Raw genomic sequence first — 57,671 nt, forward strand, 5'->3', positions numbered from 1 at the left:
ACGATAACTGGCCGCGCGTTTAGCGCGGCTTTTTTATGGGCGCGGGCATATCCTGCAACAGCACTGACGGTAAGCGACTGGCGAGCGTATCGACGGCAATCCTCACCCTCAGCGGCAGGTGCGGCGTTTGCTGCCAGACGGCATGAACGTCAAAATGGACATCGGGCGCCTGCTTCAGGAGCGGGACGAGCTTTCCCTGATGAATTTCTTTAATGGCCATCCAGCAGGGGAGCCAGGCAATCCCGTGTCCGGCCAGCGCCGCGTCGCAGATGGCCTGCAAATCATCCATATTGAGCGATGAACGGGAAGTAAAGGTGTGCGAGGTCCCTTCGTTATCCATCAGTTGCCAGGGTAACACTCTGCCTGCGCGCAGATAGTTAATGGCCGTATGATGGGGTAAGTCAGCCACGCTTTGCGGCTGGCCTTTGTTCTGCAGATAATCCGGCGCAGCGCACAGCACCATGCGGTGTTCCCCTAGCTTTCTGGCGACCAGCATGCTGCTGTCCTGCAGCGTGCCGTTACGCACCGCCATATCAAACCCTTCCTCCACCAGATCCACCACGCGGTCGCTGAACGACATCTCAAGCTCAAGCCCGGGGTGTTCCTGCGCCAGTTCAATCAACAGCGGCGCGACGCACTGGCGGCCAAACAGTACCGGCATGGCAACGCGCAGGCGGCCGCTGACCTGCTGTTTCCCCGTTTCAAGCAGCGACTCTGCGCCCCGAATTTCCTCCAGCGCACGCAGGCACCGTTCATAAAAAAGGGCGCCGTTATCGGTCAGGCTCTGGCTCCGGGTGGTGCGCTGAAACAGCCGTACCCCCAGTCGCTCCTCGAGACGAGCGATGCTTTTTCCTACCGCCGAGCGTGACAAATGCAGACGAATGGCGGCCTGTGCAAAGCTTCCCGCCTCTACGGCAGCCACAAAAACAGGGATATCCTTCAGCGTGTCGGTCATGAATTGTATCTTTTTTGGCGTCAATATAGAGAAAACTTATCGCCACTGGCGACCATGCGTCAACGGTAGACTGTCAGTATTAAAGATTACTTGATGGCCGGAGAAAAAAATGACCGAGACAATGCAACGCTGGACGATGAGCGCCCTCGGGCGCGAGAGCCTCACGCTTATTCAGGAGCCCATTCCCCAACCCGGTCCGGGTGAAGTGCGCGTAAGGGTGAATGCCGTCGCGCTCAACTATCGCGACAAAATGGTGATTGAAGGCACGATGCCGATTCCGCTTTCCTTCCCGTTTACCCCGGCGTCTGACATGGCGGGCGTCGTCGACAGCATTGGTGAAGGCGTCACGCGTTTCCAGCCCGGTGCCCGCGTTATCTCAACCTTCTTTCCGGAGTGGATCGACGGTAAGCCGCAGGCGGACGCGCGCAATTTGCCCTATAAAACGTCCGGCGGCTATTTCCAGGGAATGCTGGCCGAGTACGTGATTGTGAAGGAAGACGCGCTGGCGGCATCGCCGGAAACCCTGGATGACGCAGAGGCCAGCACCTTACCCTGCGCGGGGCTTACCGCCTGGTTCGCACTGGTGGAACGCGGTCAGCTGCGCGCCGGGCAATCGGTGCTGGTACAGGGGACGGGCGGCGTGGCGATTTTCGCCCTGCAAATCGCAAAAGCGCACGGCGCAGAGGTCATTGTTACGTCCGGGAGCGATGAAAAGCTGGCGCTGGCCAAAAAGCTGGGGGCCAGCCAGGGCATCAACCGCCTGAAAGGCGACTGGGCTGAAGAGGCGCTGGCGCTGACGCAGGATCGCGGCATCGACCATATTATCGAAACCGTGGGGGGCGAGAACCTGAAGCACTCCCTGCGCGCCGTTGCCGTTCATGGACGTATCTCGGTCATTGGCGTGCTGGCCGGGTCTGACATTTCGCTCTCTGCTGGCGAACTGTTGCTGAAATCTCCCGTCATTCAGGGGATCGGCGTGGGGCACCGCCGGGCGCTGGAGGATTTCGTCCGCGCCGTGGATGCCACCGGGTTGAAACCCGTGATTGAGCATCGCTACCGTTTTAACGAGCTTAAACAGGCTCTTGAGCATCTGGATCGCGGTGCGTTTGGTAAAATCGTTCTTACCCGCGAGTAGGTCTTTGTTCCCCGGGATAGGCGTAAAAGGGGGCTTTTGTTGCGCAAGGTAGCTCTATTTTTGTGTGCTTAATCGCGTTAGCATGAGGCAGCACTCATTTATCCCGGGGAACTCATGGCTATCAAACTTATTGCAATCGATATGGACGGCACGCTGTTGCTGCCAGACCACACTATCTCTCCAGCCGTTAAGAACGCGATCGCCGCGGCACGCGCAAAGGGCGTGAATGTGGTCCTCACCACGGGGCGTCCGTATGCGGGCGTGCACAGCTACCTGAAAGAGCTGCACATGAATCAGCCCGGCGACTACTGCATTACCTATAACGGCGCGCTGGTGCAGAAAGCCGCAGATGGCAGTACGGTTGCGCAAACCGCGCTAAGCTACGATGACTACCGGTTCCTGGAAAAACTGTCCCGTGAGGTGGGTTCCCACTTCCACGCTCTCGATCGCAATACGCTTTACACCGCCAACCGTGATATCAGCTACTACACGGTACATGAATCCTACGTGGCGACCATTCCGCTGGTGTTCTGTGAAGCCGAGAAGATGGATCCGGCCACCCAGTTCCTGAAAGTGATGATGATCGACGAGCCGGAGATCCTGGATAAAGCGATTGCGCGCATTCCGGCCGAAGTGAAAGAGAAATACACCGTGCTGAAAAGTGCGCCGTACTTCCTTGAAATCCTCGATAAACGCGTCAATAAAGGCACTGGCGTGAAATCGCTGGCCGACGCGCTGGGCATCAAGCCGGACGAAATCATGGCGCTGGGCGATCAGGAAAACGACATCGCGATGATTGAATTCGCGGGCATGGGCGTAGCGATGGATAACGCTATTCCGTCGGTGAAAGAAGTGGCTAATTTTGTCACCAAATCCAACCTCGAAGACGGCGTGGCTTACGCCATTGAGAAGTTTGTGCTGAACTAAACACCCGCTTGCGATACCCTGATGCGAAAACCGCGCATCAGGGTATCCTCATGAAACAAATCACCTTCGCTTCCCGCAACCACCAGCTTACTAACATCAATACCTGGACGCCGGACAGCCAGTGGCTGGTCTATGACGTGCGCCCGTCAGGTGCATCGTTCACCGGTGAAACCATCGAGCGGGTTAATGTTGTTACGGGCGAGGTCGAGGTGATTTATCGCGCTACTGACGGCGCGCACGTTGGCGTGGTGACCGTTCATCCCGCGCAGGAGAAATACGTCTTTATCCACGGCCCGAAAAACCCGGATGCGGACTGGCACTATGATTTTCATCATCGCCAGGGGGTAATTGCGCATCACGGGCAGGTGAGCAACCTGGACGCAATGGATATCACTTCACCGTTCACCCCGGGCGCGCTGCGCGGCGGCAGCCACGTCCATGTCTTCAGCCCGAACGGCCAGCTTGTCAGCTTTACCTATAACGACCACGTGCTGCACGTGCGCGATGCGAAGCTTGATTTACGCAACGTCGGCGTGGCGGCGCCTTATGGCCCGGTGAATCCGCCGGGAAACCATCCTCGTGAATACCCGGGGACTTACTGGAGCGTGCTGGTCAGCCGCACGACGCCCAACCCGCAGCCGGGCAGTGACGAGATTAACCGCGCCTACGAAGAGGGCTGGGTGGGCAACACCAGGCTGGCGTTTATCGGCGATACCCTGTCTGCAACAGGCGAGAAAGTGCCTGAACTGTTTATTGTTAACCTGCCAGAAGATGAACAGAGCTGGAAACGCGCGGGCGATGCGCCGCTTCAGGGCACCGCAGAGACCCTGCCAGCCCCGCCTGCTGGGGTGAAGCAGCGTCGTTTGACCTTTACGCATCAAAGGGCCTATCCGGGCCTGGTGAACGTGCCGCGTCACTGGGTTCGCAGCAACCCGGAGGGGACACAGGTCGCGTTTCTGATGCGCGACGATAACGGCATTGTGCAGCTGTGGCTGATCTCACCTGATGGCGGCGAGCCGCGCCAGCTGACGCGTAACGGGAGCGATATTCAGTCTGCGTTTAACTGGCATCCGGCGGGTGACCGGCTGGGGTTTGTGCTCGAAAACCGGATCGCCTGCTGTGACGCGCAGACCGGACAGGTGACGTTTTTGACGTCCGATCACGGCAATCCGCCGTCTGCGGATGCCGTCGTATTTTCCCCGGACGGGCGCTTTATTGCGTGGATGGAAGAGACGGACGGTTTCCGTCAGCTCTGGTTAGCGGAAACCGCGCAGAACTAGCGCGGCGGCATCTCTGCGGGCGGAATGACGGCGTTTGTCGCCAGATTTTCCTGCTCGCTTTTCTCTACCCGTGAGCGCACGGAGTCGTCCTTACGGAATAAATCCCACGGCAGCAGAAGCGTGTCCGCCACAGCCGTAAACGGCATATCCAGGATAACCAGGGATTTGGTGCCCCAGTTTGTATCGTCATCGGAGATCATCGCCGCGCTGGCGCGCGTCCCCGGATATGTTCCTTCTTTACCGCCGGTGTGAGACATCACGCTCGAACACCCGCAAAGTAAAACTACCCCGCTGAACGTCGTCAGCTTTATCAGAACATTTTTCATCATCACTCAGTCATCGTTAATGGCACTGCATAGACCTGCAACTCAGGGTTATAGCGAGCCTTATCCAAAATGGATAGCCCGATAACCCCGCACTGTGGCAGCCATCGCAATTTAACCCTTTGTGCTGTTGTCCCAGTCTATGCGAGATGCAGGAAAGTGCAAAAAAAAGTGCAGTTGTCATGCTTGAAAAGCCCGGTTGCAGACCCATTTTAAGAATACGACCCGATAACGAACTCGCCTGATGGGTGTTCGGGGGGCGTAAAGGCCTGTCCATGGTGGAAGGCTTACTTTTCTCGCTGATTTCAGGAGTTTTATTTATGCGTAACTTCGATCTTTCTCCGCTGTACCGTTCTGCAATTGGTTTTGACCGCCTGTTTAACCATTTAGAAAATAACCAAAGCCAGAGCAACGGTTACCCTCCATACAATGTTGAGCTGGTTGACGAAAACCACTACCGCATCGCCATTGCCGTCGCCGGTTTTGCAGAAAATGAACTGGAGATCACCGCCCAGGACAACCTGCTGGTGGTGAAAGGTTCCCATACGGCCGAGCAGAAAGAACGTACCTACCTTTACCAGGGCATCGCTGAGCGCAACTTTGAACGCAAGTTCCAGTTAGCTGAGAACATTCATGTGAAAGGTGCAAACCTGGTCAACGGCCTGCTGTTTATCGAACTGGAACGTGTGATTCCGGAAGAGAAAAAACCGCGTCGTATCGAAATTAACTAATTATGCGGGTCGCGCGAGCGGCCCACCCAGACCTGCTTGCCGTAACGGGAGCATATGCGAATCCATCAGGATTTGCAGGAACAACTGCGCACAAAATTAAACTGTGCCGAACTCGCTTCTCAGAAGGAGATTTTGTATGCGTAACTACGATTTATCCCCCTTACTTCGTCAGTGGATTGGTTTTGACAAACTGGCTAATGCCCTGCAAAACACCGCCGAGCAACAGACGTTTCCGCCGTACAACATCGAAAAAAGCGACGATAACCACTATCGCATCACCCTGGCGCTGGCTGGCTTCCGTCAGGAGGATCTGGATATTCAGCTCGAAGGCACGCGTCTGACCGTGAAAGGTACGCCGGAGAAACAAGAGACCGAGACCAAATGGCTACATCAAGGGCTGGTTAATCAGCCGTTTAGCCTGAGCTTTACCCTGGCAGACCATATGGACGTCTCCGGCGCAACGTTTACCAACGGGCTGCTGCATATTGACCTGACCCGTAACGTACCGGAAGCCATCGCGCCGCAGCGTATCGCCATTAGCGACCGGCCGGCGTTGAATAGTTAACAAGCCCGCCGAACCTGTAGGTCGGGTAAGGCGCAGCCGCCACCCGACACTGCTCACAGACCGCACAAGGCCCTGCCCCGGCAGGGCTTTTTTGTGCGCCATCGCCCATACAACCGCCCACGGCTCTGAGAGAATCCTTAGCATAAGTAAGGTTATGCCAAGGAAGTGGATCATGAGTGATATCGCGTTAACCGTCAGCGTGTTGGCCCTGGTCGCTGTTGTTGGCCTGTGGATAGGGAATATCAAAATCCGCGGCGTCGGGTTTGGGATTGGCGGGGTGCTGTTTGGCGGCATTTTTGTTGGCCACTTTGCCGACCAGCTCGGGCTGGTGCTGAGCGCCGAAATGCTCCACTTTACCCAGGAGTTCGGCCTGATCCTGTTCGTTTATACCATCGGGATTCAGGTGGGGCCGGGTTTTTTCGCCTCACTTCGGGTCTCCGGATTGCGGCTCAACCTGTTTGCTCTCGGCATTGTGGTGATGGGCGGGCTGGTCACCGCCATTCTGCATAAAATCTTTGCTATCCCGCTGCCCGTGGTGTTGGGCATTTTCTCCGGGGCCGTCACCAACACGCCCGCGCTCGGCGCGGGGCAGCAAATCCTGCGCGATTTGGGCATCGAATCCGGCATCGTCGACCAGATGGGGATGAGCTACGCCATGGCCTATCCGTTTGGTATTTGCGGCATTCTGCTCTCCATGTGGCTGGTCCGCGTCCTGTTTCGCATTAACGTCGATAAAGAGGCGAAGGACCACGAAACCACGCTCACCAACGGCCATATGCCGATCAAAACCATCAACATTCGGGTCGATAACCCCAACCTGAACAATATGGCGATTCAGGACGTGCCGATTCTGAACAGCGCCAATATTATCTGCTCCCGCCTTAAGCGCGACGATATGCTGATGGTGCCTGCCCCCGGCACCATTATTCAGCAAGGCGATCTGCTGCACCTGGTGGGCCAGCCTGGAGATTTGAACAATGCCCGTCTGGTGATTGGTCAGGAAGTGGATACCTCGCTCTCAACGCGCGGCACCGATATGCGGGTGGAACGCGTTGTGGTAACCAACGAGCACGTCCTTGGCAAAAAAATACGCGATCTGCAGGTAAAAGAGCGTTATGACGTCGTGATCTCCCGCCTTAACCGTGCGGGTGTCGAGCTGGTCGCCAGCCCGGAGGCCAGCCTGCAGTTCGGGGATATCCTCAACCTGGTTGGGCGCCCGTCTTCCATCGACGCCGTCGCGGATATGGTGGGTAACGCCCAGCAGAAACTGCAGCAGGTGCAGATGCTGCCGGTATTCATCGGTATCGGGCTTGGCGTGCTGCTCGGTTCTATTCCTGTGTACGTGCCGGGCTTCCCGGTGGCGCTCAAGCTGGGCCTGGCGGGCGGGCCGCTGATTATGGCGCTGATCCTCGGGCGTATCGGCTGCATCGGTAAGCTCTACTGGTTTATGCCGCCGAGTGCCAACCTGGCGCTGCGCGAGCTGGGCATCGTGCTGTTCCTGGCGGTGGTCGGGCTGAAGTCCGGCGGGGATTTCGTCGATACGCTGATCAAGGGCGAAGGGATGAGCTGGGTCGGCTACGGCATCTTTATCACGGCGATCCCGCTGCTGACGGTGGGCATACTGGCGCGGATGTTCGCCAAAATGAACTACCTGACGCTGTGCGGCATGCTGGCGGGCTCCATGACCGATCCGCCCGCGCTGGCCTTTGCCAATAACCTGCACACCACCAGCGGCGCGGCCGCGCTCTCCTATGCCACCGTCTACCCGCTGGTGATGTTCCTGCGCATCATCACCCCGCAGCTACTGGCGGTGCTGTTCTGGGGGATGAGCTAGTAAATCTTCCGGGTGGATGCGCCGCAGATGGTAGTCCACCTGGTAATCACTGGTATTTCGGAACATCACGGAATAGTTGAGGAACTCGCCGCTGTCGCTGTAGGAAAGGGAGGTGATACGCAGCAGCGGCGTCTGTTCCGGCAGGTTCATATAACCGGCCAGCTGCTTATCGGCCAGCACCGGCGTCAGGCTCTCGTAGTTGCCGCTGATGGTGATCCCGCACTCCTTCTCGATGTAATCAAACTTTGACCCTTCAAGATGCGCCAGCGACAGATTGCGAAACAGCTTCACCGGCATAAAGCTGTCCTCCAGCATCAGCGGTTTTCCGTCCACGTAGCGCACCCGCCGGGAAAAGTAGATCCGCTCATCCACCTGAATTCGCAGCTGGCTGGCGATGGCGGGCGGGGCGGGCATCACTTCAAACTGCAGCACCTTGCTCTGCACCTCTTTTCCCTGCTGACGCAGCACCTCCACCAGCCCGGTCAGGTTGGTGGTTTCGTGGTGAACGTCTTTGCGTGACACAAACGTGCCGCTGCCGTGCCGCCGTTCAACCAGCCCCCAGCTCACCAGCAGATCCAGCGCCTTGCGGATGGTCATTCGCGCCACGCCAAACTCCTGCGCCAGCGCTTTCTCGCCCGGCAGCGGACTGCCGATGTTGTAGTCCGATGAATTCAGCCGCAGCCGCAATCTGTCAGCAATGGATTTGTAGATCACCAGTAGACCTCTCTGCCCTTATCAGGGCGTGGATGGCGTCCTGACATGTCCATATTTACCGTAAAAAGTAGACCTGATTGGTCAAAATAAAACCATGAATGCGATCACGAATCGCAGCGGCACGCCATGTTCGCGCATCAGTAAGTTCTTATGCTCACCTCAGGCCAGCAAAAAACCATAAAGGCCTCTACCCCTACAGGTTGTTTCATGAGGATTTAAAAATGCTCAGTCAAATACAACGTTTTGGCGGTGCCATGTTTACCCCGGTGTTGCTGTTTCCGTTCGCCGGGATCGTGGTGGGAATCGCCATCATGCTTCGCAACCCGCTGTTTGTCGGCGAAGCCTTAACGGCCCCCGATCATCTTTTCGCGCAGATTGTTCACATTATTGAAGAGGGCGGCTGGGCGGTGTTCCGCAATATGCCGCTGATTTTTGCCGTCGGCCTGCCGATTGGCCTGGCGAAGCAGGCCCAGGGCCGCGCCTGTCTGGCAGTACTGATTAGCTTCCTGACCTGGAACTACTTCATCAACGCGATGGGAATGACCTGGGGCCACTTCTTCGGCGTCGACTTCTCCGCCGAACCGACGGCGGGAAGCGGGCTGGCGATGATTGCCGGGATTAAAACGCTCGATACCAGCATCATCGGTGCCATCGTGATTTCAGGCATCGTCACCGCCATCCACAACCGCTATTTTGACAAGCCGCTGCCGGTGTTTCTGGGGATTTTCCAGGGCAGCTCGTTTGTCGTTATCCTCGCGTTCTTCGTCATGATCCCCTGCGCCTGGCTGACGCTGCTGGGCTGGCCGAAAGTGCAGATGGGCATTGAGTCCCTGCAGGCGTTCCTGCGTTCTGCCGGTGCGCTGGGCGTATGGGTCTATACCTTCCTGGAACGCATTCTGATCCCAACCGGATTGCACCACTTCGTCTACGGTCCGTTCATCTTTGGCCCGGCGGCGGTGGAAGGGGGGATTCAGGTCTACTGGGCGCAGCACCTGCAGGAATTCAGTCAGAGCACCCTGCCGCTGAAAACCCTCTTCCCGGAGGGCGGGTTCGCGCTGCACGGCAACTCCAAAGTGTTTGGCTCGGTCGGGATTGCGCTGGCGATCTGGTACACCGCGTCGCCGGAAAACCGCGTCAAGGTCGCGGGGCTGCTGGTCCCGGCCACGCTTACCGCGGTGCTGGTGGGTATTACCGAACCGCTCGAATTTACCTTCCTGTTTATCTCGCCGCTGCTGTTTGCCGTTCACGCCGTGCTGGCGGCCACCATGGCAACGGTGATGTACACCTTCGGCGTGGTCGGGAACATGGGCGGCGGCCTGCTGGACCAGTTCCTGCCGCAAAACTGGATCCCGATGTTCCACAACCACGCCTCGACGGTGTTCACCCAGATCGGCATTGGCGTCTGCTTTACCGGAGTTTACTTCGTGGTCTTCAAAACGCTGATTGCGCGTCTGAACCTGAAAACCCCGGGCCGGGAAGAGAGCGAAATCAAGCTCTACAGCAAGGCCGACTATAAGGCGGCACGCGGGCAAACCACCGCTCCGGCCGCGGCCAGCCAGCAGGTCGGGCAGGCAGCCGGGTTCCTGCAGGCGCTGGGCGGCGCGGCCAACATCGACAGCATCAACAACTGCGCCACCCGCCTGCGCATCGCCCTGGTCGATATGGCGAAAACGCAAAGCGATGACGTCTTCAAAGCCCTCGGCGCCCACGGCGTGGTGCGACGCGGCAACGGCATTCAGGTGATTGTCGGTCTGCACGTTCCTCAGGTGCGCGACCAGCTGGAATCGCTGATGAAAACCCCCTTAACGAATGAACAAACCACCCTGACAGAGGCTATATCATGAAAAAATTCTCAGTTGTCATTGCAGGCGGCGGCAGCACCTTCACGCCTGGTATCGTCCTGATGCTGTTAGCCAACCGTGACCGTTTCCCGCTGCGCGCCCTGAAGTTCTATGACAACGACGGCGCGCGTCAGGAAACCATCGCCGAAGCGTGCAAAATCATCCTTAAGGAGCAGGCCCCGGAGATTGAATTCAGCTATACCACCGACCCGAAAGCGGCGTTTAGCGATGTCGATTTCGTGATGGCGCATATCCGCGTGGGCAAATACCCGATGCGTGAAAAGGATGAAAAAATCCCGCTGCGCCACGGCGTGCTGGGCCAGGAAACCTGCGGCCCGGGCGGGATCGCCTACGGCATGCGCTCTATCGGCGGCGTGCTGGAGCTGGTGGATTACATGGAGCAGTACTCCCCGAACGCGTGGATGCTGAACTACTCCAACCCGGCGGCGATTGTTGCGGAGGCCACGCGCCGCCTGCGTCCGAACGCCAAAATTCTCAACATCTGCGATATGCCGATCGGCATTGAAGGGCGCATGGCGCAAATTGTCGGCCTGAAGGACCGCAAAGAGATGCGCGTGCGCTACTACGGCCTGAACCACTTCGGCTGGTGGACGTCGATTGAAGACCTGAAAGGTAACGATCTGATGCCGAAGCTGCGCGAATACGTGGCGAAATACGGCTATGTTCCACCTTCTGACGATGCGCACACCGAAGCGAGCTGGAACGATACCTTCGCCAAAGCCAAAGACGTGCAGGCGCTGGATCCGGACACCATGCCGAACACCTACCTGAAGTATTATCTGTTCCCGGACTACGTGGTCGCGCATTCCAACCCGGAACGCACCCGCGCCAATGAGGTCATGGACCACCGTGAGATGCATGTATTCAGTTCATGCCGGGCGATTATCGAGGCGGGCAAATCCTCCGCCGGTGAGCTGGAAATCGACGAACACGCGTCGTACATCGTCGATCTGGCAACCGCGATTGCCTTTAATACCCAGGAACGCATGCTGCTGATTGTGCCCAACAACGGGGCCATCCATAATTTTGACGCCGACGCGATGGTGGAGATCCCGTGCCTGGTAGGCCATAACGGACCGGAGCCGCTCACGGTGGGCGATATTCCACACTTCCAGAAAGGGCTGATGAGCCAGCAGGTGGCGGTGGAAAAACTGGTGGTGGATGCCTGGGAGCAGCGCTCGTACCAGAAGCTCTGGCAGGCGATCACCCTGTCGAAAACCGTGCCGAGCGCCTCCGTCGCGAAAGCGATTCTGGATGACCTGATCGAGGCGAACAAGGATTACTGGCCAGCGCTGCACTGATCGTCCTGACCGGCATCGCCCGATGCCGGTCTCCTTGTCCTTGTTGATTTACGCTATGCTGAAGCCTGCCCGTAGCTCGACAAGGAACCTTCATGAAAATTTCCCGCCTCGGCGAAGCGCCGGACTACCGCTTCTCGCTGGCTAATGAACGCACGTTTTTAGCGTGGATCCGCACCGCGCTGGGGTTTCTTGCCGCCGGGGTGGGGCTCGACCAGCTCGCGCCTGATTTCGCCACCCCGCTGATTCGCGAGGTGCTGGCGCTGCTGCTGTGCCTGTTCGCGGGCGTGCTGGCGATTTACGGCTACCTGCGCTGGCTGCGCAATGAGAAGGCGATGCGTCTGAAGCAGGATCTGCCCTATACGCGCGGGTTACTCATCATCAGCGCGATTTTGCTGGCGGTGGCGGGCGTGGTGATGGTGCTGGTGTTCTATGGCGGATAGTCGCAAAGCGCGACGCGAAGCGGACCCCGGCCTGCAGCCGGAGCGGACGTCACTCGCCTGGCTGCGCACGCTGCTGGGGTATGGCGCGCTGATCGCCCTGGCGATTAAGCACAACTGGCACCGCACCGGGGTGCCGTTCTGGATCTCGCTTGTTGTGCTGGCGCTGGTGGCAATCGTTTTATGGCGCTATACCCGCAGCCGTAACCTGATGGACGTAGCGCAGGACGACTTTGTGCAGCCGAAGGCGGTGCGGGATAAGTTCCTCATCGCCCTGGCCGTGCTGTCGCTGTCTTTACTCTTCGCAGTGACTCACATTCAGCAAATTGTGAGCTTTTAAAGCCCGGTGGCGGCTACGCCTTACCGGGCCTACAACTGCCGCGAACCGTAGGCCGGGTAAGGCGCAGCCGCCACCCGGCAGAATTACTGCCCTTTAGCCAGATACTTCGCCATCTCGTCTTCCGGCACCATGCCGCCGCCGGTCGCCCACACCAGGTGGGTAACGCTGGCATCTGAAGGCACGCGCAGCGGTCCGGCCATGCCCGCCAGCGCGGACGGTTCCAGACGAATGCCTTCCTCCTGCGCCAGCCAGCCGAGCATATCGTACATGCTCTGGTCGGAAAGCGTATAAAACCCGTCGAGCAGGCGCTCCATCGCGCGGCCCACGAAGCCGGACGCGCGTCCTACCGCCAGACCGTCCGCCGCCGTCACGTTATCAATGCCCAGGTCCTGCACCGCGATCTCATCGTGCAGGCCGGTGTAAACGCCCAGCAGCATGCACGGGGAGTGCGTTGGCTCTGCGAAGAAGCAGTGAACGTTATCGCCAAAGGCCAGCTTCAGGCCAAACGCCACGCCGCCAGGGCCGCCGCCGACGCCGCACGGCAGGTAGACGTACAGCGGATGATCGGCATCCACCACGCGGCCCTGAGCGGCAAACTGTGCTTTCAGGCGCTCGCCCGCCACCGCGTAGCCCAGGAACAGGGTGCGGGAGTTTTCATCGTCAATGAAGAAGCAGTTCGGATCGCTTTCCGCCGCTTTGCGTCCCTGCTCCACCGCCACGCCGTAATCCTGCTCATATTCCACGACGATGACGCCGTGGCTGCGCAGTTTGGCTTTTTTCCACTCGCGGGCGTCGGCGGACATATGTACCGTCACCTTAAAGCCGATGCGGGCGCTCATGATGCCGATGGACATCCCCAGGTTGCCGGTTGAGCCTACCGCAATGCTGTACTGGCTGAAGAAGTCCTTAAAGCGCGGCTCCAGCAGGATGCTGTAGTCGTCTTCAACGCTCAGCAACCCGGCGTCCAGCGCCAGTTTTTCCGCGTGGGTCAGCACCTCATAGATACCGCCGCGCGCTTTAATCGAGCCGGAGATTGGCAAATGGCTGTCTTTTTTCAGCAGCAGCGTGCCGGGAATGGATTTGCCAGATTCTTTCTCCAGCCGCGCCCGCATTGCCGGGATGGCGACCAGTTCGGATTCAATAATCCCACCCGTTGCGGCCGTCTCCGGGAAGGCTTTCGCCAGATATGGCGCGAAGCGTTTGAGGCGCGCATGGGCATCGTCCACGTCGGCTTTGGTCAGCCCGACATAGGGCAGCCCTTCTTCAAGCGTGGTGGTGTTCGGGTTAAGCCAGGCGGTTTCTTTCAGGGCAATCAGATCCTCAACCAGAGGAAACTGTGCGGTTAAAGTGGTGATAGTTGCGTTTTCCATAATACGTCTCTTCGCGCTCAGATAATGAAAGAAAGCAGGAATGTGCCGCCAAGTGCAAGCACCGAGGCGATAAACGTCGCCGTCGTATAGTATTTGAAGGTCTCATTCAGGGTCGCGCCGCAGTATTGCTTCACCAGCCAGAAGAGGGAATCGGTCACGATCGTGCAGCCAATGGCGCCGGAACCGATGGCAATGGTGATGATCTCCGGGCTGACGTTCGGGTAGAGCGGCAGCATCGGCGCGACGATGGCCGTGGCGCCCATCATCGCGACCGTGGCGGAGCCTACGGCGGCATGCAGCACCAGCGCCACCAGCCAGGCGAGCAGGATAGGGTGCATGTGCAGGTTCGAGAGAATTTGCGCCAGCGAGTCCGCCAGTCCGCTGGTTTTCAGAATGGCGTTGAACGCGCCGCCCGCGCCGATAATCAGCAAAATGTTGGCGATAGAGCCAAAGCCGTGCTCCGTATGGGTCAGCATCGCGCCCATGCCCATATGCTGGCGGATGCCCAGCAGGTAGTAGGCGACAAACACGGCGATAAACATGGCGGTGATGGGGTTGCCGATAAACTCCAGCAGCGTATACAGCGTGCCGTCTTTTGCCATATTCAGTTCAGCGATGGTCTTCACCAGCATCAGGGCAATCGGCAGCAGCACCGTAAACAGCGTGGCGCCCAGCGACGGCAGGGTATGCTCCTCCCGCACCTTCAGGTCTGAAAATTCCGCCGGAACCGGTTTAAACGGCAGACGATTGCCGAGCAGCTTCAGGAACAGCGGGCCGCCGACCAGAGAGGCCATCAGGCCCACCAGCAGGCCGTAGACGATTACCGTCCCAACGTCCGCCCCTAATTTATTGGTCACAAACAGCGCGGCCGGATGCGGCGGCACCACGCAGTGCACCGCCATCAGCGCGGTACAGAGCGGAATGGCCAGCTTGAGCAGCGACGTGTGGGTCTTTTTGGCGATGGAAAACGCCAGCGGGATCAGCAGGACCACGCCCACTTCCACGAACAGCGTGATCCCGCAGATCAGGCCCACCAGCACCATAATCACGTCTGCTGACAGCCAGCGGCAGCGCTGCAACGTAATCCCGATGCGCTCTGCCGCGCCGGAAACCTCCATCATCTTGCCGAGAATGGTGCCCAGACCAATCACCGCCGCCAGGAAGCCCAGCGTACCGCCAATCCCGCTCTCAATGGCGTTTACCATATCCAGCGGGCTCATTCCCATCATTGCCCCGACGAAAAAGCTCGCCAGCAGCAGCGCGAGGAACGGGTGAAACTTCAGTTTTACGATGGTTAAAACAATCAACACAATGCTGACCAGCAGCGTTGCCACAACCCAGACCTGAGATCCCATATCTCACCTCACCCTTATGTCATCTGGGGGTATTGGACGAAAAAGCGGCGTGGGCTGACAAACGATATAAATTGGCGTTCAGGTGAGCCAGATTGAATCAACTGAGTGACTGCGCTCTAAAAAACGCACTTGATCCGCATTAGGTTCACATAAATTCACCCTTAAACAGTATGATGAGCGCAGAAACCACGCGTGAGAATTGTGATGACCGATGCAAATGAAGCCAGAAACCGGCTGCTCAACGGCTGGCAGCTGTCGAAAATGTACACCTTTGAAGTGGCGGCCCGGCATGAATCCTTCGCGCTGGCGGCGGAGGAGCTGTCGCTCAGCCCCAGCGCGGTGAGCCACCGCATCAACCTGCTGGAAGAGGAGCTGGGTATTCAGCTGTTTGTCCGTTCGCACCGTAAAGTCGAGCTGACGCAGGAGGGAAAGCGCGTTTACTGGACGCTAAAATCGTCCCTCGACACCCTGAATCAGGAGATCCTGGACATCAAAAACCAGGCGCTGTCCGGCACGCTGACGGTCTACTCCCGGCCGTCGATCGCTCAGTGCTGGCTGGTACCCATGCTGGGCGACTTTACCCGCCGCTATCCGTCAATATCACTCACCGTCCTGACCGGCAATGATTACGTCAATATGCAGCGAACGGGTGTCGATCTGGCGCTCTATTTCGACGATACGCCGCCCAACCATCTGTCTCATCACTTCCTGATGGACGAAGAGATTTTGCCCGTCTGCTCGCCACAGTATGCCCGCGAGCATGAGCTGCTGAAAAACCCCGATAACCTTAGCCACTGCACGCTGCTGCACGACCGTCAGGCCTGGAGCAATGATTCCGGTACGGATGAGTGGCTGACCTGGGCGCAGCACTTTGCGGTGAATATGCCGCCATCGTCGGGTATTGGTTTCGATCGTTCCGACTTAGCGATTATTGCGGCCATCAACCACGTCGGCGTCGCGATGGGGAGAAAGCGGCTGGTGCAAAAACGGCTTGAACGGGGCGAACTGATCGCCCCGTTTGGTGACAAGACCCTGAAATGCCATCAGCACTACTATGTTTCGACGCTTTCGGGCCGACAGTGGCCGAAAATAGACGCCTTTATCGGCTGGCTGAGAGAACTGGCAGGTTGAAGAATTATTACGCTTTCGCGCTACACCAAATGTGAAAAAGCATGCTAAATACAGGTAATGCTTTCGATTTATCCAGGGTAAACCGTGTTAAAGCCTCTTATAGCGACCGCGTTACTGATCTCTTCCGGCTGGGCCATTGCCGCTGAGCCGCCGCTGACGGCTGCCCGTTATGCGCAGCAGCTTGGCGTCGGGATGGATGTGGACTGGGCGCGCACCGAGCGCGGCATACGCGAATTCGATCCGCTGGTGGTCCGCGATTTTCGGGCTAAAGGCATTACCCACGTGCGCATCCGCGTCGCCGACGAGCCGACGGAAGCGCGGCTGATCCACCTGCGCAAGCTGGTAGAAGCCTGTGAGCAGTATGGCGTGATCCCGATAGTCGCGTATCAGGCTGATGAATATAAAAACGACCCGAAAGCCGATAACGAGAAAGAGACGGTCAACTGGTGGATTGCCGTGGCGCACTATTTCGGTCAAAGCTACCCGCTGCTGGGTTTTGATCTCATTTATGAGCCTGCCGACAAGCTTAACCACAATCTGGCGTCGCTAAACCGTGTCTATGAAAAAACCATCAAAGCGATCCACGACATCGACCCGCAGCGCATGATCTTCATTGCGCCACGCCTGCGTGCCGCGCCGGAGGAGTTATCCAGCCTGAAGCTGCCCGCGCACAGCCAAACCTATCTGCTGGCGGAGTGGCATATTTTCCCGTGGGGGCCGCTGAAAAATGGCGGCAAATACCCGTGGACGTCCGGCACGGCGGCAGAGAAATCGGCCATCCGTAACCGCATCAATGCCGCGCTGCACTGGCAGCAAAAAACCGGGCACGTTAGCTGGGTCGGGGGCTGGGGCGTGGGAGAATCAAGCCGCTTTACGCCAACCGCCTCGCAAGTCGCGTTCGCCACCTTTATGGCCTGCGAGCTGCAAAAGGCCAAAATCCCGTATGCGCTTAACGCGGATTTCCAGTTTTACGACGGTGAAGAGGGCGCCTGGCGGCCAGCGCCAGAGCCGTTATTGCAGGCGATGATTGCGCCCGTCTGTGAAAAGCCCGGCGAGAAGCCGGGCCATCATGCGGTTAAACCGGCTGCTCGTGATGCGGGACACGCGACGCCAGCGGCAGCCAGCACAGTAAAATCAGCAGCCCCATCAGCGTCATCAGCAGGCCCAAACTAGCCTGCCCGGTCTGCGGCATCATCGCCGAGAGCCAGGCCAGCGCGCCGGAACCGATGTTCTGCAAACCGCCCACCAGCGCGCCCGCCGTACCTGCAAGGAACGGGAACGGCTCCATCGCGCCGCTGGTGGCGAGCGGGAACAGCATCCCCGCGCCGAAGAAGAACAGCGCCGCCGGGATGAGCAGCGTCCAGACGGTCATCACGCCAAACAGCCCCGGGATCCACATCATCAGACCCGCCAGCAGACAGCTGATCACCGACTGCCACATCAGGGTGGAGAAGCGCTTGTTTGGTCGTCCGGCAAACCACGCGCCGAAGAACGCCGCCGGGATCGGCAGAATAAACAGAATGCTCACCACCATGCTGCTCAGGCCCAGCCCCGCGCCCAGCAGCACGCCGGAGCAGGCTTCGAACACCGCGATGCCCGCCAGGCCGCCAATCAGCATCAGCAGGTAGCAGGTAAACGCGCCGTTGCCGAACAGCGTTTTATAGCTGGCGAGCAGTTTCGTGCGCGGCGCGTCCTGCGGACGCGTTTCCGGCATCCAGCGCGCCATGCTGAAGGTGACAATGATGCACAGCACCAGCAGGAAGGCGTAGCAGGCGCGCCAGGACCACATCGTGTCCAGCAGGCCGCCGATCAGCGGGGCCAGCAGCGGGCTGACCAGAATCCCCATATTCAACAGACTGTTGGCATGACGGAGCTGGGTGCCCTGATACATATCGCGCGGTAAGGTTCGCGCCATCACCCCGCCGACGCCGGTCCCCACGCCCTGCAGGGCGCTGGCGGCAATCAGTACGGTCAGGCTATGGGTGGTAATGGCAATTACCGTCGCCACCATGAAAATACTCATGCCCACCAGGATCACCGGGCGACGCCCGACGCGGTCAGAGAGCGGGCCGTAGAAGAGCTGCGAAACGCCATAGGTCAGCAGGTAGGCCGCCATTACGCTCTGTACCGCGCCCTCGCGGACGTTCAATTCCTTTGCCATGTCGGCAATCGCCGGAATGTAGATGGTTTGCGCCATCTGACCGACGGCCACCAGTAACACCAGCATCAACAATAAGTTAACGTTCCGTTGCTTTTTCATGTCGCTGAATACTTTTGCCAAAAGAGAAAAATGAAGAATAAGTGACTGCGCATTCCCATAAATGCGCGAGGAATCTACCACAGAGAGATGACAATTTAAGCATTGTCGCGGTGAATGGAAAAACCGGTAAAGGCAGGATTTGTAAACAATAACGGCAACTAATGTTGCCAGTGCTTTACGCCAGGCGCAGCAGAATGGCGCCGCCGGCGATACCCAGCGCTGCTGCAATGCGCAGGCCCGCAACCTTCTCTTTTAAAAGCAAAAAAGCGATCAGCGCGCCAAAGAGTATGGAGGTTTCACGCAGCGCCGCGACCACCGCCAGCGGCGCCTGCGTCATCGCCCACAGCGCCAGACCGTAAGAGCCCATGGTCCCCACCCCGCCAAGCAGCCCCTTTTTCCAGTGCAGACGCAGGTAGCCGGACGCCTCGCGCCGACGTGCCACCATCGCCCAGCCGAGCAGGCAGAAGCCGTTCATAAAGAAGGTCCACAGCGTATAGCCCAGCGCGGTCTCCGACAGCCGCACGCCGGTGCCGTCCACCAGCGTATATCCCGCAATAAAGCAGGCGTTCAGCAGCGCCAGCCAGATCCCCTTGCGTGACTTCATGCGCCCGTTCATTGCCATCGCCAGAATCGACAGGCAAATTACCCCGATGCCGGACCAGGCGAGCCAGGAGAGACGATCGCCGAGCACCAGCACGCTGATCAGCGCCACCAGCAGCGGGGCGGTGCCGCGCATCAGCGGGTAGGTCTGGCTCATATCGGAAACCTGATAGGTCTTCGCGACCAGCACGGTGTAGACCACCTGTAAGGCGCAGGAGACGATCAAAAACGGCCAGCTTGCGGCAGAGGGCTGTGGAGAGAAGGGGAGCAGCACCAGGGCAATCAGCGTGGCGGAGCCGCTGACGCTAATCGCGGAATAGAGCTTGTCCGTTCCGGCTTTAACGATGGCATTCCAGCTGGCATGCAGCAGGGCGGCAAACAGCAAAATACAGAATACGGTGAGGGTCATGGCGTGTCGGGTGGTGAATTGTCACTCAACTGTAACATTCACGCTCTGAAGCTGCCAGCCGGTTACACCGCACAAAAAAGGCGGTGCGTCACCCGCGGTTCGTCCGAGACCAGCGTAAACCCTGCCTGGCGATAAAACCCGTAGGCAGCGTCCGGCGCATGGGTATTGAGGAAATCGAACCAGATGCTGGCATCGGCCATCACCACGGTCAAAAGCTGCTTGCCAATCCCCAGCCCGCGGCACTTCTCGCTGACGTAGAGATGGCGAATACGCCCGGCGCGCGGCTGCTGGCTGAACGGATCGCGATTCAGACCGCATACGCCCACCAGCTTGCCGTTGAGAAACGCCCCCAGCAGCTTTTCACCCGGCGCGTTAAAGCGGTTCTCACCCCGCTGCCAGCTCTCTTCCAGCCTGCGCAGCATGTTGAAATTCAGTGCGATACTTTCCGCCTTCAGGGCGATATACCCCGGCTCGTCGGGCGTGACAGGCTCAATTAACAGACGCGACATAGCATTCCCTCGTTATTAAAGAGGGGCGGTTGCCCGCCCCTCTCAGGTGCGACTTGAACCTGAATTACCGAACGAATTTCAGGACAGCATCAAGCAGTTGCAGTACTGCAACAATGAGTTTGAGGATAAGTATCACCATATCCACTACGCTCATACGCGTCTCCTTTTGGTTAAAAGGAGCACGATGCTGGCGTACCTTTCCGCCGCCTGTTGCCAGCACCTGGATTGACGTAACACAGTGTGCTCACTTCAGGGGTTAAGGCACTGACGGCACCACCCGTTTCAGCCAGGACTTCGTTGCGCCGGTAGAACTGCGGCCCCCTCGCTCACTGCGAACACCCTCAGTATAGATAAATACTGTGCGTATGAACAGTATTTTGTGGACAAAATCTGGAACGCGATCCATACTCAAAAACGTCAAAATCCGTGCCGGAATTGCGCGTTCGTCTTCGATCGCGTATACTTTTTGCGTTGACGTAACACAGTGTGTTCTGCGGCGACCAACCGCAAGACCCTGATAAAAACCTCGCTTCGGCGGGGTTTTTTGTTTTCATCCCCCAACAAACGAAACGTGATCCCTGACGCATTTTTGCGCAGATGAAAATATTTCCATTGTCACGCCCGAAAACCTGTGTTTGTATAAATTCCATCAATGATTCCAAACACAGGTCCCCAATGACTTCATCCATCTTCACTTCGACCCTACTAAAAACTGCGCAACCAGCCGCAGTGGTCGTCGTGCGTGTGGTGGTGGTCGTCGGCAATGCGCCGTAGGGACTGGATCAACACACGAATCCAAAACCCCGCCGGCGCAAACCGGGCGGGGTTTTTCGTTTAGGACCCTCCCCGGAAAGTCGGCTCAGAAGAAAAGGACTGGAGCATGGCAAGTTCGGGCACAACATCCACCAAGACGCGTTTTACCGGCGCGCAGCTGATCGTTCATCTGCTGGAGCGACAGGGCATCACCACGGTTGCGGGCATCCCCGGCGGCACGGTGCTGCCGCTGTACGATGCGTTAAGCCAAAGCACGCAGATCCGCCACGTGCTGGCGCGCCACGAGCAGGGGGCAGGCTTTATCGCTCAGGGCATGGCGCGCACGCAGGGTAAACCGGCGGTCTGCATGGCCTGCAGCGGCCCGGGCGCAACCAACCTGGTCACCGCCATCGCCGACGCGCGCCTCGACTCCATTCCGCTGATCTGCATTACCGGCCAGGTGCCGTCCTCGATGATCGGTACCGATGCGTTCCAGGAAGTGGATACCTACGGCATCTCTATCCCCATCACCAAACATAACTATTTAGTTCGCGACATCGCCGAGCTTCCTCAGGTTATCAGCGATGCGTTCCGCATTGCGCAGTCCGGCCGCCCGGGCCCGGTGTGGATAGACATTCCTAAGGATGTCCAGACCGCAGAGATCGAGATCGACGTGCTGCCGGAACCGGGCGAGCGTGCCCCCGCGCCGGAGTTCAGCGCTGAGAGCGTGCGCGACGCCGCCGCCATGATTAACGCCGCCAAACGTCCGGTGCTGTATCTGGGCGGCGGGGCGATTAACGCCGCGGATGAAATCCGCCAGTTTGCGGAAAAAGCCAACCTGCCGACCACCATGACCCTGATGGCGCTGGGTATGCTGCCTAAAGCGCACCCGCTGTCCCTGGGGATGCTGGGCATGCACGGCGCGCGCAGCACCAACTACATCCTGCAAGAGGCGGATTTGCTGATTGTGATGGGCGCGCGTTTTGATGACCGGGCGATTGGCAAAACCGAGGAGTTCTGCCCGAACGCGAAAATCATTCACGTGGATATCGATCGCGCCGAGCTGGGTAAAATCAAGCAGCCGCACGTGGCGATTCAGGGGGACGTAGCCGAAGTGCTGGCGCAGCTGATCCCGCAAACCGAGGCGACCGATCGCGCCGACTGGCGCCAGCTGGTGGCCGATCTGCAGCGCGAGTTCCCGGGCGCGATCCCAACTGAAGGCGACCCGCTGAGCCACTACGGCTTGATCAACGCCGTTGCCGCCTGCGTGGACGACAGCGCGATTATCACCACCGACGTGGGCCAGCACCAGATGTGGACCGCCCAGGCCTACCCGCTGAACCGTCCGCGCCAGTGGCTGACCTCCGGCGGCCTCGGCACCATGGGCTTTGGCCTGCCCGCCGCCGTGGGTGCGGCGCTGGCGAATCCGGACCGCAAGGTCATCTGCTTCTCCGGTGACGGCAGCCTGATGATGAACATTCAGGAGATGGCGACCGCGGCCGAAAACCAGTTAGACGTGAAAATCATCCTGATGAACAACGAGGCGCTGGGGCTGGTGCACCAGCAGCAGAGCCTGTTCTACAAGCAGGGCGTGTTTGCGGCGACCTATCCGGGGATGATTAACTTTATGCAGATTGCCGCCGGCTTTGGCCTGCACACCTGCGATCTGAACGCGGAAGAGGATGCCCACGCGGCGCTGCAGGCGGCGATTTCTCGCCCAGGACCGGCGCTGATCCACGTGCGTATCGACCCTGAACAAAAAGTGTATCCGATGGTGCCGCCGGGTGCGGCAAATACTGAGATGGTGGGAGAATAAGCCATGCAGAAACAACATGATAACGTCATTCTGGAACTCACCGTCCGCAACCACCCTGGCGTCATGACCCACGTCTGCGGGCTGTTTGCCCGCCGGGCGTTTAACGTGGAAGGCATTCTCTGTCTGCCGATTCAGGGCAGCGAGCACAGCCGCATCTGGCTACTGGTCAACGATGACCAGCGTCTGGAGCAGATGATGGCGCAGATCGACAAGCTGGAGGACGTCACCAACGTGGCGCGCAACCAGTCCGATCCCACCATGTTTAACAAAATTGCGGTGTTCTTCGAATAGATCGCTTAAGGTAAGCGTCTTTCGCTCTTGTAGGCCGGATAAGCGCAGCGCCATCCGGCTTTTTCAGACCGCAGGAACACACATGACCACCATCGCCCTTATCGACGACCACCTTATCGTCCGCTCTGGCTTTGCCCAGCTTCTCAACCTCGAACCGGATTTCCAGGTCGTGGCCGAGTTTGGCTCCGGTCGCGAGGCGCTGGCGGGCCTGCCGGGGCGCGGGGTGCAGGTCTGTATCTGCGACATTTCGATGCCGGATCTCTCCGGGCTGGAGCTGTTAAGCCAGCTGCCGAAAGGAATGGCGACCATTATGCTCTCGGTCCACGACAGCCCGGCGCTGGTCGAGCAGGCACTCAACGCGGGCGCACGCGGCTTCCTCTCTAAACGCTGCAGCCCGGACGAGCTGATTGCCGCCGTGCGCACCGTCTCCACCGGCGGCTGCTACCTGACGCCGGAAATCGCCATCAAGCTGGCGGCCGGACGACAGGATCCGCTCACCCGGCGCGAGCGTCAGGTGGCTGAGAAGCTCGCGCAGGGGATGTCGGTAAAAGAGATTGCCGCCGAGCTGGATCTGTCGCCGAAGACCGTGCACGTCCATCGCGCCAACCTGATGGAAAAACTCAACGTCAGCAACGACGTCGAGCTGGCGCGCCGCATGTTCGACAGCTGGCAATGAGTCCCGTCTTTTCGCGGCTGATCGCCGTTGTTGCCAGCTTTTTTATCTTCTCCGCCGCGTGGTTCTGCCTGTGGAGCATCAGCCTGCATCTGGTGGAACGTCCTGAGCTGGCGGTGCTGCTGTTCCCCTTCGGCCTGCGTCTGGGGTTAATGCTCCAGTGCCCGCGCGGCTACTGGCCCGTGTTGCTGGGCGCAGAGTGGCTGCTGCTGGTCTGGCTGGCGCAGGAAGTGGCCCTCGCGCATCTGCCCTTATTGATGACCGGAAGCCTGCTCACGCTTCTCCCCGTTGCGCTCATTTCCCGCTATCGTCACCAGCGCGACTGGCGCACGCTGCTGCGCCAGGGGGCGGCGCTGATTGCCGCCGCGCTGCTGCAGTCCCTGCCGTGGGTTGGCGACAAGGAGATGCTCAACGCGCTGCTGCTGACCCTCACCGGCGGCCTGACGCTGGCACCCACCTGCCTCGTGATCTGGCACTACCTCACCAGCACCGTCTGGCAGCCGCTTGGTCCGGGGCTGGTGTCCCAACCGGTGAACTGGCGCGCCAGGCATCTCATCTGGTATCTGCTGCTGTTCGTGGTGAGCCTCTGGCTTCAGCTCGGTTTACCTGCCGAGCTTTCACGCTTTACGCCGTTTTGCCTGGCGCTGCCGATTATCGCCCTGGCCTGGCACTACGGCTGGCAGGGGGCGCTGATCGCCACCCTGATGAACGCCATCGCGCTGATCGCCAGCCAGACCTGGCACGACCATCCGGTGGATCTGCTGCTCTCGCTGCTGGCTCAGAGCCTGACCGGGCTGCTGCTCGGGGCGGGCATTCAGCGCCTGCGCGAGCTGAATCAGTCCCTGCAAACCGAGCTGGCGCGCAACCGGCGTCTGGCTGAACGCCTGCTGGAGACGGAAGAGAGCGTGCGGCAGGAGGTGGCCCGCGAGCTGCACGATGACATCGGGCAGACCATTACCGCCATCCGCACCCAGGCGGGCATTGTTCAGCGCCTGGCGGCAGAAAACGCAGGCGTGAAGCAGGGCGGGGCGCATATCGAACAGCTTTCACTGGGTGTGTATGACTCGGTGCGACGCCTGCTCGGCAGGCTGCGGCCGCGCCAGCTTGACGACCTGTCGCTGGAGCAGGCGGTACGCTCCCTGATGCGCGAGATGGAGCTGGAAAGCCGCGGCATTGTCAGCCATCTCGACTGGCGCATTAGCGAACCTGCGCTGAGCGAAGGCCAGCGCGTGACGCTGTTCCGCGTCTGTCAGGAAGGGCTGAACAATATCGTCAAGCACGCCAGCGCCAGCGCGGTCACGATCCAGGGCTGGCAGCAGGACGAGCGCCTGATGCTGGTGATTGAAGACGACGGCTGCGGCCTGCCGCCGGGCTCCGGCCAGCAGGGCTTTGGCCTGGCGGGCATGCGCGAGCGCGTCAAGGCGCTGGGCGGCACGCTGAACCTTTCCTGTACCCACGGGACGCGCGTCAGCGTCAGCCTGCCGTTAAGGACGCATCATGTTTAAAACCCCAGCCAGCGCCGCCCCGTTAAGCAACAAAGCGGAAATCGACGCCCGCTACCGCTACTGGCGTCGTCATATCCTGATCACTATCTGGCTCGGCTACGCGCTGTTCTACTTCACCCGCAAAAGCTTCAACGCCGCCGCGCCGGAAATCCTCGCCAGCGGGGTGATGACGCGCACCGACATCGGCCTGCTGGCGACGCTGTTTTACATCACCTACGGCCTGTCAAAGTTCTTCTCCGGCATCGTCAGCGATCGCTCAAATGCCCGTTATTTCATGGGCGTTGGGCTGATCGCCACCGGCGTGGTGAATATTCTGTTTGGCTTCTCCACCTCGCTGTGGGCCTTTGCCCTGCTGTGGGCGCTGAACGCCTTCTTCCAGGGCTGGGGTGCGCCGGTCTGCGCCCGCCTGCTCACCGCCTGGTACTCACGCAACGAACGCGGCGGCTGGTGGGCGATATGGAACACCGCGCACAACGTCGGCGGGGCGCTGATCCCGATGGTGGTGGGTGCCGCGGCGCTGCACTACGGCTGGCGCGCGGGGATGATGATAGCCGGTGGCCTCGCGATTGTCGCCGGGCTGTTCCTCTGCTGGCGCCTGCGCGACAGGCCGCAGACCGTCGGCCTTCCACCGGTGGGCGACTGGCGGCACGACGAGATGGAGATCGCCCAGCAGCAGGAGGGCGCGGGGCTGACCCGCAGGGAGATCCTCACCAAATACGTGCTGAAAAACCCCTACATCTGGCTCCTCTCGCTCTGCTACGTGCTGGTCTACGTGGTGCGCGCGGCTATCAACGACTGGGGCAATCTGTACATGTCCGAGACGCTCGGCGTGGACCTGGTGACCGCCAACTCGGCGGTGACAATGTTCGAGCTGGGCGGGTTTATCGGCGCGCTGGTGGCGGGCTGGGGCTCGGATAAGCTGTTCAACGGCAACCGCGGCCCGATGAACCTGATTTTTGCCGCCGGGATTTTGCTCTCTGTTGGCTCGCTGTGGCTGATGCCGTTCGCCAGCTACGTCATGCAGGCGGCGTGCTTCTTCACCATCGGCTTCTTCGTGTTTGGCCCGCAGATGCTCATCGGCATGGCGGCGGCGGAGTGCTCGCACAAGGAGGCGGCAGGCGCGGCGACGGGCTTTGTCGGGCTGTTTGCCTACCTCGGCGCATCGCTCTCCGGCTGGCCGCTGGCGCGGGTCATCGACATCTGGCACTGGAGTGGCTTCTTCGCGGTGATCGCCATCGCGGCGGGAATTTCCGCCCTGCTACTGCTGCCGTTTTTACATGCGCAGGCCCCGCGTGAAGCCAGCGTGATGTGATGCGCCTCACCTTTTCACCCCGAGTGGCGCAAAACTAGGAAATTTTCTCGGTTTTACCTGGACGCTGTCTCAGGCATCTCTCGCGGCTGATTTTTACAATGCTGCAAAAATCAGCTCAGGAGTAAACCAACCATGCTGGCCTTCTTAAACCAGGTGCGCAAGCCGACCCTGGATCTGCCGCTCGACGTGCGGCGCAAGATGTGGTTCAAACCGTTCATGCAGTCCTATCTGGTGGTCTTCATCGGCTACCTGACCATGTACCTGATCCGCAAAAACTTTAATATCGCGCAGAACGACATGATCTCGACCTACGGGCTGAGCATGACGCAGCTGGGGATGATTGGCCTGGGCTTCTCCATTACGTACGGCGTGGGGAAAACCGTTGTCTCGTACTATGCAGACGGCAAAAACACCAAGCAATTCCTGCCGTTTATGCTGATCCTCTCCGCCATCTGTATGCTCGGCTTCAGCGCCAGCATGGGCGCGGGGTCCGTTAGCCTGTTCCTGATGATCGCCTTCTACGCCCTGAGCGGTTTCTTCCAGAGTACCGGCGGGTCGTGCAGCTACTCCACCATCACCAAATGGACGCCGCGCCGCAAGCGTGGTTCCTACCTCGGCATGTGGAACATCTCCCACAACCTCGGCGGGGCGGGCGCGGCTGGCGTGGCGCTGTTTGGCGCAAACTACCTGTTCGACGGCCACGTCATCGGGATGTTTATCTTCCCGTCGATTATCGCCCTGATCGTCGGCTTTATCGGCCTGCGCTACGGCAGCGACTCCCCGGAATCGTACGGCCTCGGCAAAGCGGAAGAGCTGTTCGGCGAGGAGATCAGCGAAGAGGACAAAGAGACCGAAGAAAACGAGATGTCCAAATGGCAGATCTTTGTTGAGTACGTGCTGAAAAACAAAGTGATCTGGCTGCTCTGCTTCTCGAATATTTTCCTGTACGTGGTGCGTATCGGCATTGACCAGTGGTCAACCGTGTATGCTTTCCAGGAGCTGAAGCTTTCTAAAGAAGTAGCAATTCAGGGCTTCACCCTGTTCGAAGTGGGCGCGCTGGTCGGCACGCTGCTGTGGGGCTGGCTCTCCGACCTCGCCAACGGCCGTCGCGCGCTGGTGGCCTGCATCGCGCTGGCGTTGATTATCGCCACCCTCGGCATCTACCAGCACGCCAGCAACCAGTACGTTTACCTGGCGTCCCTGTTCGCGCTCGGCTTCCTGGTGTTTGGTCCGCAGCTGCTGATCGGCGTGGCGGCAGTGGGCTTCGTACCGAAAAAAGCGATCGGCGCTGCCGATGGGATTAAAGGCACCTTCGCCTATCTGATCGGCGACAGCTTTGCCAAGCTGGGTCTGGGGATGATCGCTGACGGTACGCCAATTTTCGGCCTCACCGGCTGGGCGGGAACCTTCGCGGCGCTGGATGCGGCAGCGATCGGCTGTATCGTCCTGATGGCGATGGTCGCGGTGCTGGAAGAACGTAAGATTCGCCGCGAGAATCGCGCGCAGAAATTAAAAACAGCCTGAGTGTGCAGGTAACTTCTTTGCCCGGTGTGTGATGCCGGGCTTTTTTATTTGCGCCAACGGCGTTAATACCTGATCCCCCATTCCGCAACGTCTTTTCAGAGCACTATTCTGGTTATGCCCGCTGTTGACGCCGTGCGTTTCCCGCTATGATGAGCGGCTAGTCAAAGGAGAACGCATGGTCTGGATAATGCTGGCAACGCTTGCCGTGGTGTTTGTGGTGGGATTTCGCGTCCTGACCTCAGATTCCCGCCGCGCCATCAAACGTTTAAGCGAGCGTCTGGGCATCACCCCGATGCCGGTCGAGTCGATGATCGATCAGTTCGGTAAAACGCCGGGCAATGAGTTTATCCGCTACCTTGAACGCCCCGACGAGGCGCATCTGCAAAACGCCGCGCAGGTGCTGCTGATCTGGCAGGTCTGCATTGTCGATGGCAGCGAGGAGAACCTGCACACGTGGCACCGCCTGCTGCGTAAAGCCCGCCTTGCCGCACCCATTACCGATGCGCAAATTCGTCTGGCGCTTGGCTTCATGCGCGAGATGGAGCCCGATCCGCAGGAGCTGAACGCCTTCCAGCTACGCTATAACCAGCTCTTCCTGCCGGAAGAGGGCGTGTTTTACCTGCACTGATCCCCTCAAAAACCACAAAAGTTGTCTAAACGTTAAATTCGTCACACTTTTGATGATAAACTGCGCGACTTTTCCGCACGTTTTTATCTTCAGGTGACGCCATGACAGAACATATCCAGCCCACGACCCGACCGCAGACCAAAGAGGTTACTCGCCCCATCTGGTCGGCGGTTTTCTCCGTGGCGTTCTGCGTCGCCTGCCTGATTACCGTTGAGTTTCTGCCGGTGAGCCTGCTGACGCCGATGGCGCAGGACTTGGGCATTTCCGAAGGCGTGGCGGGGCAGTCCGTTACCGTCACCGCCTTCGTGGCGATGTTCGCCAGCCTGTTTATCACCCAGGTGATTGGCACCATCGACCGCCGCAAGGTGGTCATACTGTTCAGCGTGCTGCTGACGCTCTCCTGCCTGCTGGTCTCCTTCGCGGAAAGCTTCACCCTGCTGCTGCTCGGTCGCGCCTGCCTGGGGCTGGGGCTCGGCGGCTTCTGGGCGATGTCGGCCTCGCTCACCATGCGCCTGGTGCCCGCGCGGACGGTGCCGAAAGCGCTTTCCGTTATCTTCGGTGCGGTCTCCATCGCGCTGGTGATTGCCGCGCCGCTCGGCAGCTTCCTCGGCGGGATTATCGGCTGGCGTAACGTCTTCAACGCCGCGGCGGTGATGGGCCTGCTCTGCATCATTTGGGTGTGGAAAGCGCTGCCGTCCCTGCCGGGCGAAGCGGCGCACCATAAGCAGAACATGTTCGCGCTGCTCAAGCGCCCCGGCGTGCTGGCGGGGATGACCGCCATCTTTATGGCCTTTGCCGGGCAGTTTGCCTTCTTTACCTATATCCGCCCGGTGTTTATGACCATGGCGGGCTTTGACGTAGACGGCCTGACGCTGGTGCTGCTGAGCTTCGGTATCGCCAGCTTTGTCGGTACCTCGCTGTCGTCGCAGTTCCTGAAACGCTCCCTGAAGGTGGCGCTGGCGGGTGCGCCGCTGGTGCTGGCGGCAAGCGCCACGGTGCTGGTGCTGTGGGGCAGCGATAAGTGGGTCGCGTCTGCCATTGCGATTATCTGGGGCTTTGCCTTTGCGCTGGTGCCGGTGGGCTGGTCGACGTGGATCACCCGCTCGCTTGCCGATCAGGCGGAAAAAGCCGGGTCGATTCAGGTGGCGGTGATCCAGCTGGCGAACACCTGCGGCGCGGCCATTGGCGGCGTGGCGCTCGACCATCTGGGGCTGACGTCACCGCTGGTGATTTCCGGCACGCTGATGCTGCTGACGGCGCTGCTGGTGGCGGGGAAGGTTAAAGCGAAGTAGTGTTTTTCTCCCTCTCCCGTGGGAGAGGGTTGGGGTGAGGGCATCAGGCTACGCCGATGCCTTAACCCTTCTACGCGAATCCATCGAAATCAGCACCACCGACGACACAATCAGCAGCGTCCCCAGCCAGTCCGGCAGGGTAAACGCCACGCCCAGCAACACCACCGACAGCAGCGCGCTGCTCAGCGGCTCGGCGCAGCTCAGGATGCTCGCCTTCGGCCCGCCGATCATCTGTGCGCCTTTCAGATACAGGCTGAACGTCAGCGCGGTGCCGATCACCACCAGGTAGAAAAACGCCAGCAGCAGGCCGCCGTCGAGCACGAAGGTGGTGCCGCGTCCGGCGTAGAACGGCGTCAGCATTAATCCGGCAATCAACATACTCCAGCCGACAATCGGCAATGTGCCGTAGCGGGCAATCAGCGTTGACGGATAGGTGGTGTAAAACGCGGCGGCAAACGCCGAGGCGATGCCGAAGAACAGGGCGGCAGGCGAGATGGAGAGCGAGGTTGGGTCGCCGTGGGTGACCAGCAGGAACGTCCCGACAAGCGAGGTCACAATCGCGGACAAAACAAACACGCCGGGGCGCTTTTTCCGCGCCAGCGCGAACCACGCCACGATAATCGTTGGCGACAGAAACTGCAGCACGGTGGCCGTCGCGGCGTTGGATTTTTCAATCGTCAGCAGGAAGGTGAGCTGCACGGTGAGCGCGCCGACCAGCGAGAAAAACAGCAGGCTGAGGGCATCTTTGCGATGCTTGATGACCGAGAAAATCTTGTCGCCGTGAACGAAGGAGAGCGTCAGCAGGATCACGCCGGTAAACAGCAGGCGAACCATGGTCAGGTAAGGCGAAGAAATGTGGCTTTTCTCCATGATGTACTGCGCGCAAACGCCGGAACTGCCCCATAAAACGGCGGCGATCAGGACGTTCAGCATCCCTTTACGTGTGGAACCCATTTTCTCCCCTGTTATGTTGGTTTTTTTGTAGCATAACATGGGATCTTGCCGGGTGGCGCTACGCTTACCCGGCCTACAAAACCTTGTAGGCCCGTGCAAGCGCAGCGCCGCCGGGCGAAACAAACGACGCTCTACTAGAACCACGCCTCCCACATCGCGCCGACGTTGAAGTCGTCGAGCGTCTCGTCTTTGGTGTTGTTAACGCGCGCGGTGCGTGCGTTATCCACCTTGCCGCCGGTCACGTAGAAGCGCAGCATCGGACGGAACTCCGGCCCCATGGCGATAGACATGTTCTGCGACAGGGTCAGCTTCCAGCCTTTGTTGTCGCCGCCGTTGTCGTAATCCACGTGCTGCCAGCCCGCTTCCAGCCAGGTGGAGTGAACGTCGTTCCACCAGTGCATCGGACGCACGATGGCGTTGTAGTTCTTACGGTTGTCGGTCTTATCACGGCTGTTGTCGTAATCGTGGAAGGCGAGGATGTACTCCACCTGCGTGGCCTGGGTGAATTTGTACAGCCCTTCGAAGCTGGCGTAGACCGTGGTCAGGTCTTCGGTTTTATTGAACACGCTGTTGTCCGAGTTATCGGAGTAGCGGGCAATTACCTTGTTCACGCCGCTGTCGTTAGTGTGGCTCAGCACCACGCCGCCCTGCCAGGCGTTCAGACGCTCGTCGCTCTCCACCGCTTTTGAGTCAAAGCCGTAGTTGGCGTACAGCTCCAGATCCAGCGGGCCGAGCTTCATGCCGTGGATTTTAGAGGTGGCCGCGTAGTTACCTTTGTCGCCCGTGCCGGACCCGCCGGTACAGGTGATGCGTGACGGGTTCGCTTCGTCTTCCATCACTTCCGGGCTACAGGATTCCACCGCCGCCACGGCAGCGACGTCAAACTGCACGCCGCCGATATCGAAGTTCTTCACCCCGGCGCCCTGGCCGTCGTGGTTCATCCAGAAGTAATCGTTGATGCCCTGCTGCGGACGCTGGTGGAAGTCGCGACCGGCCCAGAAATAGGCGTTCGGGTTGGAGGCCATAATGTTGGTCACCCCCGCGTAGGCCTTTTTCAGGTTAACTTCGTCGCCCCAGTGGTCGATCATCACGTTGATGTCCCAGATGGCGCCGTTTTCTCCCTTGAAGGCTTTAGAGAGCTGGAACTCGCCGCCGTTGCCTTCGTTACCCAGACGACCGATCGCGGACGCGCCGTTGTAGGAGCCATCGACAGCCACGTATTTCTGATCGGCGGCCTGGAAGTGCGCGCCGTAGCGGGCGTAGCCGGTAAATTTAATCCCGAACGGAATCGCCATGTCCGGGGATTGCGCCGCGCTCTGCGGCTCGGTCACCACGTCCGCTTTTTTCGCGACGGCGGCATCCATTTTGGCCTGACGTTCGGCCAGGGCTTTATCCACCGCTTTCGCCACAATGGCGTCGATTTGCTCCTGCGTGAATTCCTGGGCGAGCACGGAAATTGGGCAAAGCGCGGCGATAACCGCCATGGTTAATGGAAGTTTTTTAATCGTATTCATGGTTATCTCAATATAGTTTAATTTTATTCAGACAATAACCATCCCGCTCCGATCTGACAGAATATGTCGCTATCATCAGAACAAGTGGATTTCTAGTTTTAGGTACAGAGGTATTACATTAATTTATTTCGCCATAGACTATCTCTGATATAAATGAATAATTTCTTCGGATAATTCACGCGCTAATAAGGAGTTCATTAAATGATCCTGCGCGTGCACCATGATTAACGTCATCGGCTGGCGGGCTTCGCCCGCGTCCTGCTCAATCAGTTTGGTCTGCATTTTATGCGCCTGACGCGCGTAGCCGTCGGCTTCGCGCAGCAGGCTTTTGGCCTCGTCAATGTTGCCCTGACGCGCCGCGTGCAGCGCTTCAAAGCACAGGCTGCGGGACTGCCCGGCGTTGACGATAATTTCCATTACGGCTTCTTCTAGTGCGATCATCATCATTACTCTTTATCAAAGCTATTATTTAAGGCGGTGGCGGCAAACCACTCCCCGCTTTTCTTAATGGTGCGCTGCTGCGTCTCCAGATCGAGCTGGATAAATCCGTAGCGATTTTTATACGCGTTACACCACGACCAGTTATCAATAAACGTCCACATATGGTAGCCAAGGCAATTGCAGCCTTCGCTAATACCTTTGTGCAGCCACGTTAAATGCTCAGATATAAAATCAATGCGGTATTGATCGTTAATCTGGCCATTTTCAATAAAGCGCTGCTCGTTTTCGACGCCCATGCCGTTTTCAGAAATAAAGCAGCGGGGGTTGCCGTAATTGTCGCGCAGGTTAATCAGAATATCGTAAATACCCGGCGCGTAGATTTCCCAGCCGCGGTAGGGGTTCATCTTGCGGCCCGGCATCTCGTAGCTATCAAAGAACCATTCCGGCATAAACGGCGCCTGCGGGTTCACCGCGCTGTCGCGACACTTCACGCGACGCGGCTGATAGTAGTTAATGCCGAGCAGGTCGATTTTCCCTTCCGCAATCAGGAAACCGTCTTCCGGCTTGCAGGCGGGCAGCTGGTCGTAAGATTTCAGCAGCGCCACCAGATCCGCCGGGTATTCGCCGCGCAGGACCGGGTCGAGGAAGCTGCGGTTAAACATCAGATCCGCAACGTGCGCCGCCTTCACGTCTGCCGGGTTCTGCGAACGCGGATACGACGGCGTCAGGTTCAACACGATGCCGATCTCCCCCGCGTAGTGCCCGGCGCGGTAGGCCTGAACCGCCTTCGCATGGGCCAGCACCGTGTGATACGCCACGGTGGCCGCCCGGCGGAAATCCACTACGTTGGGGTAGTGGAAGTCGTACAGATAACCGCCTTCCACCGGCACGATCGGCTCGTTGAAGGTAAACCAGTGCAGCACGCGGTCGCCGAACAGCTCGAAGCAAATCTGCGCATAGCGGGCGTACGCGTCCACTACGTCACGGTTTTCCCAGCCGCCAATTTCCTGCATCGCCATCGGCATGTCGAAATGGAACAGGGTGATAAACGGCGTGATGCCCTGTTCATTCAGCTCATCAATGACCTGATTATAAAAATCGACCGCGTCCGGGTTCACTTCACCGATACCGTCGGGGATCAGGCGCGCCCAGCTAATCGAGGTACGAAAGCTGTTGTGGTTCAGCTGTTTTAACAGCTGAATGTCCGTTTTCCAGTGCTGATAAAACGTGGAGGTGTGCTGCGGCCCCACGCCGTTGTGAAAACGGTTCGGCTCGCGGGCAAACCAGTAGTCCCACGTGGTTTCACCCTCTCGTGTCCCTTCCGTCTGGAGAGCGGAGCTTGCGCTGCCCCACCAGAAGTTATCGGGAAATGCGTATTTCATGACCCTTCCTCTTTGACTTAATTGCTTGTGGCTTCAGCGGCACCCACGGTTGCAGCCTGGGCTTTCTGCTCTTCGTTTTTAATCAGCGTACGCTCATAGGCGCGCAGGAACGGCAGGTACATCAGCGCCGACATCACCATGCAGACGAGGCACATCACCACCGGGCTCAGCGCCCAGTTCGCCGCCCACGAGGCGCCAATCGGCGCGGGCGTAGTCCACGGGGTTAACGAGACCACCTGTGCCAGCCAGCCGAGCTTCGTGGCGCCGTACGCCAGGCAGGCGTTGACCAGCGGAACGAACACGAACGGGATAAACAGCATCGGGTTCATGATGATCGGCGCGCCGAACAGAATGGGTTCATTGATGTTAAAGAAGCTTGGCACCACGCCCATTTTGCCGATGGTGCGCAGGTGGGTAACGCGGCTACGCAGCAGCAGGAAGGCCAGCGGCAGGGTGGAACCGACGCCGCCAATCAGCAGGTAGTGATCCCAGAAACCTTGCAGATAAACGTGCGGCAGCGCCGCGCCTGCGGCCAATGCCGCCTGGTTTGCCGAGAGGTTCGCCATCCAGAACGGGTTCATGATGCCGGTAACAATCAGCGAGCCGTGGATACCCGCGAACCAGAAGATCTGGCACAGCAGCACGGAGAGCAGAATGGCGGGCAGGGAGTCAGACGCGGACACCAGCGGCTCCAGCAGGTGCATGATCGCCTGCGGGATAATCATCCCGGTCTGCGCTTCAATGAACAGGTTCAGCGGGTGCAGCGTGCCGATCACCACCATCACCGGGATCAGGATCTCAAACGAACGCGCCACGCCGGTGGGCACTTCCTTCGGCAGGCGGATGGTGACGTTGTTCTGCTTCAGCCAGGCGTACACGCGGGTTGAGTAAATGGCGGCGATCAGCGCGGTGAAGATGCCCTGGCCGGAGAGGTACTGGGTTGAGATTTTGCCGTCGGCATACGGCGCGGCGACCAGCAGGAAGGCCATAAAGGCCAGCAGGCCGGACATCACCGGGTCGAGGTTAAACTGACGCCCCAGGCTCGCCCCAATCCCTACCGAGATGAAGAAGGTCATCACGCCCATGCTGAGGTTAAACGGCAGCATCAGCTGTTCGCGGTAGGTCTGGGAGAAATCCAGCCAGCCGCGGGCGAAGCTGTTAGTGGTATCCGCCGAGAACGGCGGGAAGATGAACACCAGCATAAACGAGCCGATGATCATAAACGGCAGCGCGGCGGTAAAGCCGTCGCGGATGGCAATCACGTACTTTTGCTGACCGAGCTTCGCGGCCAGCGGGGTAATTGACTGCTCAATCACCGCAACCATGGATTGATATAACGAACTCATGTGAACACCTTTTAGTGTGCCGCTTCGATGAGCGACAGAGCAAAGTCCAGTACTTTATCGCCACGCTGCATGCCGTAGTCCATCATGTCGATGGGCTGCACCGGAATGCCATGCGTCGCCGCCTTGTCTGAGAGTGTCTGTAACATGTATTTCACTTGCGGTCCGAGAAGTACCACCTGGTATTGCGGAAACTGCGTATCAAATTCGGAAACACCGTACGCATCAATCTTCACTGGCAAACCACGTTCTTTCGCGACATCGACCATTTTGCTGACCAACAGGCTGGTGGACATCCCGGCAGAGCAGCACAGCATAATCTTGAACATCGACAACCATCCTCTAAATGTAAAAAGTTATTGCGAGGATGATTGGACATTATACGGAAACCGGTTTCCATTCATAAAAGACAGAACTGTGACAACCATCAAGATCCAATACTTATGAGGCTAATTAACCGGATGCAGGTCACATAATTTGGCTGTTTTGACATCATTTGGAGTGGAAACGGAAAATCGGTTTCCATGAAAAACGGAAACGGATATACTCCGCTCTGGCTATAATGTGAGCCGAAGCGGTCATGGAATTTGCAGGCGCGAGGTAAGCCTGCCAGGGGAAAGAGATGTCGACAATCAATGATGTATCACGTCTTGCCGGGGTGTCTAAAGCCACGGTATCGCGGGTGTTGAGTGGGTCGCGTGGCGTAAAGGAAGCCAGCCGTCAGGCCGTTCTGAAGGCAGTGGATGAGCTTAACTACCGGCCTAATGTGATTGCCCAGTCGCTGCTGAGCCAGTCTACGGGCTGTATCGGGGTGATTTGCGCCCAGGAAAACATTAACCAGACCACCGGTTATCTCTACGCGCTGGAAAAACAGCTCAGCCAGCATCAAAAACACCTGCTGCTGCGTTTCGCGCACAGCAAAGCGGAAGTGATGCACGCTCTTGAGGAACTCTCCTGCGGGCTTTGCGATGACATCCTGGTGATTGGCGCGCGTTTCCCGCTGGACGTCGACATGGACAACGTCATTCTGGTGGACTGCATGGAGTCTGATAATTCCAACAGCATCCAGTTCGATCACGCCTTTGCCGCCGAAACCGCCTGTAACTACCTGACCAGCCAGGGGCGACGCCAGATTGCCCTGATCCATCCGCACGGCAGCGGTTTTGCTGACCAGGTGCTGCTCGGCTACAAGCACGCGCTGGAGAAAAATTTCCTGCCCTTTAATCGCAACCTTGTGTTCATGGACGCGACCTCGTCGTCCGTTGCGCTACAGGAGCTGCTGAATAACGCCAGCACGCTGAACTTCAACGCGCTGCTGGTGGCGGACGAGCAGGAAGCCCAGCGGGTGATCCCGCAGCTGCAGGCGTTTAATAAATCCGTGCCGGACGACATTATGGTCTTTAGCCTGGCCGGATCGCTGCACCTGCCGGGTATTCCGGTGATCCCGGCGATTGAATATTCTATGGATGCGATGGCGGCGCGTATCGTGAGCTGGCTGACGGAGAAAACGCAGATGCTGGGTTCGTATGTGCTGCGCGGGGATTTGATCATTCCAGACGTGCGTAAGCGTTAAAAATATTGTGTAGGCCGGGTAAGGCGCAGCCGCCACCCGGCAAGCAGCATTCAATAATCTTCCATACAATCCACCTGACCAATCGCCGCCCAGTAGGCGTCCAGGTTGTCACGCTTCACGGCGGTAACGGCATTTTTGATCAGCAGCTGATTGGCCTCTGACGACAAAATCATCGCCTGCCAGGCCTTATCGCTCTGCTTTTTCTGTGGCGTACAGGTTTTCTTAATATCTTTCAGGACCTGTTGCTTAATCTGCGCCTCTTTCGCCGGATCGTCCTTTTCCTGAGCGTGGACAAACGCGGCGAACAGCAGACAAACCAGCAGGCAGACAAGGTGTGCAGCTTTCATCAACAACCCCCTTTTGACGTCACAGGCTTCCCATGAAATATATCGTTACATTCAGTGTAGCGACGCCAGCCGAAAGTATGAATTTTCTCCACGTTGCGTGTGTGAGATAGTGAAACGGCACAGATAACAAGGAGAAAAAATATGCACCTGAGCATTACTCATGCGGTTACGGCGCAGGAAAAAGAAGAGTTACTCACGGGTCTGAGAGCCTACAATGCGCAGTTTCTGGATCTCTCCACATTCAGCGGGGATATTGGCGTTTACGTGCGGGACGACATCGGCACCATGCTCGGCGGGCTCATTGGGGTGCGTAAAGGCGACTGGCTGAATATCGACTTTCTCTGGGTGAGCGATGCCGTGCGCGGATCCGGCGTGGGCAGCCAGCTCATCAAAACGGCGGAAGATGAAGCCAGACGCAAAGGCTGCAAGCACGCGCTGGTGGATACCGTCAGCTTCCAGGCGCGTCCGTTCTATGAAAAACAGGGGTACCAGCTGCAGATGTCTTTGCAGGATTATCCGTACCCGGGCATGCAGCGACATTACCTGGCGAAAGCCCTTTAAGATCTGAATCCGCAGGCCGGGTAAGCGCAGCGCCACCCGGCCATACCCGCATATAACTTATCCTTCTTATTGATTCTTTTTCGGTTTTTATTTCACCGCCTCGTTGTCGATATAGTCACTACAACATTCAGCAAAAGGAACTGTCTTGTGAAACGTCGATTGGGTGCTCTGGTACTGGCTGGCCTGCTGCTGGCAGGGTGCGATCAAAGTGGCAGCGATGCCAAACACATTAAAGTCGGCGTCATCAACGGCGCCGAACAGGACGTGGCGGAAGTTGCCAAAAAGGTGGCAAAAGAGAAATATGGCCTGGACGTGGAGCTGGTGGGCTTCAGCGGCTCGCTGTTGCCTAACGATGCCACCAACCAGGGGGAACTGGATGCCAACGTCTTCCAGCATCGCCCGTTCCTTGCAGAGGATAACAAGGCGCATGGCTACAAGCTGGTGGCCGTGGCGAACACCTTTGTTTTCCCGATGGCTGGCTATTCCCGCAAAATCAAATCCGTGTCTGACCTGAAGGACGGCGCAACCATTGCCATTCCAAACGACCCGACCAACCTTGGCCGCGCGCTGTTGCTGCTGCAAAAAGAGAAGCTCATCACCCTGAAGCCAGATACCGGGCTGCTGCCGACGGCGCTGGATATTACCGCCAACCCTAAGCAGCTGAAAATCATGGAGCTGGAAGGGGCGCAGCTGCCGCGCGTGCTGGACGACCCGAAAGTGGATGTCGCCATCATCAGCACCACCTATATTCAGCAAACCGGGCTGTCGCCGGTGCATGACAGCGTCTTTATCGAAGACAAAAATTCGCCGTACGTGAACATCGTGGTGACGCGCGAAGACAACAAAGACGCGGAGAACGTGAAGGAATTTATCCAGTCGTATCAGTCCCCTGAAGTAGCGAAAGCAGCGGAGACGATCTTTAACGGCGGGGCGGTGCCGGGCTGGTAAAAGCACCTGCATAAAGCACGGTGACGTAAATTGGCCCGATTTCATCGGTAATCGCTCTTTAACCCACAGCGTGACGCGCGACGGCTGGCTATCCTCCTTATCACACCAACCGGAGGATAGCCCATGAACATCACCCACATTCGCAACGCCACCCAGCTGATTACCTATGCCGGAAAACGTCTTTTAGTCGACCCGATGCTGGCCCCACAGGGCGCTTATCCGGGCTTCCCTGGCACGGCTCATGCCGAACGCCGCAACCCGACGGTCGAACTCCCCGTTGACGTCAACGCGCTGCTGGACGCCGACGCGGTGATCGTCACCCATACCCATGACGATCACTGGGATCGCGCCGCGGCGGAACTGATCGCCAAAGACAAACCCATTTACGTACAAAATGACCGCGACGCCGCGCTGCTGCGCAGCCAGGGATTTAGCAACCTGACGGTCATGACCGACGAGACCACTTTCGGCGAGATTCGAATTGCGAAGACCCACGGCGGCCAGCACGGTACCGATCGCGCATACGCGGTGCCCGAACTGGCGGAGCGGCTGGGCGAGGCCTGTGGCGTGGTGCTGCGTCATCCTGATGAGAAGACGCTCTATATTGCCGGGGATACCGTCTGGCGTGACGAGGTGGCGGCCGATCTGCAAAAGCACCAGCCGGACGTGGTGGTGCTGAACGCTGGCTATGCCCACGTCATTGGTTTTGGGCCCATTATTATGGGGCAGGAGGATGTGCTCAACGTTCATTTCCTGCTGCCGCAGGCCAACATTGTGGCGAGCCATATGGAGGCCATTAACCACTGTCTGTTAACCCGCAGCGCGCTGCGGGAGTACGTTGAAGCCAACCAGGTGAGTGACGCGGTGAGCATTCCCCAGGATGGCGAAACCGTTATATTCTGAGTGTCTGAAAGGGAAAGGAGAGACAGATGTCGCTAATCAACGTCGCGATTGTCGCGGTAGACGGGTTCAGCCCGTTCCACTACTCCGTTCCCTGCATTCTGTTTGGGGACTCGGTCTCCGGAAAAAAGCGCTTTAACGTGACGTTCTGCGCCGAAACGCCAGGGTTTCTCACCTCAAAAGACGGATTTGCTCTCAACGCCACGCAGGATTTTACCGCCATTGGGCAGGCCGATATTGTTGTCGTTCCTTACTGGCAGCACGTTCTTGAACGCCCACCACAGGCGCTGCTCGACAGCCTGGTACAGGCGAGAGACCGCGGCGCAGAAATCGTCGGGCTGTGTCTGGGGGCGTTTGTGCTGGCCTGGGCGGGGATCCTCGACGGCAAACGCGCGGCCACCCACTGGGAGTTCGAACGTCAATTTCAGTCGCTCTTCCCGAACGTTCAGCTGGATATTAATGCCCTTTACGTGGATGACGGCAATATCATTACCTCTGCCGGGACTGCCGCCGCGCTGGACTGCTGCCTGTATATCATTCGCCAGCGCTTTGGCAGCGTGGTTGCTAACCAGATTGCCCGCCGGATGATTGTTCCGCCCCACCGCGAGGGCGGGCAGGCGCAGTTCATCGCCCAGCCGGTGCCTAAAGATACCCGCGACGGACGCATTAACTGCCTGATCGACTACCTGCAGCAGCACATCACCGAACAACATAGTCTGGACTCGCTGGCTGAGGTGGTCTCGATGAGCCGCCGCACCCTGACCCGTCATTTTGTTAACGCGACGGGGATGAGCGTCACCGACTGGCTGACCGCCGAACGCCTGCGGCGCAGCCAGATCTTACTGGAAGCCGGAAATATGCCGATTGAACGCGTGGCTGAGCTGGTGGGATTTAATTCCGCCGTCACCTGGCGACAGCAGTTTAAGGCGCGTTTTGGGGTGAGTCCGGCGGAGTGGCGAAAGACGTTTCGGCTTCATGCCTAGTGTATTACGGCTAACTCAAGATTTAAGGGTGAGTTAAATCCTTTCTTATTTTCTCTTAATATCCTTCTCACTCTTCTGAAAGAACTATTAATTTTAGGTGCCCTAATTCAAATTAGATATACTCGCTTTAGGAAAACTCTTATATTACAAAAATAATCATTGCGGACATTTTTGTGGCATGGATGAATAGCGCCGAAATAAAAATTAGAATAATTTCATTAGTAAATTATGCTGTTGCTATCTTATTGTTTTCGCTTTTTTCAGCGAGGGTGAGTGCTGCACCTTTATCGCCGGCCGATCGCGATTCCATTCAACAGCAACAGCAGCAGCTTTTATTACAGAACCAGCAACAGCGTGAGGAGCTGGAGCGGAGTATTCCTCGCACCGCGCCCGCCAGACCGCTGCCTGTTTCCGGCTCCGGACCCTGTTTCACCATTCATACCATTACCCTTTCCGGTGCGACCTTAATCTCCCCGAAAACCCGGCAGACCCTTGTCGCGCCGTGGCAGGGCCGCTGTCTGGATATGGCGAAAATAACGGAACTTCTCGCCCATATTTCTGACTGGTATATCAGCCGGGGATATATCACCAGCCGCGCTTTTCTTACCGAGCAGGATCTCTCCGGCGGTCAGCTGAATATTGTTGTGCTGGAAGGCAGACTGGAAGCGATCCGTCTGGAAGGCGAAACGCCGCGCATGCTCAAAATGGCGTTTCCGGGACGGGTGGGCGGCATCCTTAATTTACGCGACATCGAACAGGGCATGGAGCAAATTAACCGTTTGCGTACCGAGCCGGTTCAGATTGAAATTCTTCCGGGAACGCAGGCCGGATATTCCATTGTTAATCTTACGGCAAAGCCGGAATTTCCCTTAAGTGCATCGGTAAGCCTGGATAATAGCGGGCAGAAGAGTACCGGCGAAGATCAGCTGAGCGGCGTGCTCACCGCGAATAATATGCTGGGGCTGGCGGATAAATGGTTTGTCAGCGGCGGGCGCAGCAGCGATTTTGCCAGCGCGTACGATGCGCAGAATTTCCAGGCGGGCGTCAGCGTGCCGTTTGGCTACGGATTACTGGACTACAGCTACGCCTGGAGTAACTACCGGACCACCATCAGTAACCAGGGATTCAACTGGCTCTCCACGGGCGATACCAAAACCCACCGCCTTAACGCGTCCTGGGTGGTCTTCCGCAACGGGGAGGTGAAAACCGGCATTGCGGCAGGCGTGGTTCAGCGATCCAGCCGCAACTGGCTCAACGACGCGCCGCTTCAGAGCAGCACGCGCAACCTCTCCAGCCTGATTCTGGGCATTACGCACACGCAAAAAATGCTGGGCGGCGTGGCGACCTTCAACCCGACCTGGAGCCACGGCATGCCGTGGTTCAATGCCGAAACCGACGAAGATAAGTCCGGGGATATGCCGCGCGCGGAATTCCGTAAATGGAGCCTGAACGCCAGCTTCCAGCGTCCGATAGCCCGTAACGCCTGGTGGCTGACCAGCGCCTACGGCCAGTGGTCGCCCGACCGGCTGTACGGCTCCGAGCGCCTGACGCTCGGCGGCGAAAGCTCCGTGCGCGGTTTTAAAGAGCAGTACCTGTCCGGGGACAACGGCGGCTACTGGCGCAACGAGCTGGGATATTCCCTCTTCACCCTTCCGGTGATTGGCGCGGTGAGCGCAACGGTCGCCGTTGACGGCGGCTGGCTGGAAAAAGACCGTCAGGACCGCTTTGCCTCCGGCACGTTGTGGGGCGCTTCGGTGGGACTGAACAGCGCAGGGCGCGGGTACAGCAGCCAGATTTCGGTCGGTACGCCCCTGCACTACCCCGACTGGCTCGGCCCGGATCATGTGAGCGTTAACTGGCGCATTGCCTTCATGCTTTAAGAGACTCTACGACTATGGATACCCGTCACCCACCCGTTCGTTTCTCGCAGCGTCTGATCAGCTGGATTGTCTGCGGTTTGATGGTCTGGCAGCCGATGGCACCTGCCGTCGCGGCGGCGCTGACGCCGACCGGGCAGACCACGGTCGATCGGGCGGGGAACGGGGTGCCGGTCGTCAACATCGCCACGCCCAACGGGGCGGGTATCTCGCATAACCAGTTCGGTGAGTATAACGTCGGCAAAGAGGGGCTTATCCTCAACAACGGCACGGACCGTTTAACCCAGACCCAGCTGGGCGGGCTTATCCAGAACAACCCCAACCTGCAGGCCGGGCGGGAAGCGAAAGGCATTATCAACGAAGTCACGGGCGCCAGCCGCTCGCAGCTGCAGGGCTATACGGAAGTCGCCGGTAAAGCAGCAAACGTCATGGTGGCCAACCCGTACGGCATTACCTGTAACGGGTGCGGATTTATCAACACCCCGAACGTCACCCTGACCACGGGGAAACCGCAGTTCGACGCCAGCGGTAACCTGCAGGCGCTGGAGGTGACGAAAGGCGCCATCACGGTTGAAGGCCAGGGGCTGGATGCCAGCAAGAGCGACGCGCTGTCGATTATTGCGCGCGCGACGGAAGTGAACGCCGCGATACATGCGAACGACCTGACGGTGACGGCAGGAGCGAACCGCGTGGGCACGGACGGCAGCGTCAGGCCGATTGCCGGTGAGGGTGCCGCGCCCGTGGTGGCCGTGGATACCGGCGCGCTCGGCGGGATGTATGCGAACCGTATCCGCCTGGTCTCCAGCGAGACGGGTGTAGGGGTGAACCTCGGCAACCTCACCGCGCGCCAGGGCGATATTCAGCTGGACGCGGGCGGGAAACTGACGGTCACGAACAGCGTGGCCAGCGGCTCGATTACCGCGAACGGCGCGGGAGTGGTCCTCAACGGCAGCCATCAGGCCGGGGGCGCGCTGAATGTGGCCAGCTCGCAGGATGTGGAACTCAATAACAGCACGCTCGCCAGCCAGGGCGATATGCGCCTTTCCGCTGCGGGGAAAGTGCAGACGACGGGCGGCGGGACAAACAGCGCGGGCGCGCTGTCGGTGAGCAGCGGGCAGGCGATGACGCTCAGCAATACCTCCCTGGTCTCCCGCGGCGCGGCGACGCTGGACAGTAAAGCTACCCTGACCGTCAACGGCGGCGGCGTGTCGGCACAGGGCGGGGCGCTAACCGTCACGAGCAAACAGGGAATGGCGCTTGCGGATGCGACGCTGACAGGCCAGGCCGACACCACGCTGTCCACCGACGGCAGCCTGACGCAGCGCGGCGGCAGCGTCACCAGCAAAGGCGCGCTCAGCGTGGCGGCCGGGAAAGATATCACGCTGACGAATACCCGCAGCGGTAGCGATACCCGCGCGACCCTCAGCAGCGGCGGCACGCTGTCATCCACGGCCAGTGCGGTCTCGGCAGGAGAGAATCTGGCCCTGAGTGGCGGACAGCTGGTGATGGACGGCCAGAGCCGGGCCGATGCCACGGGCGATGTCCGCCTGACGGGCAGCGCCGTCAGTAATCAGGGGCAGGTGAATGCGGGGCGTGACATTGCCCTCTCCGGCGACAGGGTGTCCAGCAGCGGCCAGCTGGCAGCGAAAGGCCACCTTGACGTGAACGCAGGAGAGCTGACAAACGGCGGCACGGTGCAGGGTAACGACGTTACCCTGAAGGGGCAGACGGTCACTAACAGCGGTACTCTGCAGAGCGCCGGCAACCTGGCGCTAAGCGCCGGTACCCTGGAGCAGCGGGGCACGCTGAGCGCGAAAGGCAATGCAAACGTCACGGCGCAGCAGACCCTGCGTAACAGCGGCAGCCTGCTGGCTGACGGGGCGATGAGCGTGACGGCAGACGTGCTGGAACAGAATGGCACCCTGTCCGGCGCGACGGCGCTGACGGCGCAGACCGGCACCCTGACCAGCGGTCAGGCGTCCCGTACCACCAGTCAGGGTAATGTTCAGATTACCGCGACCCGCAGCGCCAGCCTGAACGGGCAGACGGACGCGGCGGGGGCCTTAACCGTCAGCACCGGCGACCTGACCACCGGCCAGGATGCGCATCTGCAGAGCGGGCAGGGGCTTACCCTGCAGGCGCAGAATGCCGCGCTGAACGGCACGCAGGCGGCGAAAGGCGCTCTGTCGGTGACGGCGGGCACCCTTGCGCACGCCGGGAAATCCACCGGTAACGCGCTGAGTTTTAACGCGACCGGCGACCTGACCAGCGGCGGAGAGCTTACCGCCAGCGCCATTGCGCTCAGCGGACAGAACATCCTCCAGTCCGGCGTCGCAAAAGCGGATCGCATGACCCTGACGGCTCCTGAACGCATCACCAACAGCGGTACGCTGGTTGCCGGTACGCTGGCGCTGGACGCTGCCTCGGTGGAGAACAGCGGACTGCTGCAGGGGACCACCCTGCTCGGCCTGAAGACCGGTTTACTCACAAACCTCGCGGGCGGATCGGTCTACAGCACGCAGGATTTAACGCTGAACCTTCCGGTGCTGTCTAACAGCGGGCTTATCACCACCGACGGCACGCTGCGCCTCCGGGGCGACACGCTGACAAACCAGGGTGAAATCAACGGCGTCAGCCTGAGCAGCGACTACCTCAGCCTGACCAACACCGATACCGGACGCCTGCTGGCGGACGACCGGCTCACCCTGAACGGCACTGCGTTTGCTAACGCGGGCAATATTGCGGCCAGCGACCTGCACATCACGGCGGACAGCCTGCAAAACCAGGGCACCGTCGAGGGGGACTCGGCGCTGACGCTCGGCGTGGCAGACCTCACTAACCGTGGCGCGCTGCGCAGCAGCGGAACGCTGACGCTCGGTGGCGACACGCTGGCCAACAGCGGCGAGCTCAGCGCCACCACGCTGCTGCTGAACCTGACCCGACAGGCCAGCAACGATGCCGACGGGCGGGTGATTGCCCGGAACGGCCTGACGCTGACCACCGCCAGCCTGACGAACAGCGGGCTGATGGCCGGCACCGACGCGCAGTTTAACAGCGCGTCGGTGACCAACGGCGGCACGCTGCAGGGGACACATTCCCTCACGGCGACCGGGACACAGCTCAGCAACCAGCAGGCGGGCATGCTGCTCTCCGGCGGCGCGCTCGACCTGCACCACACCACCCTGAACAACGCCGGGCTGCTGCAGGGCAACACCCTGAACCTGGCCACCGGTGAGTGGATGAATACCGGTAACGCGCTGGGGGAAGCGGGCGTGACGGCGGCGGTAACCGGCACGCTGACCAACAGCGGTAAGGTGCTCAGCCAGCAGGCGCTGGACGTCCAGGCCGACAGGACCGATAACCGGGGCCAGCTGCTGGCGAAAGTGCTGACCCTGCGGGGCGACCTGCAGAACAGCGGCCTGCTTCAGGGCAGCAGCACGCTGGCCTGGTCCGGGAACACCTTCACGAACCAGCCTCAGGGCCAGGTTACGGGCGGCGAGACCCTGACGCTCAGCGGACAAACCCTCAGCAACGCGGGCAGCCTTCAGGGGCGCAGCGCGACGCTTGACGCCGGGAGCCTGAATAACCAGGGCAGCGTTCAGACGCTGGATGCCCTGACCCTTTCCACGACCGGCAGGCTGGATAACACGGGTGCCCTGCTCAGCCAGAATCTGTTCACGCTGACGGCGGCGCAGCTGTTCAACGACGGCCAGCTGGCCGGGAAAGCCCTCACGGTGAAGGCTGCGCAGCTGAACAACACCGGGATTCTTCAGGGTAACGACACGCTGGCGCTGACCACCCGCGCGCTGAGCAACGGTGCCACCGGTCAGCTGGTGAGCGGCAATCCTCTGAACGTATCCCTCGACACGCTCGATAACGCCGGCCTGCTGCTGGTGAAGGGCGGGTTCACCCTGCGGGGCAGCGACCTGACGAACCGTGGCGATATTCAGGCGCAGAGCCTGGATTTGGGCCTGAGCAATGCCCTGACCAACACGGGGAACATCGTTGCCACCGACGATGCCGCGCTTAACGCGACGACGCTGAACAGCAGCGGCACGGTGGCGGGCAAAACGCTGACAGCAGGCGGTACTGAGCTGCGCAACAGCGGCCTGATGCAGGGCAGCAACGCGGTTAACGCCACCGCCGACCGCTTTATCAACGAGCTGAACGGTAAATGGCTCTCCGGCGGCGGCTTCACGCTGGCGGGCGGACAGCTGACGAACGCCGGTACGCTGCAGGGCGCCACGCTGGGCATGACCGGCACCACCCTCACCAACAGCGGCACGGTGAACGGGCAGACGGGACTCAGCGGCACGCTCAGCGGGGCGTTAACGAATACCGGGCTGCTGCAGAGCGGCGGCACGACCGCCTTCACCGCGGACACCCTGGCGAACCCGGGGCGCATCACGGGCGGTACGCTGTCCCTCACTGCCCGCGATATGAACAACGGCGGGCTGATGCAGGGAACGAACGGCCTGGCGCTCACCGGCACCACGCTGACCACGGGCGCGACCTCGCGCACCCTCTCCGGCGGCATGCTGACGCTGGATGCAGGCCAGCTGACCACGCAGGGCACGCTGCAGGGGAACGGTGCAGACATCCGCGCCAGCGACTGGACGCACGGCGGGTCTCTGCTCAGCCAGGGAGCGCTGACGGCCACGACCGGCGGCACGCTGACCTCAACCGGCTCGCTGATGAGCCAGGGCCGGGCAGATATCACCGCACAGACGCTGGATAACCGCGGGCAGCTCCTCAGCGAGGGCGAGGTGACGCTCGGCGGCAGCACCCTAAAAAACAGCGGCACCGTGCAGGGGAACACCCTCGCGGTGCATCAGAGCAGCATTAACAACCAGGGCACCTTAACCGGTCTGCAGAGCCTGACCGTTCAGGGGCAGCAGCGGCTGATGGCGCGCATGGCGATGGCCGCGCCGCAGCAGGAGCTGATCAACGGCGCAGGCGGCAAGCTTCTTACCCAGGGCGCGCTGACGATTGCGTCCGGCGCGGTGACCAACGCCGGCAGCTGGCAGGCACAGAACATCCTGCTTAACGCCCGGTCGCTCACCAACAGCGGCGCGGTGCAGAGCGCCGACGCGCTGCAGATGACGCTGGCCGATACGCTCACCGGAACCGCAGGCAGCAGGATCACCGCGCTGGGTGCGGCGACGCTGCAGGCCGCGACGCTGGCGAACCAGGGTCAGTGGGCGGCGAAAAACCTGACGCTGACGGGCGGCACGCTCAGCAACAGCGGCGCCATCAGCGGCGTGAATGGCCTGACCCTCAGCCAGACCGGCGCGGTCAGCCAGCAGTCTGGCGGCACCCTGCTGTCCGGCGGGGCGCTGAACGTCACGGCGGCCTCCGTCACCAGCGACGGCAAAATGCAGGGGGGCACGCTCGGCATCACCACCGGGGCGCTCACCAACAACGGACGTCTGCAGGGCGATAACGGCGCGACGCTGGCCCTCAGCGGGACGCTGACCAACAACAGCGGAGGCGAAATCGTCAGCCGCGATGCGCTGACGCTGACCACGCCCGCGCTGTTTAACTACGGCCTGATCCAGGGCGGCGGCGAGACGCGCGTGACCGCCTCCTCGCAGGCGCGTAACGACGGCAGGCTGCTCTCCGGCGCGCGCCTGACGCTCGGCACGCCGCAGTTCACCGGCACCGGCTGGCTGCAGGCCACTGACCTGATACTCAATGCGGCAAACGCCACCAACGGCGGCACGTGGGTGGCCGATCGCGCCACCCTGACCGGCACCAATTTCGCCAGCCAGGGCACCACCCAGGCGGGACAGCTGACGGTTAACTACAGCCAGCTGAACAACAGCGGCACGCTGCTCGGCAACACGCAGCTGAATATTGGCGCGGACCAGGTAACCCAGAGCGCGGGCGGCAAGCTGCTGAGCGGCGGCAACCTGTGGCTGCAGAGCCGGGGGCTGGACCTGACCGGCCAGCTGGTGTCCCTGGGGGACTTAACGCTGCAGCTGACGAACGCGTTTACCAGCAGAACCGCCGTGGCGGCAGGCAGAACCCTCACCATCAACAGCGGCGGCGACATTGATAACCGCAGCGTGCTGCAGGGGCAGGCGGTCAACCTGAACGCGGGCGGGCAGCTCAGCAACAACGGACAAATCACCACCGGCGGCGGCGCGAGTACGCTCTCCGGCAGCAGCGTGGCGCTGAACGCCGCGGGCTCGGTGCAGGGCGGGGGCGATATCACCGTGGCCAGCCGGAGCAACATTACCGTGGACGGCTTCACCGGCACGCGCGGCTCGCTGACCCTGAGCGCGCCGGGCGCCATCGTCAACACCGCGCTGTTGTACGCGGCGAATAATCTGGCGCTGTTTGCCGACAGCATCACCAACCAGCGCGGCGACATCATGGCGGGAAACAACCTGTGGATGCAGCGAGATGCGGCGGGAAATGCGAACAGCCAGGTGGTGAACACGTCGGGGAATATTGAGACGCAGAATGGTGATATTACGATCAAGACGGCGTATTTGCGTAATGAAGCAGAGGGTCTGGTCGTCAATCAGCGTGAGCAGCAATACCCGGATGCCATTCCGAAGCAATCACCTTATTTGCATGGTTCCTATTACGGTAAGCAGAAACCCGATATCGAAATCAGTCTGGAAGAGTGGAAGCACAATGGCACTAACGTGGTGTTTGACGAATATGAAGAATGTCGGGCAGGTGGGGGCAATAACAGCGGGCAGTGTACACGTGGGATTGTATATCGTCTTCTCGGTGAAGATATTAGAAAATTTATCCTCAGCGAGTCAGTTGTAGAGGCTTCTGCTACAGGAGGTGCGGCTCGTATCACCGCTGGACGTGATATCACTGTTAATGCCGGAACCCTGGATAACCGCGCAAGTAATATTCTGGCGGGGCGTAATATCTCCCTTTCTGGTGGGACATTAAACAATTTCTCAGCCGAAGCCGGTCGACGTATTACCTACGTGCAGGCAGAGTATCATTGCGAGTGGTTTTTCTCAGATTGTGCTGACCCTAAATGGACACCGTTGTCGTCATACGGGGAGGGTAAATGGTACTGGTGGGATGATGACCAGCGAAAGTATCGTAGCTGGGTACCCTATAAACTAGGCGAACAAAAAACGGAATATACTGGTGAAAGTAGTACTTATCGCGCCGTCATCCAGGCGGGCGGTAACGTTACCGCAAACTTCACCAGTAACATCAGCAACACCAATACCACTGCGAACGCGGGCGGCGTTAGTAACGTTATCTCCACGCCGTCGCTGAACACCCTCAGCAACCAGAGCGTCGGCAGCGGCGTACAAAAACAGGGGCTGAGCAATACCGGCACCGTGGCGGTGAACTCGCCGCAGTGGAACGATCAGCTCCAGGGTGCGCTGCAGCAGCTTAACGGCGGCGGCGCGCTGGAAAACGGCGGCGCGTCCGGCACGCCTCTCAGCAACATTGGCACCACGCAGAAAGGCAACGCGAACCTCGGCCAGCTGGGCGCACTGGCGAACGCCGGGGTCACCACCGCCGATCTCAGAACCGCTCAGGGCGGCGCCGTCGGGCATTACCAGGGCCAGCGCGTCGATACCAGCGCTTACCCGCTTCCGTCGGGCAACAACGGCTATTTTGTCTTCTCCGACAACCCGAAAAGCCCGTACCTGATCAGCATCAACCCGAAACTGAACGGTCTCGGACAGCTTGATCCCGCCCTGTTTGCCGACCTGAACGCAATGCTCGGGGTCAAACCGTCGTCCACTGCACCGCAGGAGACGCGGCTGGCGTTTACCGACGAGAAGCAGTTCCTCGGCTCGTCCTATATGCTCGGCCGCCTCAACCTGAACCCGGATTACGATTACCGCTTCCTCGGTGATGCGGCGTTCGATACCCGCTATGTCTCCAACGTGGTGCTCAACCAGACCGGTAACCGCTACCTGAATGGCATCGGTTCCGATCTGGATCAGATGCGCTATCTGATGGACAACGCCGCGGCGGCGCAGCAGTCGCTGGGCCTGCAGTTTGGCGTCTCGCTGACCGCCGATCAGATTGCCGCGCTCGACCACAGCCTGCTGTGGTGGGAGAAAGCCACCGTCAACGGTGAAACCGTGATGGTGCCGAAACTCTACCTGTCACCGAAGGACGTCACCGTCAATAACGGCAGCGTAATCGCGGGCAACAACGTCACCCTGAAGGGCGGCGACATCACCAACAACGGCAGCTCGCTGCTGGCGAAAAACAGCCTGACGCTCGACAGCCAGAACAGCATCAGCAACCTCAACAACGGCCTGATGAAAGCGGGCGGCGACCTGAACCTGAGCGCCATTGGCGATATCAATAACATCAGCTCCACCATCAGCGGCAAAACGGTCGCGCTGGAGAGCCTGGACGGCAGCATCAACAACCTGACCCAGGTTGAGCAGATTGATATCAACGCCGGAGGGAAGTACGGCAAGATCGGCCTGAAAGACACCCTGCTGGGCAACACGGCGTCTATTACCGCGCAGGATGGCCTGTCGCTTGAGGCGGGGAAAAACATCACCGTTACCGGGGCGAACCTGGCCTCCGGCGGCGATATGCTGCTGAACGCGTGGGGCGATATTGCCGTCAACGCGAATCAGATCAACGACGCATTCAGCTCCAGCCGGGCGAAAACCAGCCGTTCGTCCGTCACGTATCAGGGCAGTAACGTCACCGCGGGCGGCAACCTGCTGGTGAACGCCGGGCACAACCTTGACGTGACCGCCAGCGACCTGAAGGCGGGCGGCAGCGCGGGGCTGAGTGCGGGCAACGATCTCAATCTGAACGCGGCACAGACCAGAGAAAGCAGCCGTAAAGGGAAAAGCGAGTCCCATAGCACCGGGCTCGACCGCACCACGATTTCCGCAGGCGATAACCTGGTGCTGAAGGCCGGGCAGGATATCAACGCGCAGGCCGCCGCGCTGGCGGCGGAGAAAAGCGTCGGGCTGCAGGCGGGTCGCGACGTGAATCTGGCGGCGGAAGAGACCACGCAGGGCGATAGCTATAAGTCAGGCAAGAAAACCGTCATCAACGAATCGGTACGCCAGCAGGGAACCGAGATCGCCAGCGGGGCGAATACCCAGATCCTCGCCGGGCGCGATGTCACCACCGAAGCCGCGCAGGTAACGGCGAAGGGCGATATCGGCGTGGCGGCGGTCCGCGACGTCAATCTCAATACCGCGACCGAAAGCGATTATCACTACAAAGAGCAGACCAAAACCAAAAAAGGGTTCCTGAGCAAGAAAACCACCCACACCATCGAGGAGAACAGCGCGACGCGTGAATCCGGCTCATTGCTGAGCGGCGATAACGTGCAGGTGGTGGCAGGCAATAACCTGCTGGTGAACGGTTCCGCCGTGGCGGGCGACGGCGACGTGAAGCTTAAGGCGGGCAACAACGTCGATATCGTGGCTGCGACGAACAGCGATACCTCCTGGCGCTTTAAGGAAGAGAAAAAATCCGGCCTGATGGGCTCGGGCGGGATTGGTTTCACCATCGGCAGCAGCAAAAGCACGCACGATCTTCGTGAGAAAGGCACCACCCAGAGTCAGAGCTTCAGTACGGTGGGCTCGACGGGGGGTAACGTCGCGATTTCTGCAGGAAACCAGGCCCACATCGGCGGCGCGGATCTTATCGCTGGGAAAGATTTAAGCCTCAGCGGCGACAGCGTCATCATCGAGCCGGGGCACGACAAGCGCACCCGGGATGAAACCTTCGAGCAGAAGAAAAGCGGGCTCACCGTGGCGCTCTCCGGCACCGTCGGTAGCGCTATTAACAATGCCGTGAGCGCGGCGCAGGAGACCAAAGAGCAAAGTGATGGCCGTCTGAAAGCCCTTCAGGCCACCAAAACGGTGCTGTCCGGCGTGCAGGCCGGGCAGGCTGCGGATATGGCGGCAACCACCGGCGACCCGAACGCAATGGGTGTGAGCCTCTCGCTGACGACCCAGAAGTCGAAATCACAGCAGCATGCTGAGAGTGATGCGGTGGCAGGCAGCACGCTGAACGCAGGCAACAATCTTGCCATCACCGCGAACGGCAAAAACAAAGGTGCGAACAGCGGCGACATCGTGATTGCGGGTAGCCAGCTGAAAGCCGGGGGCGACACCACGCTGGATGCACAGAACGACATTCTGCTGTCCGGCGCGGCGAATACCCAAAAAACCAGCGGCAAGAACAGCAGCAGCGGTGGCGGTATTGGGGTAAGCATCGGTGCCGGAGGCAACGGCGCGGGTATCAGCGTGTTTGCCAACGTTAACGCCGCGCACGGCAAGGATAAAGGCAACGGTACCGACTGGACCGAAACCACCATCGACAGCGGCAAAAACGTCACCCTAAAAAGCGGGCACGACACCGTGCTTGATGGCGCCCAGGTTAACGGCAATAAAATCGTGGCAGACGTTGGTCACGACCTGCTGATGCGCAGCCAGCAGAACAACAGCGACTACGACAGCAAGCAGACCAGCGTTGCTGCGGGGGGCAGCTTCACCTTCGGCACCATGTCCGGTTCAGGCTATATCAACGCCAGCCAGGACAAGATGAAGAGCCGCTTTGATTCCGTGGCCGAACAAACCGGGCTGTATGCTGGGGACGGCGGCTTCGATATCACCGTGGGGCATCACACCCAGCTTGATGGCGCGGTTATCGCCTCTACCGCCACACCGGACAAAAACAGCCTCGATACCGGGACGCTGGGCTTCAGCGATATCCACAACGAAGCGGACTTTAAAACCTCGCACTCCGGTATCAGCCTGAGCGGCGGCGGCAGCTTCGGGGATAAATTCCAGGGCAACCTGCCGGGCGGCATGATCTCCGCTGCGGGTAACAAAGGTCATAAGGAAGGCACCACGCAGGCCGCGGTGGCAGAGGGCTCCCTCACTATCCGCGACAAGGCAAACCAGAAGCAGGACGTGGCCGATCTGAGCCGCGACACCGAACATGCCAACGACAGCATCAGCCCGATCTTCGACAAGGAGAAAGAGCAGAACCGTCTGAACGCAGTTGGGATGATCAGCGACATTGGCAGCCAGGTGGCGGATATTGCCAGGACGCAGGGTGATCTTAACGGGCTGAAGGCGGCCCAGAAAGAAACCGGCGCAACACTTCCCGCAAACGCGACAGAGAAACAGCGCCAGGATTATCTGGCGAAACTGCGAGATACCCAGGCATACAAAGACGTGATGGTGACGTACGGAACCGGCAGCGCCATGCAGCGCGGCATCCAGGCGGCCACAGCAGCACTGCAGGGACTGGCGGGCGGCAATATCGGAGGGGCGCTGGCGGGCGCGTCAGCACCGGAGCTGGCGAACATCATCGGCCATCATGCAGGCATTGATGACGATACGGCGGCAAAAGCGATTGCCCATGCCATCCTCGGCGGCGTAACCGCAGCCCTTCAGGGCAACAGTGCCGCAGCGGGCGCTGTGGGAGCCGCATCCGGCGAACTGATTGCGACAGCTATCGCCAGACAGTTCTATCCCGATACTGACCCGTCGAAGCTGACGGAAGAGCAGAAGCAAACCGTGAGTACGCTGGCATCTGTTTCAGCGGGCATAGCTGGCGGGATTGCCGGGGGAAATACGGCTGGTGCGGCGACTGGGGCCAGTGCAGGGAAAAATAGTGCTGAGAATAACAACCTTGCCAGCGTTCTGGCAGCTGCAAATGCTGTAAAACCGGGAACGACAGAAAAATGGCAGGCAGAGCAGCAGGCCGCGATTAAAGAAGCCTGCAGCGGAGGTACACCGGTATCCTGCCAGATGGCGATGGCGGCTGTGGGAACAGTGATGTCCGGAGGCATTCTTCCTGAAGCAATGGTCATTTCTGGTGTCATCAGTGCTGGAGCTGTGGGTGGTGTTGATTATGTGATGAATGGTTCCGTTGATCCTAAAAACGTTATTGCTGCCTACTGGAGCGGTGCTTTAACCCGTTATACTGGATTTGAATCAACAGTTCTTATCAATGCTGGTAGCAGCGCCATCGTAAGCTACCTGGATGGAAAAAATCCATTCCTTTACGGAACTATCGGTGGTTTGGGTGGAGCAATTGGTTATGGAGTAGGTAATAAATTAATAGAACCGATATTGGGTGACGTTGTTAACCCCATGTGGAAATCTTTACAGTGGGAGGATATTGGATATGGTATATCTCAGCCTTATCGATTGAGTCCAGTGCCTGGGATTGTTGGAGCTGCAGGCGGCGGCGTTGCAGGTGAAGTATTTAATGTGGTGGTAGACCCATCTACTCCTGCTAATAACAAGAATGGAGCAGCAAAATGAACGAAAAAAGATGGCTGATGTCTTTTATTTTGATTTTGCTGACGCTGATCTTAACAATGGATATTATTGCTTTGCTAACTTATTTTTTTGCAAAGGCCTATCTCTATTTCATTCGTAATATCCCTGTTGAGATAAGTCTTTTTGAGTTAGTGAGGATTATTAAGGGCGCATCATTGGGTGGGATTATTGTTGGTATAGGTTGCTGGTATATTTCTTTTAAAAAATACTAGTTGTTGCTGAGAGTAAGTTTTTAAGCTGAAATGAGGAAAAACCTTTCGATAAAGAAATGGCAGTCTGTCTTAAATCTGGCGAGGGATAGTCGCGGTATCCAGTGCTTATAATCGGCTAAATTACATATTAATGTTAGCGTGAATCTTCTGAAGAATTCTGTCCGAGAAATATAATTGGAATATTTTCGGTGGGCTCAGCGCGGTGAGTCGATTATGATCCTGTAAAAGATATCCATATGAATGATAGAGATTATACAAAGGGGCAGGAAATGGTGTTAAGCAAGTAATACTATTTGAGATAATGGAAAAAGCATTAAGGCTTAAATAAATGAACAGGTAGATCTCATGAGTTTATTCGAAGAGTGTAAAGAGGCTCTTAGTGCTGATTTCACTATCATTGATAAAGAAGAAGAGCGAGTAACTACTATTCTGGAAGGGTATCCCTTTGTTAGCAGAAACATATCTTGGTCTGAAATAAGCTTTAGAGACTTTGAAACAAGTGATGAGTTACTCTGTCAATCCTGGCTAAAAAATGAAAATGTTTATGTCATTGCAGACGATGCAAATATACCTATATTCAGAACAAATTTAAGATTAGTGCTTGAAAATATTTATGATGTCGCGGCATTGTCACCAAAAATATTCATTTTTAATGAAGGCATGATTCTACAACCATTATTTCCATCCGATGCACTACGGCTCGGGGCGAGATAGCGGCGTGGTACCGCAAACCAATTACCAGCGATAGCAGGTGCTACGGGAGGCGGTTATCTATCTGAAAGACATGGAAAAGTAGTCGAGAGTTATGCCAGGGGAAACTGAAAATGAAAAAAATGATTTTTTCCTTTCTTATTTTTTTTACTTATGGGTTTCGTCACTATTTTAGCCGGATGTGTTTTAGTTTCGGTGTTTAGCAGATTCCCGGTTTTATTGATAGAAGGACATTGGCCTTCTTATTCGTCTGCTAATTTCCTGGATGACTTTAACTTTAGCCTTTTTAATGGGGTTGTTTTTGGTTCGCTCATGTTTATTGTGAATTTATTCTTGAAAATGAAAAAATACAAATCATAGGACTTGGTTGTGGTTGAGAATCAGTTTTTGGGTGATAAGTACATCACAACCTTCACTGCAAAATACGCAAGTGAGAAGGCTGAGGCCGAGAAATATCAGCTTCTGTCTGAACTGAAAAAGCAGGACGCAGATGAGCAAAAACAATCGCTTAATTGATTTTGGTTAGTATAAAATATCGCACTAAGCAGGATTGAAGAAAGTTTTTACAGTATTTGCTGAGTCATTTCTCTCTAAACCTAACGGCTCTAACAGTCCCGACCTCATATCCTGGCCCTTCAAAAAGGACTAATTAAATGATTTATCTGCTATTAGGAATTGCGCTGTTCGCATTTTTCATCGGAACTGTCGTGTTTGTCCGTTTTAGTAAAGTGACGGGAAGAAGCGTTCAGTCACCTCTTACCACGATGTTTTTCTTTGATGCGCTCTTTTTTGGTCTGGGTAGTAAGCGAGACATGAACATCGCGGCATGTTCATTTATCGTCTTTCTAGTCAGTATCTGGGGATTAACTTATTTAAAGTTAAGCACTCATTTTTGGGGAAGTCGCGAAAGTTATTTTGGTTTTGCGATCGCCGGAATTTTATTTCTGATTATGCATTGCCGCTATTGTGCAAAAAATGTCGTTATCAAAAATGATGGCCTGGCCCCCATGAGAGAGTTGATTAATATCCGGCGATCCGGCCTTACCAGCCCCTTTATATGGTTAAGCAGGGCCGGGTATCTGGGGTTCTTTATTGGCATGCTTCACTGAAGCGAGATGCGAAAAAACAGCCTCCGTGCCCATTGAGACTACCCCAGCCTCTCCACCCTCGTTTCCCCCTCAACCATCGACAGCTGATACAGCGAAAACGATCTCTGCTTCTCAATCAACGTCGCCAGCTCCGGCGAGTGGCTGGTGAGCCAGATCTGCGAGTAGCGGCTGGCCTCGGCGATTAAGCTCGCCAGGGCGGGCAGCATCTGCGGGTGCAGGCTGTTTTCCGGTTCGTTCAACGCGATAAACGCCGGTGGGCGCGGGCTGAGCAGCGCTACCGCCAGGCACAGAAAGCGCAGGGTGCCGTCGGAGAACTCTGCCGGTTCCAGCGGCCTGCTCAATCCCTCGCGCTGCATCATCATGCGAAAACGTCCGCCGGTGTTGTCGCTGTAAAACACGCAGCCGGGGAAGGCCTGGTCGAGGATGCGCATCAGCAGCAGCTCGTCGCCAATCTCCACAATGGTCTGAAACGCCGCCGCGAGATTGGCGCCGTCGCTGGCCAGCACCGGGGAGCGGAAACCGACCTGCGGGGCGCGCATCGCCGAGCCGATTGATACAGAAAACTCATGATAAAAGCGCCAGTTACGCAGGGACTCGCGCATCTGCGACACTTCCGGGTAAAGGTGCGGTTCGCCGAGCTGGCCGAATACCGATTCGTTCTCGTACAGCGTGCCGCTGTGGGTCACTTTCTCGTGAT

The 57,671-nt window shown here is 58.7% G+C and carries 49 protein-coding genes, 1 pseudogene and 1 other annotated feature (1 of these 51 only partly in view); of the genes and pseudogenes, 33 read left to right on the top strand and 17 right to left on the bottom strand.

All coding sequences use genetic code 11. The features are described from left to right. Positions 1–19: 19 nt before the first annotated feature. The gene (locus LLF79_RS15865; RefSeq protein WP_227879852.1) at positions 20–955 is read right to left on the bottom strand and encodes a LysR family transcriptional regulator; all 936 of its coding nucleotides are present in this window, start codon (positions 953–955) and stop codon (positions 20–22) included. Positions 956–1,064: 109 nt separating this feature from the next. Here LLF79_RS15865 and LLF79_RS15870 point away from each other — a divergent pair, with 109 nt between their 5' ends. The 3 genes from LLF79_RS15870 (at position 1,065) to LLF79_RS15880 (ending at position 4,297) form a co-directional block, all read left to right on the top strand. Beyond that, positions 1,065–2,090, top strand: a complete 1,026-nt coding sequence (locus LLF79_RS15870; protein WP_106105280.1) for an NAD(P)-dependent alcohol dehydrogenase — start codon at positions 1,065–1,067, stop codon at positions 2,088–2,090. A 114-nt stretch (positions 2,091–2,204) separates the two neighbouring features. After that, positions 2,205–3,017, top strand: a complete 813-nt coding sequence (yidA, locus tag LLF79_RS15875; RefSeq protein ID WP_008500165.1) for a sugar-phosphatase — start codon at positions 2,205–2,207, stop codon at positions 3,015–3,017. Positions 3,018–3,067: 50 nt separating this feature from the next. Beyond that, entirely contained in the window at positions 3,068–4,297 is a 1,230-nt protein-coding gene (locus LLF79_RS15880) for a DUF3748 domain-containing protein (RefSeq protein ID WP_227879854.1), read from the top strand. Here the strand turns inward: LLF79_RS15880 and LLF79_RS15885 are convergent. Beyond that, positions 4,294–4,626 (bottom strand): YceK/YidQ family lipoprotein, encoded by a 333-nt coding sequence (locus LLF79_RS15885; RefSeq protein WP_021242679.1) that lies wholly within the window; start codon positions 4,624–4,626, stop codon positions 4,294–4,296. The genes LLF79_RS15880 and LLF79_RS15885 overlap by 4 nt on opposite strands. Positions 4,627–4,875: 249 nt before the next feature. Continuing rightward, positions 4,876–4,947: a sequence feature (ROSE (Repression Of Heat Shock gene Expression) occurs in the 5'-region of heat shock genes and acts as an RNA thermometer to modulate expression.), on the top strand. Between LLF79_RS15885 and ibpA the strand changes: the two genes are divergently transcribed. The 3 genes from ibpA (at position 4,941) to LLF79_RS15900 (ending at position 7,750) form a co-directional block, all read left to right on the top strand. Further along, entirely contained in the window at positions 4,941–5,351 is a 411-nt protein-coding gene (ibpA, locus tag LLF79_RS15890; protein WP_008500162.1) for a small heat shock chaperone IbpA, read from the top strand. Its footprint overlaps the feature before it by 7 nt. A gap of 136 nt (positions 5,352–5,487) precedes the next feature. Further along, positions 5,488–5,916, top strand: coding sequence for a small heat shock chaperone IbpB (gene ibpB, locus LLF79_RS15895; protein ID WP_008500161.1), 429 nt, complete (start codon positions 5,488–5,490; stop codon positions 5,914–5,916). A gap of 172 nt (positions 5,917–6,088) precedes the next feature. Next, on the top strand, positions 6,089–7,750 hold the full coding sequence (locus LLF79_RS15900; RefSeq protein ID WP_227879855.1) for a putative transporter: 1,662 nt from the start codon (positions 6,089–6,091) through the stop codon (positions 7,748–7,750). Here LLF79_RS15900 and LLF79_RS15905 read toward each other — a convergent pair. After that, positions 7,718–8,464, bottom strand: coding sequence for a GntR family transcriptional regulator (locus LLF79_RS15905; RefSeq protein ID WP_008500159.1), 747 nt, complete (start codon positions 8,462–8,464; stop codon positions 7,718–7,720). The two genes, LLF79_RS15900 and LLF79_RS15905, sit on opposite strands and share 33 nt — an antisense overlap. 221 nt (positions 8,465–8,685) lie before the next feature. On the opposite strand from LLF79_RS15905, the gene LLF79_RS15910 reads away from it, so the two are divergent. The 4 genes from LLF79_RS15910 (at position 8,686) to LLF79_RS15925 (ending at position 12,404) form a co-directional block, all read left to right on the top strand. Continuing rightward, on the top strand, positions 8,686–10,308 hold the full coding sequence (locus LLF79_RS15910) for an alpha-glucoside-specific PTS transporter subunit IIBC (RefSeq protein ID WP_063453319.1): 1,623 nt from the start codon (positions 8,686–8,688) through the stop codon (positions 10,306–10,308). Beyond that, entirely contained in the window at positions 10,305–11,627 is a 1,323-nt protein-coding gene (locus LLF79_RS15915; RefSeq protein WP_227879856.1) for a 6-phospho-alpha-glucosidase, read from the top strand. The genes LLF79_RS15910 and LLF79_RS15915 overlap by 4 nt, the downstream gene beginning before the upstream one ends. A 92-nt stretch (positions 11,628–11,719) precedes the next feature. Next, a complete protein-coding gene (locus LLF79_RS15920; RefSeq protein ID WP_024907384.1) occupies positions 11,720–12,067 on the top strand; it encodes a YidH family protein in 348 nt (115 codons plus the stop codon). After that, the gene (locus tag LLF79_RS15925) at positions 12,057–12,404 is read left to right on the top strand and encodes a DUF202 domain-containing protein (protein ID WP_021242685.1); all 348 of its coding nucleotides are present in this window, start codon (positions 12,057–12,059) and stop codon (positions 12,402–12,404) included. The genes LLF79_RS15920 and LLF79_RS15925 overlap by 11 nt, the downstream gene beginning before the upstream one ends. 83 nt (positions 12,405–12,487) lie before the next feature. Here the strand turns inward: LLF79_RS15925 and dsdA are convergent, their stop codons facing one another. Continuing rightward, positions 12,488–13,774: a D-serine ammonia-lyase gene (dsdA, locus tag LLF79_RS15930; protein ID WP_177316953.1), complete on the bottom strand. Its 1,287-nt coding sequence runs from the start codon at positions 13,772–13,774 to the stop codon at positions 12,488–12,490. A gap of 17 nt (positions 13,775–13,791) precedes the next feature. Then, the gene (gene dsdX / locus LLF79_RS15935; protein WP_025910722.1) at positions 13,792–15,129 is read right to left on the bottom strand and encodes a D-serine transporter DsdX; all 1,338 of its coding nucleotides are present in this window, start codon (positions 15,127–15,129) and stop codon (positions 13,792–13,794) included. A gap of 204 nt (positions 15,130–15,333) precedes the next feature. Between dsdX and dsdC the strand changes: the two genes are divergently transcribed. Together dsdC and LLF79_RS15945 are read left to right on the top strand one after the other, a co-directional pair. Beyond that, positions 15,334–16,260 carry a DNA-binding transcriptional regulator DsdC gene (gene dsdC / locus LLF79_RS15940; protein WP_032654322.1) on the top strand — a complete coding sequence of 309 codons (927 nt, stop codon included), beginning with the start codon at positions 15,334–15,336 and terminating at the stop codon, positions 16,258–16,260. An 84-nt stretch (positions 16,261–16,344) separates the two neighbouring features. After that, on the top strand, positions 16,345–17,433 hold the full coding sequence (locus LLF79_RS15945; protein WP_227879858.1) for a cellulase family glycosylhydrolase: 1,089 nt from the start codon (positions 16,345–16,347) through the stop codon (positions 17,431–17,433). Here the strand turns inward: LLF79_RS15945 and emrD are convergent. From emrD to tisB, 4 genes are all read right to left on the bottom strand, one after another. Further along, complete coding sequence (gene emrD / locus LLF79_RS15950; protein ID WP_045353354.1) at positions 17,336–18,520, bottom strand: multidrug efflux MFS transporter EmrD; 1,185 nt, start codon at positions 18,518–18,520, stop codon at positions 17,336–17,338. The two genes, LLF79_RS15945 and emrD, sit on opposite strands and share 98 nt — an antisense overlap. Before the next feature lie 175 nt (positions 18,521–18,695). Continuing rightward, positions 18,696–19,529 (bottom strand): EamA family transporter, encoded by an 834-nt coding sequence (locus LLF79_RS15955; RefSeq protein WP_021242691.1) that lies wholly within the window; start codon positions 19,527–19,529, stop codon positions 18,696–18,698. Positions 19,530–19,591: 62 nt separating this feature from the next. Continuing rightward, positions 19,592–20,038 carry a GNAT family N-acetyltransferase gene (locus LLF79_RS15960; RefSeq protein ID WP_021242692.1) on the bottom strand — a complete coding sequence of 149 codons (447 nt, stop codon included), beginning with the start codon at positions 20,036–20,038 and terminating at the stop codon, positions 19,592–19,594. A gap of 64 nt (positions 20,039–20,102) precedes the next feature. Beyond that, the gene (gene tisB / locus LLF79_RS27075; protein WP_008500146.1) at positions 20,103–20,192 is read right to left on the bottom strand and encodes a type I toxin-antitoxin system toxin TisB; all 90 of its coding nucleotides are present in this window, start codon (positions 20,190–20,192) and stop codon (positions 20,103–20,105) included. Between the two features lie 521 nt (positions 20,193–20,713). Here tisB and ivbL point away from each other — a divergent pair. The 9 genes from ivbL (at position 20,714) to nepI (ending at position 29,832) form a co-directional block, all read left to right on the top strand. Continuing rightward, a complete protein-coding gene (gene ivbL / locus LLF79_RS15970) occupies positions 20,714–20,812 on the top strand; it encodes an ilvB operon leader peptide IvbL (protein WP_057979964.1) in 99 nt (32 codons plus the stop codon). A gap of 106 nt (positions 20,813–20,918) precedes the next feature. Further along, the gene (gene ilvB / locus LLF79_RS15975) at positions 20,919–22,607 is read left to right on the top strand and encodes an acetolactate synthase large subunit (RefSeq protein WP_094944762.1); all 1,689 of its coding nucleotides are present in this window, start codon (positions 20,919–20,921) and stop codon (positions 22,605–22,607) included. Positions 22,608–22,610: 3 nt separating this feature from the next. Beyond that, entirely contained in the window at positions 22,611–22,898 is a 288-nt protein-coding gene (ilvN, locus tag LLF79_RS15980; RefSeq protein ID WP_008500144.1) for an acetolactate synthase small subunit, read from the top strand. Positions 22,899–22,980: 82 nt separating this feature from the next. Beyond that, complete coding sequence (uhpA, locus tag LLF79_RS15985; RefSeq protein WP_021242693.1) at positions 22,981–23,574, top strand: transcriptional regulator UhpA; 594 nt, start codon at positions 22,981–22,983, stop codon at positions 23,572–23,574. After that, on the top strand, positions 23,571–25,076 hold the full coding sequence (uhpB, locus tag LLF79_RS15990; protein ID WP_227879859.1) for a signal transduction histidine-protein kinase/phosphatase UhpB: 1,506 nt from the start codon (positions 23,571–23,573) through the stop codon (positions 25,074–25,076). The genes uhpA and uhpB overlap by 4 nt, the downstream gene beginning before the upstream one ends. Continuing rightward, positions 25,069–26,388, top strand: a complete 1,320-nt coding sequence (locus LLF79_RS15995) for an MFS transporter (protein ID WP_227879861.1) — start codon at positions 25,069–25,071, stop codon at positions 26,386–26,388. The genes uhpB and LLF79_RS15995 overlap by 8 nt, the downstream gene beginning before the upstream one ends. Before the next feature lie 132 nt (positions 26,389–26,520). Next, positions 26,521–27,912: a hexose-6-phosphate:phosphate antiporter gene (uhpT, locus tag LLF79_RS16000; RefSeq protein ID WP_150148321.1), complete on the top strand. Its 1,392-nt coding sequence runs from the start codon at positions 26,521–26,523 to the stop codon at positions 27,910–27,912. A gap of 175 nt (positions 27,913–28,087) precedes the next feature. Beyond that, the gene (locus tag LLF79_RS16005) at positions 28,088–28,540 is read left to right on the top strand and encodes a DUF1198 domain-containing protein (protein WP_008500140.1); all 453 of its coding nucleotides are present in this window, start codon (positions 28,088–28,090) and stop codon (positions 28,538–28,540) included. A 101-nt stretch (positions 28,541–28,641) separates the two neighbouring features. Continuing rightward, on the top strand, positions 28,642–29,832 hold the full coding sequence (gene nepI, locus LLF79_RS16010; protein ID WP_032675698.1) for a purine ribonucleoside efflux pump NepI: 1,191 nt from the start codon (positions 28,642–28,644) through the stop codon (positions 29,830–29,832). Between the two features lie 48 nt (positions 29,833–29,880). Here the strand turns inward: nepI and LLF79_RS16015 are convergent, their stop codons facing one another. From LLF79_RS16015 to LLF79_RS16040, 6 genes are all read right to left on the bottom strand, one after another. After that, complete coding sequence (locus LLF79_RS16015; RefSeq protein ID WP_227879863.1) at positions 29,881–30,786, bottom strand: EamA family transporter; 906 nt, start codon at positions 30,784–30,786, stop codon at positions 29,881–29,883. Positions 30,787–30,920: 134 nt separating this feature from the next. Continuing rightward, positions 30,921–32,300: a carbohydrate porin gene (locus tag LLF79_RS16020; protein ID WP_023326394.1), complete on the bottom strand. Its 1,380-nt coding sequence runs from the start codon at positions 32,298–32,300 to the stop codon at positions 30,921–30,923. A 138-nt stretch (positions 32,301–32,438) separates the two neighbouring features. Further along, entirely contained in the window at positions 32,439–32,741 is a 303-nt protein-coding gene (locus tag LLF79_RS16025; protein WP_008500136.1) for a PTS lactose/cellobiose transporter subunit IIA, read from the bottom strand. Between the two features lie 5 nt (positions 32,742–32,746). Continuing rightward, complete coding sequence (locus tag LLF79_RS16030) at positions 32,747–34,123, bottom strand: glycoside hydrolase family 1 protein (protein ID WP_227879872.1); 1,377 nt, start codon at positions 34,121–34,123, stop codon at positions 32,747–32,749. Positions 34,124–34,140: 17 nt separating this feature from the next. Beyond that, positions 34,141–35,469: a PTS sugar transporter subunit IIC gene (locus LLF79_RS16035; RefSeq protein WP_025910681.1), complete on the bottom strand. Its 1,329-nt coding sequence runs from the start codon at positions 35,467–35,469 to the stop codon at positions 34,141–34,143. Positions 35,470–35,480: 11 nt separating this feature from the next. After that, the gene (locus LLF79_RS16040) at positions 35,481–35,795 is read right to left on the bottom strand and encodes a PTS sugar transporter subunit IIB (RefSeq protein ID WP_008500132.1); all 315 of its coding nucleotides are present in this window, start codon (positions 35,793–35,795) and stop codon (positions 35,481–35,483) included. Between the two features lie 293 nt (positions 35,796–36,088). Here LLF79_RS16040 and LLF79_RS16045 point away from each other — a divergent pair, with 293 nt between their 5' ends. Continuing rightward, positions 36,089–37,039 (top strand): LacI family DNA-binding transcriptional regulator, encoded by a 951-nt coding sequence (locus tag LLF79_RS16045; protein WP_023293714.1) that lies wholly within the window; start codon positions 36,089–36,091, stop codon positions 37,037–37,039. Between the two features lie 50 nt (positions 37,040–37,089). Here the strand turns inward: LLF79_RS16045 and LLF79_RS16050 are convergent, their stop codons facing one another. Next, positions 37,090–37,386: a YicS family protein gene (locus LLF79_RS16050; protein WP_021242704.1), complete on the bottom strand. Its 297-nt coding sequence runs from the start codon at positions 37,384–37,386 to the stop codon at positions 37,090–37,092. Positions 37,387–37,527: 141 nt separating this feature from the next. On the opposite strand from LLF79_RS16050, the gene LLF79_RS16055 reads away from it, so the two are divergent. The 11 genes and pseudogenes from LLF79_RS16055 (at position 37,528) to LLF79_RS16100 (ending at position 56,974) form a co-directional block, all read left to right on the top strand. After that, complete coding sequence (locus tag LLF79_RS16055; RefSeq protein ID WP_008500129.1) at positions 37,528–37,947, top strand: GNAT family N-acetyltransferase; 420 nt, start codon at positions 37,528–37,530, stop codon at positions 37,945–37,947. Between the two features lie 147 nt (positions 37,948–38,094). Then, positions 38,095–38,895, top strand: coding sequence for a lipoprotein NlpA (nlpA, locus tag LLF79_RS16060; protein WP_008500128.1), 801 nt, complete (start codon positions 38,095–38,097; stop codon positions 38,893–38,895). Between the two features lie 123 nt (positions 38,896–39,018). Continuing rightward, entirely contained in the window at positions 39,019–39,798 is a 780-nt protein-coding gene (locus tag LLF79_RS16065; RefSeq protein WP_227879873.1) for an MBL fold metallo-hydrolase, read from the top strand. Between the two features lie 26 nt (positions 39,799–39,824). Then, positions 39,825–40,778 carry a GlxA family transcriptional regulator gene (locus LLF79_RS16070; RefSeq protein WP_227879874.1) on the top strand — a complete coding sequence of 318 codons (954 nt, stop codon included), beginning with the start codon at positions 39,825–39,827 and terminating at the stop codon, positions 40,776–40,778. Positions 40,779–40,960: 182 nt separating this feature from the next. Continuing rightward, on the top strand, positions 40,961–42,658 hold the full coding sequence (locus LLF79_RS16075) for a ShlB/FhaC/HecB family hemolysin secretion/activation protein (protein ID WP_227879922.1): 1,698 nt from the start codon (positions 40,961–40,963) through the stop codon (positions 42,656–42,658). A 95-nt stretch (positions 42,659–42,753) separates the two neighbouring features. Beyond that, positions 42,754–43,482 (top strand): annotated as a pseudogene (locus LLF79_RS27080) (filamentous hemagglutinin N-terminal domain-containing protein); the annotation flags it as partial. A 468-nt stretch (positions 43,483–43,950) separates the two neighbouring features. Further along, positions 43,951–54,924, top strand: a complete 10,974-nt coding sequence (locus tag LLF79_RS16080; RefSeq protein ID WP_375542347.1) for a hemagglutinin repeat-containing protein — start codon at positions 43,951–43,953, stop codon at positions 54,922–54,924. Next, positions 54,921–55,154 carry a hypothetical protein gene (locus LLF79_RS16085; protein WP_045414814.1) on the top strand — a complete coding sequence of 78 codons (234 nt, stop codon included), beginning with the start codon at positions 54,921–54,923 and terminating at the stop codon, positions 55,152–55,154. Before LLF79_RS16080 ends, LLF79_RS16085 begins: the two co-directional genes overlap by 4 nt. A 345-nt stretch (positions 55,155–55,499) precedes the next feature. Further along, positions 55,500–55,868: a hypothetical protein gene (locus tag LLF79_RS16090; protein ID WP_045414816.1), complete on the top strand. Its 369-nt coding sequence runs from the start codon at positions 55,500–55,502 to the stop codon at positions 55,866–55,868. A 366-nt stretch (positions 55,869–56,234) separates the two neighbouring features. Then, positions 56,235–56,381 carry a hypothetical protein gene (locus tag LLF79_RS16095; protein WP_193148956.1) on the top strand — a complete coding sequence of 49 codons (147 nt, stop codon included), beginning with the start codon at positions 56,235–56,237 and terminating at the stop codon, positions 56,379–56,381. Positions 56,382–56,518: 137 nt separating this feature from the next. Then, the gene (locus LLF79_RS16100; RefSeq protein ID WP_039267095.1) at positions 56,519–56,974 is read left to right on the top strand and encodes a hypothetical protein; all 456 of its coding nucleotides are present in this window, start codon (positions 56,519–56,521) and stop codon (positions 56,972–56,974) included. 38 nt (positions 56,975–57,012) lie between these two features. Here LLF79_RS16100 and LLF79_RS16105 read toward each other — a convergent pair whose 3' ends face one another. After that, positions 57,013–57,671: the 3' portion of an AAA family ATPase gene (locus tag LLF79_RS16105; protein WP_046091941.1), read on the bottom strand. The gene runs 430 nt beyond the window's last position; only the last 659 of its 1,089 coding nucleotides appear in the window; its start codon lies off the right edge, out of view; it ends in the stop codon at positions 57,013–57,015.

The sequence above is a fragment of the Enterobacter cloacae complex sp. 2021EL-01169 genome, assembly GCF_020733125.1.
GTDB classification, from domain to species: domain Bacteria; phylum Pseudomonadota; class Gammaproteobacteria; order Enterobacterales; family Enterobacteriaceae; genus Enterobacter; species Enterobacter roggenkampii.

What these genes read in the sequence shown, in the direction of transcription:
- LLF79_RS15865 (WP_227879852.1), bottom strand. Translation starts at nt 955, where the DNA reads ATGACCGACACGCTGAAGGATATCCCTGTTTTTGTGGCTGCCGTAGAG.
- LLF79_RS15870 (WP_106105280.1), top strand. Translation starts at nt 1,065, where the DNA reads ATGACCGAGACAATGCAACGCTGGACGATGAGCGCCCTCGGGCGCGAG.
- yidA (WP_008500165.1), top strand. Translation starts at nt 2,205, where the DNA reads ATGGCTATCAAACTTATTGCAATCGATATGGACGGCACGCTGTTGCTG.
- LLF79_RS15880 (WP_227879854.1), top strand. Translation starts at nt 3,068, where the DNA reads ATGAAACAAATCACCTTCGCTTCCCGCAACCACCAGCTTACTAACATC.
- LLF79_RS15885 (WP_021242679.1), bottom strand. Translation starts at nt 4,626, where the DNA reads ATGATGAAAAATGTTCTGATAAAGCTGACGACGTTCAGCGGGGTAGTT.
- ibpA (WP_008500162.1), top strand. Translation starts at nt 4,941, where the DNA reads ATGCGTAACTTCGATCTTTCTCCGCTGTACCGTTCTGCAATTGGTTTT.
- ibpB (WP_008500161.1), top strand. Translation starts at nt 5,488, where the DNA reads ATGCGTAACTACGATTTATCCCCCTTACTTCGTCAGTGGATTGGTTTT.
- LLF79_RS15900 (WP_227879855.1), top strand. Translation starts at nt 6,089, where the DNA reads ATGAGTGATATCGCGTTAACCGTCAGCGTGTTGGCCCTGGTCGCTGTT.
- LLF79_RS15910 (WP_063453319.1), top strand. Translation starts at nt 8,686, where the DNA reads ATGCTCAGTCAAATACAACGTTTTGGCGGTGCCATGTTTACCCCGGTG.
- LLF79_RS15915 (WP_227879856.1), top strand. Translation starts at nt 10,305, where the DNA reads ATGAAAAAATTCTCAGTTGTCATTGCAGGCGGCGGCAGCACCTTCACG.
- LLF79_RS15920 (WP_024907384.1), top strand. Translation starts at nt 11,720, where the DNA reads ATGAAAATTTCCCGCCTCGGCGAAGCGCCGGACTACCGCTTCTCGCTG.
- LLF79_RS15925 (WP_021242685.1), top strand. Translation starts at nt 12,057, where the DNA reads ATGGCGGATAGTCGCAAAGCGCGACGCGAAGCGGACCCCGGCCTGCAG.
- dsdA (WP_177316953.1), bottom strand. Translation starts at nt 13,774, where the DNA reads ATGGAAAACGCAACTATCACCACTTTAACCGCACAGTTTCCTCTGGTT.
- dsdX (WP_025910722.1), bottom strand. Translation starts at nt 15,129, where the DNA reads ATGGGATCTCAGGTCTGGGTTGTGGCAACGCTGCTGGTCAGCATTGTG.
- dsdC (WP_032654322.1), top strand. Translation starts at nt 15,334, where the DNA reads ATGACCGATGCAAATGAAGCCAGAAACCGGCTGCTCAACGGCTGGCAG.
- emrD (WP_045353354.1), bottom strand. Translation starts at nt 18,520, where the DNA reads ATGAAAAAGCAACGGAACGTTAACTTATTGTTGATGCTGGTGTTACTG.
- LLF79_RS15955 (WP_021242691.1), bottom strand. Translation starts at nt 19,529, where the DNA reads ATGACCCTCACCGTATTCTGTATTTTGCTGTTTGCCGCCCTGCTGCAT.
- LLF79_RS15960 (WP_021242692.1), bottom strand. Translation starts at nt 20,038, where the DNA reads ATGTCGCGTCTGTTAATTGAGCCTGTCACGCCCGACGAGCCGGGGTAT.
- tisB (WP_008500146.1), bottom strand. Translation starts at nt 20,192, where the DNA reads ATGAGCGTAGTGGATATGGTGATACTTATCCTCAAACTCATTGTTGCA.
- ivbL (WP_057979964.1), top strand. Translation starts at nt 20,714, where the DNA reads ATGACTTCATCCATCTTCACTTCGACCCTACTAAAAACTGCGCAACCA.
- ilvB (WP_094944762.1), top strand. Translation starts at nt 20,919, where the DNA reads ATGGCAAGTTCGGGCACAACATCCACCAAGACGCGTTTTACCGGCGCG.
- ilvN (WP_008500144.1), top strand. Translation starts at nt 22,611, where the DNA reads ATGCAGAAACAACATGATAACGTCATTCTGGAACTCACCGTCCGCAAC.
- uhpA (WP_021242693.1), top strand. Translation starts at nt 22,981, where the DNA reads ATGACCACCATCGCCCTTATCGACGACCACCTTATCGTCCGCTCTGGC.
- uhpB (WP_227879859.1), top strand. Translation starts at nt 23,571, where the DNA reads ATGAGTCCCGTCTTTTCGCGGCTGATCGCCGTTGTTGCCAGCTTTTTT.
- LLF79_RS15995 (WP_227879861.1), top strand. Translation starts at nt 25,069, where the DNA reads ATGTTTAAAACCCCAGCCAGCGCCGCCCCGTTAAGCAACAAAGCGGAA.
- uhpT (WP_150148321.1), top strand. Translation starts at nt 26,521, where the DNA reads ATGCTGGCCTTCTTAAACCAGGTGCGCAAGCCGACCCTGGATCTGCCG.
- LLF79_RS16005 (WP_008500140.1), top strand. Translation starts at nt 28,088, where the DNA reads ATGGTCTGGATAATGCTGGCAACGCTTGCCGTGGTGTTTGTGGTGGGA.
- nepI (WP_032675698.1), top strand. Translation starts at nt 28,642, where the DNA reads ATGACAGAACATATCCAGCCCACGACCCGACCGCAGACCAAAGAGGTT.
- LLF79_RS16015 (WP_227879863.1), bottom strand. Translation starts at nt 30,786, where the DNA reads ATGGGTTCCACACGTAAAGGGATGCTGAACGTCCTGATCGCCGCCGTT.
- LLF79_RS16020 (WP_023326394.1), bottom strand. Translation starts at nt 32,300, where the DNA reads ATGAATACGATTAAAAAACTTCCATTAACCATGGCGGTTATCGCCGCG.
- LLF79_RS16025 (WP_008500136.1), bottom strand. Translation starts at nt 32,741, where the DNA reads ATGATCGCACTAGAAGAAGCCGTAATGGAAATTATCGTCAACGCCGGG.
- LLF79_RS16030 (WP_227879872.1), bottom strand. Translation starts at nt 34,123, where the DNA reads ATGAAATACGCATTTCCCGATAACTTCTGGTGGGGCAGCGCAAGCTCC.
- LLF79_RS16035 (WP_025910681.1), bottom strand. Translation starts at nt 35,469, where the DNA reads ATGAGTTCGTTATATCAATCCATGGTTGCGGTGATTGAGCAGTCAATT.
- LLF79_RS16040 (WP_008500132.1), bottom strand. Translation starts at nt 35,795, where the DNA reads ATGTTCAAGATTATGCTGTGCTGCTCTGCCGGGATGTCCACCAGCCTG.
- LLF79_RS16045 (WP_023293714.1), top strand. Translation starts at nt 36,089, where the DNA reads ATGTCGACAATCAATGATGTATCACGTCTTGCCGGGGTGTCTAAAGCC.
- LLF79_RS16050 (WP_021242704.1), bottom strand. Translation starts at nt 37,386, where the DNA reads ATGAAAGCTGCACACCTTGTCTGCCTGCTGGTTTGTCTGCTGTTCGCC.
- LLF79_RS16055 (WP_008500129.1), top strand. Translation starts at nt 37,528, where the DNA reads ATGCACCTGAGCATTACTCATGCGGTTACGGCGCAGGAAAAAGAAGAG.
- LLF79_RS16065 (WP_227879873.1), top strand. Translation starts at nt 39,019, where the DNA reads ATGAACATCACCCACATTCGCAACGCCACCCAGCTGATTACCTATGCC.
- LLF79_RS16070 (WP_227879874.1), top strand. Translation starts at nt 39,825, where the DNA reads ATGTCGCTAATCAACGTCGCGATTGTCGCGGTAGACGGGTTCAGCCCG.
- LLF79_RS16075 (WP_227879922.1), top strand. Translation starts at nt 40,961, where the DNA reads ATGAATAGCGCCGAAATAAAAATTAGAATAATTTCATTAGTAAATTAT.
- LLF79_RS16085 (WP_045414814.1), top strand. Translation starts at nt 54,921, where the DNA reads ATGAACGAAAAAAGATGGCTGATGTCTTTTATTTTGATTTTGCTGACG.
- LLF79_RS16090 (WP_045414816.1), top strand. Translation starts at nt 55,500, where the DNA reads ATGAGTTTATTCGAAGAGTGTAAAGAGGCTCTTAGTGCTGATTTCACT.
- LLF79_RS16100 (WP_039267095.1), top strand. Translation starts at nt 56,519, where the DNA reads ATGATTTATCTGCTATTAGGAATTGCGCTGTTCGCATTTTTCATCGGA.